At 44.3% G+C, this 54,973-nt stretch carries 48 protein-coding genes, 1 rRNA gene and 1 other RNA gene; 15 read left to right on the top strand and 35 right to left on the bottom strand.

Annotated features, from left to right (window positions below):
* Window positions 1-62: 62 nt before the first annotated feature.
* Window positions 63-3,266 (bottom strand): HsdR family type I site-specific deoxyribonuclease, encoded by a 3,204-nt coding sequence (locus tag B2089_RS01360; protein ID WP_296685517.1) that lies wholly within the window; start codon window positions 3,264-3,266, stop codon window positions 63-65.
* A 196-nt stretch (window positions 3,267-3,462) separates the two neighbouring features.
* Between B2089_RS01360 and B2089_RS01355 the strand changes: the two genes are divergently transcribed.
* Window positions 3,463-3,831 carry a helix-turn-helix transcriptional regulator gene (locus B2089_RS01355; RefSeq protein ID WP_296325631.1) on the top strand — a complete coding sequence of 123 codons (369 nt, stop codon included), beginning with the start codon at window positions 3,463-3,465 and terminating at the stop codon, window positions 3,829-3,831.
* Here the strand turns inward: B2089_RS01355 and arfB are convergent.
* Window positions 3,828-4,238, bottom strand: a complete 411-nt coding sequence (gene arfB / locus B2089_RS01350) for an alternative ribosome rescue aminoacyl-tRNA hydrolase ArfB (RefSeq protein WP_296325632.1) — start codon at window positions 4,236-4,238, stop codon at window positions 3,828-3,830. The genes B2089_RS01355 and arfB overlap by 4 nt on opposite strands.
* Before the next feature lie 95 nt (window positions 4,239-4,333).
* On the opposite strand from arfB, the gene B2089_RS01345 reads away from it, so the two are divergent.
* Both B2089_RS01345 and B2089_RS01340 read left to right on the top strand, forming a co-directional pair.
* A complete protein-coding gene (locus B2089_RS01345; RefSeq protein ID WP_296325634.1) occupies window positions 4,334-5,275 on the top strand; it encodes a fructosamine kinase family protein in 942 nt (313 codons plus the stop codon).
* Window positions 5,276-5,501: 226 nt separating this feature from the next.
* Window positions 5,502-6,074: a DNA-deoxyinosine glycosylase gene (locus B2089_RS01340; protein ID WP_296325635.1), complete on the top strand. Its 573-nt coding sequence runs from the start codon at window positions 5,502-5,504 to the stop codon at window positions 6,072-6,074.
* 7 nt (window positions 6,075-6,081) lie between these two features.
* Here the strand turns inward: B2089_RS01340 and B2089_RS01335 are convergent, their stop codons facing one another.
* The 4 genes from B2089_RS01335 to B2089_RS01320 all read right to left on the bottom strand — a co-directional run bounded on the left by B2089_RS01335 (window position 6,082) and on the right by B2089_RS01320 (window position 8,430).
* On the bottom strand, window positions 6,082-6,558 hold the full coding sequence (locus B2089_RS01335; protein ID WP_296325637.1) for a hypothetical protein: 477 nt from the start codon (window positions 6,556-6,558) through the stop codon (window positions 6,082-6,084).
* 19 nt (window positions 6,559-6,577) lie between these two features.
* On the bottom strand, window positions 6,578-6,937 hold the full coding sequence (locus B2089_RS01330; RefSeq protein WP_296325639.1) for an arsenate reductase family protein: 360 nt from the start codon (window positions 6,935-6,937) through the stop codon (window positions 6,578-6,580).
* A gap of 13 nt (window positions 6,938-6,950) precedes the next feature.
* Window positions 6,951-7,847, bottom strand: coding sequence for a DUF5655 domain-containing protein (locus tag B2089_RS01325; protein ID WP_296325642.1), 897 nt, complete (start codon window positions 7,845-7,847; stop codon window positions 6,951-6,953).
* A gap of 391 nt (window positions 7,848-8,238) precedes the next feature.
* Window positions 8,239-8,430, bottom strand: a complete 192-nt coding sequence (locus B2089_RS01320; RefSeq protein ID WP_296325720.1) for a hypothetical protein — start codon at window positions 8,428-8,430, stop codon at window positions 8,239-8,241.
* On the opposite strand from B2089_RS01320, the gene B2089_RS01315 reads away from it, so the two are divergent.
* The 4 genes from B2089_RS01315 (at window position 8,363) to B2089_RS01300 (ending at window position 12,442) form a co-directional block, all read left to right on the top strand.
* Window positions 8,363-8,692, top strand: a complete 330-nt coding sequence (locus B2089_RS01315) for a hypothetical protein (RefSeq protein ID WP_349675773.1) — start codon at window positions 8,363-8,365, stop codon at window positions 8,690-8,692. The two genes, B2089_RS01320 and B2089_RS01315, sit on opposite strands and share 68 nt — an antisense overlap.
* A 153-nt stretch (window positions 8,693-8,845) precedes the next feature.
* Window positions 8,846-9,232 carry a hypothetical protein gene (locus B2089_RS01310; protein WP_296325646.1) on the top strand — a complete coding sequence of 129 codons (387 nt, stop codon included), beginning with the start codon at window positions 8,846-8,848 and terminating at the stop codon, window positions 9,230-9,232.
* Between the two features lie 4 nt (window positions 9,233-9,236).
* Window positions 9,237-10,796: a hypothetical protein gene (locus B2089_RS01305; protein WP_296325648.1), complete on the top strand. Its 1,560-nt coding sequence runs from the start codon at window positions 9,237-9,239 to the stop codon at window positions 10,794-10,796.
* A gap of 956 nt (window positions 10,797-11,752) precedes the next feature.
* Window positions 11,753-12,442: an alpha/beta hydrolase gene (locus B2089_RS01300; protein WP_296685509.1), complete on the top strand. Its 690-nt coding sequence runs from the start codon at window positions 11,753-11,755 to the stop codon at window positions 12,440-12,442.
* On the opposite strand, the gene B2089_RS01295 is transcribed toward B2089_RS01300, so the two are convergent.
* From B2089_RS01295 to B2089_RS01270, 6 genes are all read right to left on the bottom strand, one after another.
* On the bottom strand, window positions 12,443-12,805 hold the full coding sequence (locus B2089_RS01295) for a CoA-binding protein (protein ID WP_296325657.1): 363 nt from the start codon (window positions 12,803-12,805) through the stop codon (window positions 12,443-12,445).
* 86 nt (window positions 12,806-12,891) lie between these two features.
* Window positions 12,892-13,269, bottom strand: a transfer-messenger RNA (tmRNA) gene (gene ssrA / locus B2089_RS01290).
* Between the two features lie 130 nt (window positions 13,270-13,399).
* The gene (gene ruvC / locus B2089_RS01285; RefSeq protein WP_296325659.1) at window positions 13,400-13,897 is read right to left on the bottom strand and encodes a crossover junction endodeoxyribonuclease RuvC; all 498 of its coding nucleotides are present in this window, start codon (window positions 13,895-13,897) and stop codon (window positions 13,400-13,402) included.
* 199 nt (window positions 13,898-14,096) lie between these two features.
* A complete protein-coding gene (locus B2089_RS01280) occupies window positions 14,097-14,840 on the bottom strand; it encodes a YebC/PmpR family DNA-binding transcriptional regulator (RefSeq protein WP_296325661.1) in 744 nt (247 codons plus the stop codon).
* A 206-nt stretch (window positions 14,841-15,046) separates the two neighbouring features.
* A complete protein-coding gene (locus B2089_RS01275; protein ID WP_296325663.1) occupies window positions 15,047-17,311 on the bottom strand; it encodes a TIGR03545 family protein in 2,265 nt (754 codons plus the stop codon).
* 1 nt (window position 17,312) lies between these two features.
* Window positions 17,313-17,825, bottom strand: coding sequence for a TIGR03546 family protein (locus B2089_RS01270; protein WP_296325664.1), 513 nt, complete (start codon window positions 17,823-17,825; stop codon window positions 17,313-17,315).
* 56 nt (window positions 17,826-17,881) lie between these two features.
* Between B2089_RS01270 and B2089_RS01265 the strand changes: the two genes are divergently transcribed.
* From B2089_RS01265 to B2089_RS01255, 3 genes are all read left to right on the top strand, one after another.
* Window positions 17,882-18,976 carry an N-acetylneuraminate synthase family protein gene (locus tag B2089_RS01265; protein ID WP_296325666.1) on the top strand — a complete coding sequence of 365 codons (1,095 nt, stop codon included), beginning with the start codon at window positions 17,882-17,884 and terminating at the stop codon, window positions 18,974-18,976.
* A gap of 68 nt (window positions 18,977-19,044) precedes the next feature.
* Entirely contained in the window at window positions 19,045-20,199 is a 1,155-nt protein-coding gene (locus tag B2089_RS01260) for a CapA family protein (protein ID WP_296325668.1), read from the top strand.
* 39 nt (window positions 20,200-20,238) lie between these two features.
* Complete coding sequence (locus tag B2089_RS01255; protein WP_296325670.1) at window positions 20,239-22,824, top strand: helicase-related protein; 2,586 nt, start codon at window positions 20,239-20,241, stop codon at window positions 22,822-22,824.
* Window positions 22,825-22,827: 3 nt separating this feature from the next.
* Here the strand turns inward: B2089_RS01255 and B2089_RS12060 are convergent, their stop codons facing one another.
* The 22 genes from B2089_RS12060 to deoC form a co-directional block, all read right to left on the bottom strand.
* On the bottom strand, window positions 22,828-23,442 hold the full coding sequence (locus B2089_RS12060) for a hypothetical protein (RefSeq protein ID WP_296685499.1): 615 nt from the start codon (window positions 23,440-23,442) through the stop codon (window positions 22,828-22,830).
* A 32-nt stretch (window positions 23,443-23,474) separates the two neighbouring features.
* Window positions 23,475-23,630, bottom strand: a complete 156-nt coding sequence (locus B2089_RS12055; RefSeq protein WP_296685497.1) for a hypothetical protein — start codon at window positions 23,628-23,630, stop codon at window positions 23,475-23,477.
* Window positions 23,623-24,480, bottom strand: a complete 858-nt coding sequence (locus tag B2089_RS01240) for an ATP-binding cassette domain-containing protein (RefSeq protein ID WP_296685494.1) — start codon at window positions 24,478-24,480, stop codon at window positions 23,623-23,625. The genes B2089_RS12055 and B2089_RS01240 overlap by 8 nt, the downstream gene beginning before the upstream one ends.
* Complete coding sequence (locus B2089_RS01235) at window positions 24,480-26,312, bottom strand: ABC transporter permease (RefSeq protein WP_296325673.1); 1,833 nt, start codon at window positions 26,310-26,312, stop codon at window positions 24,480-24,482. The genes B2089_RS01240 and B2089_RS01235 overlap by 1 nt, the downstream gene beginning before the upstream one ends.
* 125 nt (window positions 26,313-26,437) lie before the next feature.
* Window positions 26,438-27,760, bottom strand: a complete 1,323-nt coding sequence (locus tag B2089_RS01230) for a hypothetical protein (protein ID WP_296325675.1) — start codon at window positions 27,758-27,760, stop codon at window positions 26,438-26,440.
* Between the two features lie 160 nt (window positions 27,761-27,920).
* Complete coding sequence (locus tag B2089_RS01225) at window positions 27,921-29,537, bottom strand: HEAT repeat domain-containing protein (RefSeq protein WP_296325677.1); 1,617 nt, start codon at window positions 29,535-29,537, stop codon at window positions 27,921-27,923.
* Between the two features lie 17 nt (window positions 29,538-29,554).
* A complete protein-coding gene (tgt, locus tag B2089_RS01220; protein ID WP_296325679.1) occupies window positions 29,555-30,703 on the bottom strand; it encodes a tRNA guanosine(34) transglycosylase Tgt in 1,149 nt (382 codons plus the stop codon).
* Window positions 30,704-30,784: 81 nt separating this feature from the next.
* Window positions 30,785-31,855 (bottom strand): LptF/LptG family permease, encoded by a 1,071-nt coding sequence (locus tag B2089_RS01215; RefSeq protein WP_296325681.1) that lies wholly within the window; start codon window positions 31,853-31,855, stop codon window positions 30,785-30,787.
* On the bottom strand, window positions 31,852-32,934 hold the full coding sequence (locus tag B2089_RS01210; protein ID WP_414717852.1) for an LptF/LptG family permease: 1,083 nt from the start codon (window positions 32,932-32,934) through the stop codon (window positions 31,852-31,854). Before B2089_RS01210 ends, B2089_RS01215 begins: the two co-directional genes overlap by 4 nt.
* Before the next feature lie 348 nt (window positions 32,935-33,282).
* Window positions 33,283-33,735 carry a dUTP diphosphatase gene (gene dut, locus B2089_RS01205; RefSeq protein ID WP_296325685.1) on the bottom strand — a complete coding sequence of 151 codons (453 nt, stop codon included), beginning with the start codon at window positions 33,733-33,735 and terminating at the stop codon, window positions 33,283-33,285.
* Between the two features lie 79 nt (window positions 33,736-33,814).
* Window positions 33,815-35,920 (bottom strand): polyribonucleotide nucleotidyltransferase, encoded by a 2,106-nt coding sequence (gene pnp, locus B2089_RS01200; RefSeq protein WP_296325686.1) that lies wholly within the window; start codon window positions 35,918-35,920, stop codon window positions 33,815-33,817.
* Between the two features lie 16 nt (window positions 35,921-35,936).
* Complete coding sequence (rpsO, locus tag B2089_RS01195; RefSeq protein ID WP_296325688.1) at window positions 35,937-36,206, bottom strand: 30S ribosomal protein S15; 270 nt, start codon at window positions 36,204-36,206, stop codon at window positions 35,937-35,939.
* Window positions 36,207-36,239: 33 nt separating this feature from the next.
* The gene (truB, locus tag B2089_RS01190; RefSeq protein ID WP_296325690.1) at window positions 36,240-37,991 is read right to left on the bottom strand and encodes a tRNA pseudouridine(55) synthase TruB; all 1,752 of its coding nucleotides are present in this window, start codon (window positions 37,989-37,991) and stop codon (window positions 36,240-36,242) included.
* Window positions 37,972-38,355, bottom strand: coding sequence for a 30S ribosome-binding factor RbfA (gene rbfA, locus B2089_RS01185; protein ID WP_296325692.1), 384 nt, complete (start codon window positions 38,353-38,355; stop codon window positions 37,972-37,974). Before rbfA ends, truB begins: the two co-directional genes overlap by 20 nt.
* A 3-nt stretch (window positions 38,356-38,358) precedes the next feature.
* Window positions 38,359-41,025, bottom strand: coding sequence for a translation initiation factor IF-2 (gene infB / locus B2089_RS01180; protein ID WP_296325695.1), 2,667 nt, complete (start codon window positions 41,023-41,025; stop codon window positions 38,359-38,361).
* Between the two features lie 38 nt (window positions 41,026-41,063).
* A complete protein-coding gene (gene nusA, locus B2089_RS01175; protein WP_296325697.1) occupies window positions 41,064-42,524 on the bottom strand; it encodes a transcription termination factor NusA in 1,461 nt (486 codons plus the stop codon).
* A gap of 30 nt (window positions 42,525-42,554) precedes the next feature.
* On the bottom strand, window positions 42,555-43,028 hold the full coding sequence (locus tag B2089_RS01170) for a ribosome maturation factor (RefSeq protein ID WP_296325699.1): 474 nt from the start codon (window positions 43,026-43,028) through the stop codon (window positions 42,555-42,557).
* Between the two features lie 127 nt (window positions 43,029-43,155).
* On the bottom strand, window positions 43,156-44,106 hold the full coding sequence (locus tag B2089_RS01165) for an MBL fold metallo-hydrolase (RefSeq protein WP_296325701.1): 951 nt from the start codon (window positions 44,104-44,106) through the stop codon (window positions 43,156-43,158).
* Window positions 44,107-44,144: 38 nt separating this feature from the next.
* Entirely contained in the window at window positions 44,145-46,295 is a 2,151-nt protein-coding gene (gene recJ / locus B2089_RS01160; protein WP_296325702.1) for a single-stranded-DNA-specific exonuclease RecJ, read from the bottom strand.
* Window positions 46,296-46,443: 148 nt separating this feature from the next.
* A complete protein-coding gene (gene udp / locus B2089_RS01155) occupies window positions 46,444-47,232 on the bottom strand; it encodes a uridine phosphorylase (RefSeq protein ID WP_296325705.1) in 789 nt (262 codons plus the stop codon).
* 54 nt (window positions 47,233-47,286) lie between these two features.
* The gene (gene recO, locus B2089_RS01150; protein WP_296325707.1) at window positions 47,287-48,063 is read right to left on the bottom strand and encodes a DNA repair protein RecO; all 777 of its coding nucleotides are present in this window, start codon (window positions 48,061-48,063) and stop codon (window positions 47,287-47,289) included.
* Window positions 48,064-48,078: 15 nt separating this feature from the next.
* A complete protein-coding gene (gene deoC, locus B2089_RS01145; protein WP_296325709.1) occupies window positions 48,079-48,798 on the bottom strand; it encodes a deoxyribose-phosphate aldolase in 720 nt (239 codons plus the stop codon).
* Window positions 48,799-48,962: 164 nt separating this feature from the next.
* On the opposite strand from deoC, the gene B2089_RS01140 reads away from it, so the two are divergent.
* From B2089_RS01140 to B2089_RS01120, 5 genes are all read left to right on the top strand, one after another.
* Window positions 48,963-49,136 (top strand): 4Fe-4S binding protein, encoded by a 174-nt coding sequence (locus tag B2089_RS01140; RefSeq protein WP_294427781.1) that lies wholly within the window; start codon window positions 48,963-48,965, stop codon window positions 49,134-49,136.
* Between the two features lie 71 nt (window positions 49,137-49,207).
* Window positions 49,208-49,564: a hypothetical protein gene (locus B2089_RS01135; RefSeq protein ID WP_296325716.1), complete on the top strand. Its 357-nt coding sequence runs from the start codon at window positions 49,208-49,210 to the stop codon at window positions 49,562-49,564.
* Window positions 49,561-50,709, top strand: coding sequence for a M23 family metallopeptidase (locus tag B2089_RS01130; RefSeq protein WP_296325717.1), 1,149 nt, complete (start codon window positions 49,561-49,563; stop codon window positions 50,707-50,709). Before B2089_RS01135 ends, B2089_RS01130 begins: the two co-directional genes overlap by 4 nt.
* 106 nt (window positions 50,710-50,815) lie before the next feature.
* The gene (locus B2089_RS01125; RefSeq protein ID WP_296325718.1) at window positions 50,816-51,844 is read left to right on the top strand and encodes a hypothetical protein; all 1,029 of its coding nucleotides are present in this window, start codon (window positions 50,816-50,818) and stop codon (window positions 51,842-51,844) included.
* A gap of 214 nt (window positions 51,845-52,058) precedes the next feature.
* A complete protein-coding gene (locus tag B2089_RS01120) occupies window positions 52,059-54,614 on the top strand; it encodes a penicillin-binding protein 1A (protein ID WP_296325719.1) in 2,556 nt (851 codons plus the stop codon).
* A 167-nt stretch (window positions 54,615-54,781) separates the two neighbouring features.
* Here the strand turns inward: B2089_RS01120 and rrf are convergent.
* Window positions 54,782-54,891: ribosomal RNA gene (gene rrf / locus B2089_RS01115) — 5S ribosomal RNA — on the bottom strand.
* Window positions 54,892-54,973: the final 82 nt, after the last annotated feature.

Here is a 54,973-nt window from a genome sequence, read left to right as displayed (position 1 = left end):
CTCTGATGTTCATATTTCCCCTCGTATAGATTCCGAATCGAGTTCGGAATGATAATAGCTTTTTATGCTAAATAGTAATCATGGTATTGATTAAGATATTGTTTGCTTACTCTGGATTGAATAAAATCACAGTCTTCTACTTCTGATTTGATATTCAGTTTATAAAGACTGTCATCTATAAGTGACCAGACTGTTTCTGCAAAATAAGTGTCTTTCTTCAATATATCATTTCTGTCATAAACCTGCTGATCTATGATTTGTTTTACAGTCATCATTGCAGCCACAATATCATCTGTCATTGTTGAAATAATTGGCTGAGCATGTCGTTCTGTTCTTCTTGTGTTTTCTTCTACAATTCGTTTGTGAACACGTACAAACTTTTTGTCGCCATGATAGCGGGAAAGGAGCGCGTCATCTTTTCTTCGAAGCGTTCGAATCTTTTTGTAGATATCATCCATTGCTTTGTTTTCTTCGGTGTACTGTGCAAGGCTTTCCGGCTTGAACTTGTGTTCCTTGAATCTCTGCTTAAACGCTTCTGCTAAAGTAATAAACTGCGGGTCTTCCGGGTCGTAATAATCACGGATTTCATGCAGTGTTTTAGAAAGCTTTTCCTGTAATTCCGAACCGTTATCGACAAGCTTTAGTTCTTCTTTGTTTATCATAGAAAAGTTGAACTGAATGTTCATCATTGTTTCGTTGATAAGCATCTTAGTTTCATCACTTGTTTCAAATGCTTCAATTGTATTTATTTCATTGATTCGTGACTGAACAGCAGAGAGCATATCGGGAAGTTTTTCAATTACAAGTTTAGCAAAGGTCGCTTTTAAATCTTCATCACCAAAAGTGCGCACAAGATTGAACATATTCTTTGCATTAGTCAAAGCTGTTCGAAGTTCAAAGAGTTCTTTCTTGTCTTCAATTTCAGTTATTTCCTGGTCAAAGATTTCTGCATTACTTATATCATAGTTAGAAAGAGTCTGCCGAGCTTCCTTCATCTGCTTAATGATATTTTCTTTTTGTTCCAGTACTTGAGTAAACATATCTGGAAGATTCTCAAGTCCGGTTTCATCTTCGCTACTAAACTTCTGGAATTCTTTTATGTACTTGTTGTTTATCTCTTCAAAATTCGCCTTGATGTCCGCAAAGTCGATTACGGTTCCGTAACGCTGCTCACCGTATTCAGAATTATACGGACGGTTCACACGGGTTATTGCCTGAAGCAGACCATGGTCGCGGAGCTTTCTTCCAAAATAAAGCCGCTTAAGGCGAGGCGCGTCAAAACCTGTAAGCAGCATGTTGTAGACAATCAGAATGTCTATCGTAAAATTCTTCTTGAAGTCTTTTACTATCTGCTTTCTGGTTTCTTTATCATCACTATCATAAAGAATGAGTCCCGGCTTCAAAGTAGAAGTCATATTTTCAGTTTCATGCAGTTCATTCTGAATCTCATCAAAATACTGATAGAGCTTTCGAGCCTGTTCACTTGTTTCGCAGATAATCATTCCGCCAAGTGTCGGGTCACCCTGTAACAGTCTGAATGTAACAAGGTCTTTTATAATGTAGCGGAGCAATTCTTTAACATAAGAATCATGGCTGATAATATCTTCTTTTTTTAGTTCGCCCTTAGTAACAAGTTTTTCAAGTTTCTGGTAAGCTTCTGTAAGTCGCTTGCGGTAAGAGGTTTCAATTTCTTCTCGTAGGATTTTTAATGTATATCCATCTGAAATTGATTTATCATAATAGTATGCATGGAAATAATCACCGAAAACTGAGCAGCTAGATTTTTCTTCTTTAAGAATTGGAGTTCCAGTAAGAGCAATTTTAATTGAATCAGGATCTGCATTAAAAAGATTTGCAAGGAAACATCCGTCAGGTTTATAACCTCGGTGTGCTTCATCAATTATAAATATACGTTGAAGATTGGTTGCGTAGTCTTTTACCTGAACTTTGTTCTGGTCCTCTTCAACTTTCTGAATGTTTACAACTGTAATTTCAGCTTTACCGGTAACTCCCTGCTGGCTCTGATTTGTACGGAACTGTTCCATAAGTTCTGTTTTACTGTTAGCAGTATTTATAGAAAGTCCGCGAGCTTCAAACTCCTGCTTTGCCTGTTCCAATAAATCCAAGCGGTCAACAATAAAATAAAACTTGGTAACTTTATTATGCTTTGCAAAATAATCTGTAAGTATTCGGGTAAGATAATATGAAAGAGCGGTTTTTCCAGAGCCTTGTGTATGCCAAACAATTCCAGATTTCTTTCCATTTTCAAGCGCGTCACGAATAGCAAGAGCCGCAAACATCTGCTGATAGCGCATAATGTGCTTCTGGTCAGTTACTTCAATTTTGCCATCTATTTCGCGTTCAGATTTTACATAAGCAATTCCATATTTCAGAATAAAGAGCAATCGTTCAGGGCTGCACATAGAAGTAAGAATACGGTTTGTCGGTGTATAAATATCAAGGTTCGTCTGAAACTCTGGAGACTGCTTGATTACCTGACAGTTAAAATCTGTAAGAATCTCTTTTTCAATTTCCTGGTCTATCGGCTTATAATGATAATTTGCATTAAAAGTTGGTATAGGCTGGGCAGTAAAATTATCTTCTCTAAAGCAGTTAAAGAAAGCTTTTTTTCGCGCGCCAGTACAATAAAAAGCCCCTTCAATTGGAACAATACCGCCAAGTGCAGAATATTCCATATTATTAGAAAAAATCATCAGCTGAGTGATGTTTATAAAACGACGGAATTTTTTATTAGGTAAGCGGTCATTATTCATGCGGTTAGCTTCCGCAATCATGCCTCCAACGTTGTTAGTTTTCTTTACTTCAATAAAAACAAGCGGAAGTCCGTTTATAAAAAGAGTAATATCTGGGCGGAATTCATCTTCGCCATTACGACAGGTAAACTCTGCAGTGCAGTAGTAATCATTGTTATTAGGATTATCAAAATCAATTAGTTTATAAGGAGAAACAGAAATTAGGCGTTCATAAAACTGCTTTCCTAAATCATCATCGTTCAGCTCTTTTTTGATGTCACTAAAAACAGCAAGCCAGTCGTCTTTCTTTGAAGGGTTTAAGCGGGCAAAAGCCTTTTGAAATTCATAGAGCAAAATGTTTGTGTCTGCATCAAAACTTGTGCCTGCTGTTTTCTGAGACTGACCTTCTGTACCAAGATGATACAGTTTACCGATATAAGTGTAGCCAAGCCTTGTAAGGTGAATAAGGGCTGGCATTTGAACACGAGTTTTTTCGTTATATATTTTGCTCAATTTTTGACCCCATCGTCATAGAATACCATAAACTGACCTAATTTTCCACAATATTATACAAAACGGTCTGTCGCAGCGGACAAGGCTTATTTTATGGGCCAGGTTATGCTGGCGGAGGGGGAACTTTTGACGCTTTCGACGATTCTACCCCTGCTGGACCAGTACAAGAACACGCCGCTGGAAGGGGCTTTACGCCATGCCAAGAATCCGAAAATGCGAAATCACTGAAAAATCTTTTTCGGTTCCAAGAGACTTTAAGATTGAAAATCACCTTGACCCAGAGATGGGAGTCTGGAACAACAGCGGAGACTCTTTTACCGTGGAAATTGAATTTGAAAGCAGCCTCAAGACTTTCGTGACCGAGCGAATCTGGCACAAAAATCAGGTTTTGCTGGAAAATGCCGACGGCAGCGTCTACCTTTCATTTAAGACGAATCAGATTGACCAGACCGTGGCATGGGTTTTGAGTTTTGCAGGCAGGGCAAAGGTTTTAAATCCGCCGGAACTTAAGGAAGAAGTCGCAAAAGCCGCCCAAAAGATTCTAGGCAAGGCGGCTGAAAGTTAAAAAATCTTTGCCCTGCTCTTTTTAATCTCACTCCGAATCTTCTTTAATTTAAGTTTTCGCTCCTTGCTGGCCTTGGTCGGCTTTGTCTTTTTCCGCTTTTTGGGAACATAAAGAGCATTCACAATCCGACTTTCAAGCCTGTCAAAGGCAATCTTCCGGTTTATTTCCTGAAAGCGCTCATCGTCCACCGAAAGAAAAATGCAGTCCTCTCCGTTGATAATCGCACTCAGTTTGAGCCGTAGCCGCTCCCGCTCCTCATCAGTCAGTCCGCCCACAAAACTGATCGGCAGGGAAAGATGCACCTTGGTGTTCACCTTGTTCACATTCTGCCCTCCCTTTCCCCCGCTCCGGGAAAAAGTCACCTGAGTATTATTGACGATTGATTCATGCAGTTCGCGTGCGTTCATTTTCTTTCCTTGCCTGAGTATTGTGACGCAGAGAGAGGAAAAGCGCAAGGGAGAAAGCCCCTGACAAATCCCGTAAAAAACGCTAGCATACAGATATGAATCTCGCATCAATTCCCCACTACACTTCACTGGCAAATGCCCTTGTCTCGCTTTTTGGCACTTCAGTAAAAATAACCCGCACTGACCGCCTTTCTGGCGGCGACATCAACAAGGCCTATGCCCTCACGCTGACCACAGGCGACCGCATTTTTATGAAGGCAAACGCAAAGGAAAACGCCGCCTTTTTTACCGCCGAGGCCGCCTGTCTTTCCGCAATCGCAGAGACTGGAGCAATCGGCACGCCGCACCTTCTCTGCACGGGAACGGACGACGGTGAGGAAGTTGGCTACAGTTTCCTTCTTATGAACTTTATCGAAAGCGGCAAAAAAAGAGCCGACTACTTTGAGACCTTTGCCCGTGAACTTGCCACCATGCACAAGGCTGACACAAAATCATTTCTCCCCCTAGAATCCGCTGAAAATGCCGGCACAAAGCAATTCGGCTTCTTCCAGAATAATTTTATCGGAGCGAGGCCTCAAGACAACACGCCCACCGCAGACTGGATTTCCTTTTTCCGCGACAGGCGGCTACTTCCTCAGTTCAAGGCCGCCGACCGCTATTTTTCTGACAGCGACCGCAGACAGAACACAAAGCTGCTCGACCACTTGGACAACTTCCTAACCGAGCCGGAAAAGCCCAGCCTTCTCCACGGTGACTTGTGGGACGGCAATGTTCTTGCCAACAATGAGGGCAAAGCGATTTTGATTGACAGCGCCGCCTATGTAGGGCACGCCGAGGCAGATCTTGCCATGACGGAACTTTTCGGCGGTTTTCCCCCTTCATTCTACGCTGCCTACAAGGAAGCGCACAAAATGCAGGCTGGCTATGAAGACCGCCGTGACCTCTACAATCTCTACCACCTCTTGAACCACCTGAACATGTTTGGCGCGAGTTACCTGACTCCCGTGCAGAGCATAGTGGCGGAGTATGTGGGGTAAGTTCAACTTGCTGACAAGGAAAACAAAAATTCCCTCACACAAAGGGAATCATATAAACCGGCAGACAGAAAATGACGCCATCTTTTCGGAATTCTTTCGTATAAGCCAGGAATCGCTCGCCAATCTGCTTGGAAAATCGCTGGGTGAACAAATCACCACAAAACCCACAAAATCCCCATACAAAGCATCGTTTTCTTTTCGCTGATTTTTCTGCTATACTTTTCCCATGAGCACATCCTCTCTTGCCGAAAAAATCACACACCCCATTCCGCCAGTGTGGAACAGTGAAAGCAGGATTCTTTTGCTTGGAACCATGCCCTCCCCCGCCAGCCGGAATGCGGGATTTTTCTACATGCACGCCCAGAACAGATTTTGGCGGGTGCTACCCGCAGTCTTTGGCGAGAAAATGACATACACGAACAAGGGATTTTCCACAGCAAAAGCGGCCATGCAGGAAAGAGCCGACCTAGCCGCAGCGATTAAAGAAAGGCGGGATTTTCTAATTCGCCATCATATCGCCCTCTGGGATGTGCTTGCCTCCTGCGAGATTGAGGGGGCAGCGGACGCAAGTATTAGAAGCGCAACGCCCAATGACTTTACGAAGATTTTTGAGCAGAGCAAAATCCGCCGCGTTTTCTGCACGGGAAAGACCGCCTTTGCCCTCTGGCAGAAGCACTGTGCCGACACTTACGAAGAACGCTTCAATCTAACAAGCCAATGCCTTCCCAGCACCAGCCCCGCAAATGCCGCATGGTCACTGGAAAAGCTGATTGAAGCATATTCGGTTTATATTCTATAAGATAGTTTTAACGATTACTCTGAATGTTTACAGGCAGAGCCCATTGGACTTGGGAATTTGCAAATTTGATTTTTGAAAACAAATCCTGCAAGTGAACGTTTTCTATAAACTGAGGAAAGGGAACTATTACTTTTTTAATTTCGTCATCTGCTTTAATGTAAACATAATAACGCCAATGCCCGCCAGCCCTTGCCGTAAGCCGGATATACACGCGGGAAATTTTTACGATATCCCCGTAGTCGATTTTTTCTTTTCCAGCAAAACTTCTTACTTCAAAATGAGACTCGTCATAAAGAATGGATTCCCGGCTTTCAACTATGATACCGAATAAGAACAACAGGATAAAAAAAACAGAAATTATAATGGGAATTATTCCGGCCTGCAAAAGACACATCGCAATCAAAGCGCAAACGCAACCTCCTAAAAGCAAACTGTTTGCAACTATGCCGACAATGTTTTCTTTTTCCATTCCAATTTTTTGCATCTATGATTCTTCCTGCCCTTTACTTCCAGCCTTCCCAGACTTTCTGCGCCATGCCAACAGTGGCTTCGGTTTTTCCGTTTCGGCAGACGGGCTGTTTTAAGAGTTTAGCCTGGTTTTCAAAAAGTTTTTCTTCTTTTTCGCTGTCGTCAAGATAGGCGATGCTTGAGTAATCCTTTGATTTTGTGTCGGTCAAAGCCTCTATTGCCGCCGCCCGGCTTCCCTCTGATTTTGCAAGGGCAGAAAGAACGGAATCGAACTCGCCAGAGGACATCTCTTTTTCTTTAAGGTCGATGAACTGAAATGGAACGCGCCGCTCCTTAAAAAAACGCTGGGCCGCCTTGCAGTCGAAATTTTTGTTTGTGCCGAAGATTTGGATCATTGGGAATTGCCTCTTAGTTTTCAGAATATGCCCGCTCAATAAGGGACTTTGCTTTTTGAAAATCAGCGCTCTCTTTTATCGTCAGTTCAACATCGCCAGTTCCCCAATGGCCGACATTGGAAGCGTCACGGGAAAAACCTGTCTCATAAGAAATAGAATCAACTGGAAGTTTTAAATACAGAGTGATTTTCGAGGGAGAAAGTTCAGCGCAAATGATATTCTTCATTTTCTTAAAAGCCGTGTATAACTTTAACTTTGTTTCGGTAATATCATCGCCAAGCGCAAGAATATAGTTCCGAACATCATCATATAAGTTCTTGATTTTATCAGGCACACTTTCATACTGTTGTTCAAAAGTCTTGTCATTCGATTTTCTTTTTTTGTTTGCATCTGCATTCTCAGAAGAGATGCGTATGACATTTTCATTCACCTGCTCAAACATCAACAAATCGCCTTCAAACTTTCTGTAGCGAATCAAAGTGATATTTCGGTTCATCTGCTTTATGGCTGACTCATCGTATTTTGTAAAATCATTAGCTATGCAGATAACGCGGGGCATTGACCAGTCAATTTGTTCAGCAACTTTTGAGCCGACTTTTTCAAGAACAAGCAATTTAAAACTGTCCTTGTGGTCAAGAAGCCAATCCAAGTAAAAGAGACCTTGATTTATGACATTTTCTTTTACATCTCGTTTGTATTCAAAAATGACCGGACAGAAATTTTCATCAATTCCGAGGCTGTCCATCCTTCCGCCGTTTGTCGTGGAATATTCACTTGCCAAAAAAGTTATTTCAAAAAAGGTTTTCATATTGCGTTCGATGACAGTCTGAAGTTCTTTTTCCAAATTGACTGTCCCGCTCTGCAATTCCTGAACAGAACCTTTTATGTTGAACAATTTGATGTCAGCCATAGCAACCTCTGAATTAAATTATACGCTAAGTATAGCGCATTTTGGGAAAAACTTATATAGATAAGGTGACATAGCACCCCACCCCTACACTTTCAGCGCCGCCCTCCATTCCCCTTCTTTGAATCCAGTGCAAACCGCATCATCGGTCACCAGAAGGGGGCGTAACAGTAGACTTTAGTCATGTGAGGGCTCCTTGTATTGGGGGATGGGGATAGTGTAGCATGAAATGGATGAAGTTTGCATGGGTTATAGAGCGGATTTCATGAATCTCTGAAAATAGGTGGGCAAAAAACGCTTCGTCAAAAATCAGACCGTTTTCAAGCAGCGGCTTATCCAACACACGGGTCGCCCACTGCCAGAACTCAACAGCCGCCTGAGAGTTGACTTTACATCAAACCGCAATGACGGCTTTTAGGCCGTAGAATTTGTATTGATATGTTTTCCCGTTATCGGCAACTTGTGCAAAATTTGCACAAGCTAAATTTTCCCAGACTCCGCCGGATTGCCGAGTTAATGTGAGGAAATCTATTGTGTTGTTGCGGATTTGCAGGGGTTTGGGTTTAGTCATAGCTTTTTTCTCCATACCTACAATAATAGAACATTATACCACAACCCCACTCTTTTGTGGGGAAAACCTCAGTCCGCTCGCAAAAAACACGGCGAGAATTCCCCAAACCATCGGACGTTTTTGGAACTTTGGCCGGGTAAAGCTTTCGTTCTCGTCAAAGGGCTTTGAAAAGCCGGAAGATGTGGATGCCTCAAGCATAACTGCCAAGCGCATTCTGTTCACGCCCAGCAGCGAGCTAAAGAGCGAAATCGAAAAGGCTTCCTTTTCGCGGGTGTAGATTGAATTGATGTAAAAATGTTATCCCCACCTGAGGAGGAATCTTCGGGCGGGGATATTTATGTATAAACAGAAAATTGTCCCCAAAAAGTCATATGCCGCTCAGAAAAATCTCCTTATAATTCACCTAAAACTTATTCTAAGGAGCTGTCTTATGAAAATGAACATTTCAAACATCTACATCGCCCACAAAAGCGAAACTTGCTTTTCAAAATCGGGCAATCCACTTTCTGTTTATAGGAATCTTTCAGAAGCTCAAGAAAGCGCAGATTATCAGTATACGCAAAGTGGAATCGCGCTGACAGCATATCAGTGTAAAACTTGTGGAAAGTATCATTTAAAACCGACAGAGTTTTACTGTGAAAAACTTTCCTCAACCTGTTCTTGCACCGACCACAACGGTAAAAAGAAAGATGCCTACCCGACTGCACAAGATGCCGAAAAAATGGTAAATATAAGAAAACGCGCAGGCATTGCGCTTTTTGTGTACAAGTGTCCGCAGGGAAACGGCTATCATCTTACGAGTAGCAAGGGGTATTAAGATTATGGAAACACAGTATGGAACAATCAGAATCGGTCAGATAGTGAAACTCTTTGCTGATGGAATAGGACATGATGCTTTGCTTGAATCAGTTCCAGAAAAAGAAAAGGCAAGCACAAAGAAAATAATTCAGCGTCTTGAAAAAGAGGATGGAATCAGAATAGACACCCTCAGACAATTTGAAATGCTTTTAGTAAATTTCTGCAAATGGGCAATGGAGCATAATTTTATGAATAAGGCTCATAACTACATTATTCCTACGCTTTACTATGATTTGCTCGCCTTAATAACAAACACAAATCCTTATAATAATCCAACTCAAAATGAAGTTGAATTACAGGTTATGTATTGCATCGCACTTATATATAGAGAAATATACGACTATCTTGAAAAGAAAGAAGGAAAGGATTGGGGATATACTCTTCAACTGACACTTGGAATGTTTGATTTTTGGAAACCTACGAATTACAGCCAAAACATTAAACTCATTCCTGATTGCTTTGCCTTTATATTTGATGAAATTAAAAATCCTAAATCAGATTTATTTAACTACTGGAATTCATTGAAAGATGAAAATGACAATACTGAAAAAACAACAAGAACAAATTATGCTAAATCTATAAACGACTGGATTGAAAAAGGTGCAACACCGTCATGGAAAATCATAAAGACGATTTTCGCATCCCCCTGTCCAGAAAACATTGAATTCAAAGAATCTAAAAGCAACTACTATCTTTTTAAGACAAATTTATTCTTAGGATTTTTCTTTTCAAATTTCTTCCGAAGTCTCGAAGAACAAAACTTGGTTTCATTAAAATTCAAAGATATTGTTCAAGACGGACTTCGTTGTTTTTATCGGTATGTATTTGTTGTAAAAGATTTTCGAAAATATCACGACTGCGAATTTCAGAATCCTATGTTTTCGCTTATGCGTTTCCTTGTCTTGCCGACAAACAAAAGCAAGAATCTGATAAGTGAATATATTTATGATGCGTTTGATAAGGAAATTGGTCTTACACCAGCTGAAATGTATGAGTGCCATTCATTGTATTATATTCCGCTAAAAACAATACATTTTCCAGTAATAGAAGAAAAAGAGCTGCAAAAAGAACTAAAAGCATATCAGATAATTTACGAAACTTTTATGGAACTTTCGACATGGAAAGGGTACGGAATGTATGAGAATAAAATCATAACTGAAAAAGAAATGGATTTCATATTTTCCCAATTTGATTCGGTTTTAGACAAATGCAGGAATTTCTTCTATAATTGGTTCAAAGGAAAATATCATGTTCTTTGTCATGAGTTTGAGACAGGTCTTGATTTTTACCGAAAAGCATTTGAGCACAGATATTTCGGCGGAAAATATCTCAGTCAATATCTTTCAGAATTTGTTGCTTTGATGCAGAAAATCAATGTGAAAAAGACGGAATTCAATCATATTCACGAGTGGGCCAACGCAATTCGTTTATATATCGATAAAATCGATAATGTCGAAGAAGATAAAATCGCAATTCAAAATTCTTTTGATGAAGTTTTTCCAGAAGAAGCATTTATAAAGTAAATGCCCCATCATTCCGCTAACCCACATCCTATTATTCCGCTAATTGTGGATTGTTCCGATACATGCGATAAAAACCTTACAGAAAAAGGGGAGAAGGAATTTAAACTCAAACTTACAAAAAGGATATCAAAAGTGCTCGCTGTCTCATTGAGTCAGTCGACCACAAATGTGGGCACAGGCTGTTGGACAAGTTGTCAAAGCGTGCCAGTAAAACTCTACAAGGCTATCAGCAGAACATTGACTGCCTATTGCAAGAATGCTGATAGTAGGCAATTTTCTAGGCACATTTCCCGAATCTGTCGTCTAAACAGCATTACATTTCTCATTGCTCATAGAAAAATAGACACTTGTCGCTTATAATGTAGTTTACAAATTTCTCTTCACAACCTTTCAATAGCATCTTCAGCAACATTATCATCTTTGAATGGTCAGAAACAAAATATGATAATTTATAATTGACTTACAAAAAAATCTGTATTATATTTCAATTAGTGGTGAGTCCTACCCTAAGTGGAATCTTTAAAAGCAGTGTACCCTACTGTGAGTGGGAACTTTAAAAGCGGAGAGTCCTGCCGTCAAGTGGAATCGATAAAGCCGTTCAGTTCGCTGAGACGGCTTTTTTTGTGGGTAAAGATGGAACAGGAAAGATTAAAAGCCAAATTGCAGCAGTATGCTGAAAAAGCGGTGCAATGATTTTAAGAAGCTCGAAAGAGTTTTGGAAAAACTGTTGCAAAAGAAATAGAATCACATAATACGAAGTTCGTAACCGACGCCCTCAAGGAAGCCAAAGCCGCCGGAGTAAAAAACATCGCCGTGGAATGTGAAGTTACGCCAGACACCCTTTTGGCTAAAGACGAAATCGAAGTCAAGGTGTAAAATAGGAACTTCAAAAAACTGAAGTTTTTCGAGCTTCTATATAATAAATCTTAGGCAAGCGAGCTTGCATTGGAGAAAAAATGGCAGAATCTTTTAAAACAGAAATTTTTGAACTTGACGGAAAAAACATCAGCATCACGACTTCCGCCACAGAAAGCCTTCCCATCGTCCTCGTGAACACATTCGCAGGCGAAGCCGATTCCCTTTGGAAAGAATGCGCCGCCCTGGACTGCCCGCCATTCACCCTCGCCTGCATTTCCGGCATGGACTGGAACGACGACCTTTCTCCCTGGGAGATTCCGCCCCTCCGCAAAAACGAACCGCCATTTTCCGGCAAAGCAGATTCCTACCTTGCCTTCATTGTCAGCCAAGCGCTTCCTGAGATTTTACAAAAACTTTCTCCGCCGCCATACATCGCCCTCGCAGGATATTCCCTTGCAGGCCTCTTTGCCCTCTATGCCGCCCACAAAACAAAAGCCTTTTCCCGATTTATAGCCGCCTCTCCCTCCGCATGGTTTCCCCGCTTTGTTGATTTTGCCAAGACCACGCCCTTTGCCACAAAGCCCGACAGCATCTATCTTTCCCTTGGCGACAAAGAATCAAAAACCAAAAATCCCCTGCTGGCCACCGTCCAGAACAATGCGGAAATCCTCGCCGACTTTTACAAAACTCAGGGAATCAAGACAATTTTTGAGTTGAACAAAGGGAACCACTTTGCAGACAACCAAGCGCGACTGGCAAAGGGAATTAAGTGGATTTTGGGGGACTGACTACTTCCCCCGTCCATACACGCTCAGTCCCACAAGCAAACATCCCTGAATATAAGGAAGCCCCCGCTCGTTCAGATATGCCAGCAATTCCTCGCTTTCTGCGCCGGGCTGAATTACGATGCATTTAAAATCTTTTTTGCATTCCTTTATGAGCGCAAGCCCCTTGGCCGGATTGACGCACAAGTCGATGATGTCAATTTCGCCGGGGATGTCGTTAAAACTAGCCAGTTCCTTGCCCACGGCATGTACCGTGTAGCCCTGAGCCAAAAGACCATGCTTGATTTTGTGGGCATATTTTTCTTCGTTCAGCGTGTCGCCCGCAACCGCAAAGACTCGCTGCTCCATGATTTCTTTTAAGTCCAAGCCTACTTTACCTCTACGACACGAATGTCTTCGCTCAAATCCTGAGCAAGACCAACTCTTTTTCAAGGGGAAAAATTCTACGGGATTTTTGGAGATGGGGGGAATTGAACCCCCGTCCGAAAGTGGAAGCCAAATACATCTACATGTTTAGTTATGCGAGGTAGTTGTCGGGAGCAGGTAGCAGCATAACAAGCGTCTCCTCCGTATTCTGAGTAAAAGTCCCGCGCGCACCCCAAAAATTACGCGCAGCAAGTCCCTGTTTGTGACGGAAGTCGTAAAGTTAGGAACAGCACCCTACGAGTTCCGGCTCAAGCTATGCAGCGAGAGCTTCTGCGAAAGAAGCCTCTTCGACTTCTTCTTCTTTTCTTTCGAAAATTGCAGTTATTGTTTTCTCAGTTTTGGGAACCTTGACTCCCACATGCCGTAAGTGCCTTGATCACAATCGTCGAAACCGGTGCACCCCCGTCTGTATTTCTTCATAAATATACTGATGAAAGAGCTCAAAGTCAAGATTCTTCTGGCGCAATTTATTTTCTACGGGCTTTTCGCCCTTCGCTCACGCTCATTGCTACACTGCGTTTCGCAACTACGGGGCTACAATCCCGGCGCGGCATTCACACTAGAAAAAACATGGGTAATGGCGGCTGCAAGGGCATCTGCGGCGTGGTCAGGTTTCGGCTCAACCTCAAGATTCAGGAGGATTTTCACATACTGCTCCACGGTCTTTTTGTCGGCGGTCTTAGTTCCCGTGACGGCGTATTTTATCTGATTGGGGCGGTACATGCTCAAAGGAAGGGCTTGCTGGCTAAGGCACATGGTCACCACCCCCTTAGCCTCGGCGACAGAAAGGGCGCTAGAGACATTGCGGGCAAAATAAAGCTCTTCCATGGCGGACTCTTCCGGCTTAAATTCAAGCAAAACAGACAGCAAGCGGTTATAAATCGCCAGCAAGCGAGTTCCATGCTCTTCGGTGGAAGGAGTTTCAATCACGCCATAGCTTACGAGACGAATATTATTTCCTATTGCATCGATTATGCCAAAGCCTGTATGGGCAAGGCCAGGGTCAATGCCAATTACACGCCGTTTTTGCATCTTTTTAGATCAACTTGCGGTTACAAGAAACAGTCTCCCAGCGGGAACACGCCATAAAACTCGCGGTGAGCAAAGCTCAAGCGAGTTTTTGCCGCAACCCCGCTTCCGCCTGTTTCTTGCTTTCACTATTTAATAAAAAAAAAGCTACAAGAAAACTCTCGTAGCTTTTAACTTCAACTCTTAAATAGAATCAGTTGGCTTAGGCCTCTGGGTCGAAGTCGTCTGGGTATTCTACTGTGGTCCAAACATTCTGAACATCGTCGTCTTCTTCAAGGCGGTCGATGAGCTTCTGGACTTTTGCAGCTGTGTCTTTATCGACTGCTGTGTAAGCCTGTGGAACCATTGAAACCTCGGCAGAGAGTGTTTCCCAGCCTTTTGGCTCAAGAGCCTCAACGACAGTCGTGAAGTCGTTTGGAGCTGTCGTAACGGTGATGATTCCGTCTTCGCTTACGATGTCTTCAGCACCAGCTTCGAGAGCGGCTTCCATAACTTCGTCTTCTGAAACTTTTTCTGCGTCGTATTCGATAACGCCTTTGCGGTCGAACATGCGGCTTACAGAACCAGTTGTTCCCAAGTTTCCGCCTGTTTTTGTGAAGATATTGCGGACATTTGCAGCAGCGCGGTTGTGGTTGTCTGTGAGAACCTCAACGAGAACTGCAACGCCACCGGCAGCGTATCCTTCGTAAACCAATTCTTCGAATGTGCCGCCACCAAGCTCACCAGTACCCTTTTTGATTGCTCGCTCGATGTTGTCTTTCGGCATTGAGGCAGCGCGTGCCTTAACGATAGCTGCACGAAGGCGTGGATTAGCGTTTGGATCTCCGCCGCCCATGCTTGCTGCGATAGAAATTTCTTTAATCAATTTTGTGAACAATGCGCCGCGTTTTGCGTCTGCTGCGCCCTTAGCATGTTTAATGGTCGACCATTTATTATGTCCAGACATGGAACACTCCTATAGAAACACCGCGTTAGCGGCGTCGCATGGAGGCGACGGATTTGCAAGATTTTACCGACGGTAAAATCTTGGCCGTTTTGTGACTTACAAGGATGTAAGGCACAAAATGCCTCCTACAAAATAAAATTACAAAATGAATAATAAAGGATATCACAAATAGAAAATCGTGTAAATATCTTCTATTTGCCTATCTTTTATCTGCCGAAGCCTTTAAGCAAGCTTCCGGCCACATTTGAAGCCGCCTTTCCTGCCTCAGAATTACCAAGAGCCTTTGAAGCCGCGTCTTTGGCCGCATTCGTTGCAGCCCCTGTCAGCTGCTTCTGCAATTCAGCCTTTTTAGCCTCAAGCTGTTTATTTAGTTCATCTGTAAGACTTTGAGAATCCTTAAGTTTTGACGCTATATCATTAAAATCACCAAATTTGCCAGTTAATCCCGCCGTGTATGAATTTAATTCCTCTGTGACTTTTGCGATAGCTTCCTGCTTGACAGAATCTAGTTCTTGGGCAGCAAGTTTTTTGAGCGCCTCCATAATCACCTTATCCGCATCAGTTGATATATCCAAATCAAGACCTTTCTGCTCGCTAAAGCCTGCATTTGCGCTCACATTCATCGCTTTTACGGCAGAAAGTGCACCCGAATAAATTCTATTCGCAAATTCAGGAGTAATCGGATTATTTGAAATAGTCACAGGACTCATGGAAAGAGCCGCTCCCACCGTAAAGCTGTAATCTGCATCTGCCGTTAATTTCGCAGTCAAAGAAGTCGTTCCAGCAAATGACGGGACTCCCGGTTTTTCAACCGGCTCTCCGAAAGACATGTTGACCGGGAATTTATCTGCCGAGTAGTTTCCGGCTATAAGCGGCTCCTTACTTGCAGAGCGGGCATCAATCGTAAGGCCTGCATTGTGAGTCCTGCTAGAAGCCGTATACACGCCCTTTGCAATGAGCGGTTTTCCAACCTTATCCATATCGCTTGAAATATTCGTGACAAGCAAGTCAATTCCAGTTCCGCTTCCATGAAGATTTTCAATAAGAAGTTTTGGTACTCGATCCGCACGCCAATATACATTTCGGCCAGCATATCGTTTTGACTCCTTCCGAGCCTTTTTCTTTTCTTTTTTAACAGATTCTTTTGCCTGATCCGAATCAGAACCGTTGCTCTTCATTGACGAAGCATAAGAGATTGCCTGTTTCAGATAGGGATAATACTTTCCCAACATTGAATATGCAAAATCATCAAAAATTCCAGAAAGCACATTTTTAGCATTTGAGACTGACAAATCTGGAATTTGAGACTGAATAAGCGCTTTGTCACTTGCAACAGCCTCCTCAACCTTTGCCTTCAATTCACTGACTTTGTTTTTATCTGAATCAAAAGATTTTATGGTCGAATCAACAGAGTCCCTTACTTTTTTGCCACTGTCAAGCGCGGACTGAATACTGGTAATCGCATCTTTTATTTCTTCAGGAGTCTTCAGACTTTTTGCATCAAGTTTCGCGAGTTTTTCAGAATTAGCCTTAAAAGTTTCGACATCCCCTTGGAGCTCAGCAGGTTTTGATTGCCAGACTTCCAGCATTTTTTTGAGTTCAACCTCAACTTCTTCAGCAACAGCCTTTGTTTTTATGTTTTCTTTTACATTCGCAATAAGAGCCTGCGGGTCATATTTTGCAAGCAGTTCCGTGATGCTTTCTTTTGCTCCATCAAGAGAATTAGCCGAACGGGCCTTGAGAGCATCATAAAATCCAGTCGAATCGTTTTTTTCTTCTTTTTCTTTTGCTGACTTTGGTTTGACCGGAAGCGCACCGCTTGTCTTTCGGTCAGTATTGAGGGCAATTCCTGTTATTTCGATATTTTGTACATGGAAGCGTGCCCGTAAAAGCTGAGTAAGATTGAAATCCAGGTCGAGTTTGTCAAACTGGAAGATATTTTTCATTGGTGAATCGGCATTTGCTTGGGCAAGATTTCGGACAGTAAGGCGAGCGCCAAAGATTTCGACATTCACGCTTTCAATATCGCATTTTGCTCCGAAAATCCCCTGCATGGTAGAACGAATTGCCATTTTTGCTACTGGATTCTTAAAAATCGTGACGGTGATTCCGATAACGGCGATAAATACGACCACCGCTATAAAAGGGAGCAGCTTAATTCTGCCTTTATTCTTTTTGATATTCTTTGCAAGGAGCTTGAGAGATTTACGCTGCTTTTTCGGAAACTGATAGTCACGGGGAACCCGAAGTTTTTCAGTTTTTCCCTTCGTGATTTTTTCTGAGAACATAGACTGAATAAGAGCCTTATCCTCAGGAACATATACTTTTGAAAGAAGTTTATCGAATTTTTTTTGTGTATATGATTTTTTAAAAAGCCCTGGAAGTTTTTTTATGCCGAGCATTTTCTCAGGTTTCTTTGCTTTTTTTTCTTTTTTTGTTTCTGTTTTTAATTTTTCATTTTCAGTTTTCATCTTACTCGCCTCCTACCATACCTGCGATTTTACTGAGCACAGGAAGATTTGAAATAAGTTTCGCCAGTTTTGAATGACGAATTGCCGCTGCAATATGTTTGCGCCAAAGAGAGACAAAAAGCCGACCAAGGAAATAAAGGGGAACATATAATACAATGCCGCATAAAAAAGAGCCTGCCACAACAGAATTATTGAATTTTGTAAATCCTACAAAGGGGATTTCAAGAAGAGTGCCAAAAAGTCCCGAAAATGCAGGAATCGTTAGGAAGGAATATCCGACAGTATCAAATAAAGCGTCCATCACCGGCGAGAAAGTTGCCCCGATTAAAATCATGATAACATACATTGGTTTGTTAATTCGGATAAAAAGGATGAAAACAAAAAGCAGCCACCAAAGGAGATTGTCTTTAGGCATGAGTCCAAGAAGAATTCCACAGGAGAAAGCATGGGCAATTTCTCCGGGGTTTACATTCGCATTCAATGCTTTGAATAAATTTACGATTGATTTTATCATGACGACATTGTATCACACAAAATCTTTGTGATACAATAAAAAAAGGCGAGGAAATCATGAAAATTATCGCAGAAATCGGAACATCCCACGGCGGAAATTTGGAAAAAGCCAAGCGTCTCATTGACTGCGCCGTAGAAAGCGGAGCGGATTATGTTAAATTCCAGTGGGTTTATGCTGACGAGATTTTGCATCCCGACACAGGATTCGTGAAGTTGCCCACCGGAAAGATTCCTCTGTACCAGCGTTTCAAGGAACTGGAAGTGAAGCCTTCTTTTTTTGAAGAATGTTTGAAATATACCCACGAAAAGGGCGCGCTCTTCATGTGCTCTCCCTTTGGCATCCGTTCCCTTGAAGAATTGCTTTCCATTAAGCCGGACGCGGTAAAAATCGCCTCTCCAGAGCTGAATCACATTCCACTGCTAAAAAAACTTGCCGAATTACGGAAGAATCAAGATATTCCCCTGGTCATTTCCTCTGGTGTCTCCCATCTTTCTGACATTGAAGAAGCCCTGTCAATTTTAGGCCGGGAGAATGTCACTCTCCTGCACTGCATCACAAGCTACCCTGCCCCGGAAGAAGAATATAACCTAAAGCTGATTCCAAATCTTTCACGGGTTTTCGGCATTCCCTGCGGAGTAAGCGACCATTCCCTTGACCCGGTTTTAGTTCCCTCGATAGCGGCGGCTCTTGGCGGCACAATGATAGAAAAGCACATCACCCTTTCAAAGGAAACAGACGGCTTGGACGACCCGGTGGCCTTAACCGGCGAGCAATTCTCTCTCATGAGCCACTGTGTACGGCAATGCGAGGCGGCTTTCCGTCAGTACGGCAATGCAAGAGATTACATTTTAAATCAGCTGAAGTCTGAGTACGGAGAGCGGGTGGAAAAAATCATGGGCGACGGCGTTAAAAAGCTTGCCCCTGCCGAAGAAGCCAATTACGGCCGAACGAACCGAAGCCTTCACCTCATGCGCTCAATGAAAGCCGGAGAAGTCATTAATATAGAAGATATCGGTGTCTTGAGAACCGAAAAAGTCCTTTCCGTAGGCCTGCATCCCAGATTTTTAGACAAAGTGATCGGGGCAAAACTCACACGCGATGTAGAGAATGGAGCGGGCCTGCAATGGGAAGATTTTACAATTCATAATTGATAATTGCGAACTGCTAATTGCTATTTTTCTCGATGGTGATTTTTTGATTTTTCCTTTATAATTAAAGAATGATTTGCAAGAGACGATTTTTTCAGATTTTTGCCATAATTTCTCTCGCTTTACTTTCTTCTTGCGGAACGACAAACTATCTTTCCAAAAATGAAAACTCTGAAAACACGCTCTCACTCATTTTTGCCGGTGATATCATGGCACACACTCCAAATTATAAAAACACAGATTATGCCCGAATTTGGCGCGATGTTGCGCCCCTTGTCTCCTCCGGGGATTTATCTTTTGCCAATGTGGAAGCTCCCGTAGCAAATTCACTTCCATGGAGCACCTACCCCCAGTTCAACATGCACTCTGAATATGTGGAAGCGGCCATCGCTGCCGGATTCAATGTTTTCTCACTGGCAAACAATCACACCAACGACCAGTACCTTGAAGGAATCAAAGAGACGAAAAAATATTTCGACAGTCACAAAGGGATTTGGACATGCGGTCTCAAAGAAAAATCAGGAGATGCACTCACTTATAAAATCATCGAAAAGAAAGGATGGAAAGTGCTTTTTGTAGCGATTACAGAAATTCTAAATCAGAATGACTATTCCTCTTACATCGATTACTACCCTTCCACCGAAAAAAAACGGGCTCAGCTTATGGAAGAACTCAAAGATTTGCAGGAAAAGTCAAAATGTGACCTTTTTGTCCTGTCGATTCACACTGACGAGCCTGAATATGTGCTTAAAATCACCGAAAATCATCGCAATTTCTATAAAAAGCTCATCGAAGAATGTAAGGCAGACATCATCTGGGCAAATCACCCCCATATCGTAAAACCTTTTGAAGAGACGGCGGCTTCAAGCTATTACACAAAAAACCTCGGTCAAAAAGAGCGAAAGGCTTTCATCATGTACTCAAACGGAAACACAATCTCGGCCCAGCGCACGAATCCCCAATTCACTGCCCCGGAAACAGCCCGCGACAACACCGGCGACGGCCTGATTCTAAAAATGAAGGCAGAAAAAAAATCAGACGGAAGCGTCATTTTCTCAGGATACGAGCCACATTTGATTACGACTTACATCACCCCATCATGGCAATTTGTCATCAAAAAACTGGACGATGATTTCATTAAGACCCTTGACCGGGCAGAAATCGTAAACTGGGCTAAATATCTGACAGAGCGGAAGAAACTGATGGAGAAAGTGCTGAACCCATAATTTATTGTAAACTTCACTGTTTTCTTCTATAATTCTCCTATGTCTATCGATTACAAAAAACTTCCCGTTTATGAACAAAAAGAAAAGATTTTAGAGTGCTTACGAACCAATCAGGTGATTGTCGTTCAGTCACCCACGGGAAGCGGAAAAACTACCCAGATTCCGGTGATTCTGCATGAGGCCGGCTATTCAGAAAACGGCGTTATTGCCGTCACCCAGCCCCGCAGAATCGCTGCCCTTTCTGTCTCGGAATTCATCGCAAAACAGCTTAAAACTTCTTACCCCGGTCTTGTCGGCTACAAAATGCGCTTTGAGGATAAAACCGACACAACGACAAAAATCAAAATCATGACCGACGGTATTTTGCTTCAGGAAATGAAGCTGGATCCATGGATGACAAAATATTCGGTCATCATGGTGGACGAGGCCCACGAGCGAAGCCTTAACATCGACTTTGTTCTGGGATTGCTCAAGCGAGTCCTTGCCGCCCGCCCGGATTTTAAGGTGATTGTCTCCAGCGCGACCATGAACGCTGAAGCCTTTTCCGCCTATTTCGGGAACTGCCCCATCGTCACCATTGACACCCAGACTTTCCCTGTCACCATGGTCTATGACCCGCCGCTTAAAGGCCAGCCCACCACCACGGCAACGGCCACTGGCTGCGAGTATCTTCTTTCAAAAATCGAAAAGACCATTGACCGCGTTTTGGACAACCACGAGGACGGCGACATCTTAGTCTTCCTGCCCGGCGAAAAAATCATAAAAGACTGCATGAAGCGTCTTCAATACTCAGATTTTCATTCTAAGATTCACATTATCCCTCTCTACGGACGCTTACCAAAAGAAGAGCAGGAGCGGGTTTTTGACAGCGCTCCTTTTGGCAAAAAAAAGGTCGTGCTTTCCACAAACATCGCCGAAACTTCTGTCACGATTAACGGAATCACAACGGTCATTGACTCAGGACTGGCAAAACTCAATTTCTACAGCCCCAAGACTTTCACTTCAAGCCTGAACGAAACGCCGGTCTCAAAGGCAAGCTCTAACCAAAGGCGGGGCCGGGCCGGACGCACTCAGGCTGGAACCTGCTACCGGCTCTACAGCCGCAAAGATTTTGACAGCCGCCCGGAATACACCACCGAAGAAATTTACCGCACTGATTTGAGCGAGGTCGTTCTCCGTATGAGCGAGCTTGGCATCACTGATTTTGACAACTTTGACTTTATCTCACCGCCTCAAAAAGAAGACATTCGGGGCGCGGTTGAAACATTGAATCAGATGGGTGCCCTTAACGAAGACCACACACTTTCTTCTATCGGTAAGCTCATGGTTGAATTCCCACTGGAGCCTCGCGTAAGCCGCATTTTGGTCGAAAGTATCATGCGCTACCCGGAAGTTCTTGAAGAGACCGTGATTGCCGCCGCCTTTATGAGCACTCACTCGCCTTTCATTCTGCCGCCTGGAGAAGAAAGCGACGCCAGAAAAGCCCATCACGCATTCCGTGACATTCAGGGAGATTTTGTCTCTTATGTAAAACTCTTCCGCACCTACCAGTCAATGAAAAATCCCCTGCGCTTCTGCCAGAATAATTATCTTGACGAGCGGGTTATGGCAGAGATTGCAAACATTACGGCGCAGCTTGAAGAAGAAATCGGAGACTTAGGGATTCCAATCGGAAGCGGCGGCAGCATGGACGACTATCTTTGCTGTATCGCAAGCGGCATGATTCAGTTCGTATGCGTTCGTGAAGGCCGGGAAAATTACCGTTCCCTCACGGCCGAGCACATTTCCATTCACCCAGGCTCTTCAATGTTCCGGACGGATCCCCTCTTTATCGTAGCCGGGGAAATCGTTCGCACAAGCCGGACTTTCGCCATGTCGGTCTCACCGCTGACAAAAGCACTGCTGGCAAAAATCTCCCCGGACTTGGAAGCAAAACTCAACGCCATGCGGGGAAAGCGAAGCCGAAGCCTCACAGGAAATCTTGAATACAAGGGCTCAACTTTCAGCGCAATCAAAGGAAAACTTTTGGGCCGGGATGACGGTCACTTTGGCGGCAGAAAAGCAAAAGAAAAGAACGAAAACGAAATCATCATCGGCGGAGAAATCTTTGAATTTGAAAAGCAAAAAGGAAAGAAAATGCTTATCCTTCCCTACAACAAATTCAAGGCAGCCCTCCAAGCCGAAAAAGACACAAATAAGATGGCGGCCTTTGCTCCCATACGCTCAAAAGTCCTGCTTCACGGAGCGGGATTACTGGCAGGTGAAAAACTGGAGCTGGTCTCTAAGGTCGTAAAGAATTTAAATCTCAACCCAATCGATGAAAAATCGCTGATTAAAAGGAATTTTGACATTCACGAGGAAGGCTCGGCAGACAGACTGGTGGGAGAACTCCAAAAAGTCCTTAGAATCACCATGTCAAAAAAGACAAAAGAATATGCCTTCATCGCCCTCTTTACCGACGGACGGGGAACTTACTGGTTCAAGATGAGCCGGGGATTTGCCACCGCCCTCAACGAAAGCCTTTCTAGTCTGGAAAGCCTCGTGGACGAGCAAGTGGACTTCTCCGTAGACGGCAAAGAGAGAATCAACGCCGTCTACAGAATGTTGAGCGGATTGTACGAGTAAATCCTACTTCGACAAACTTCCGCTGGTGATGCACTTTCCGCTCTTTCTGTCAAAAAGCAGAATGTTGCTGCCAGTGAAGTTTATCGCGTGCTTTGAGCCAATCTCAAAGGTTACGCCGCCAAAGACGACGCTGGTAAGAAGATAATCTTTTATCTTCAATTTAATTGTTGACTCAAGGCCGGTCGGCATGGCACCGCAAATTTCCGCGCTGAACATGCCCTTTTCGCCAATCTGAATGAATTCAGGGCGAACGCCGAGAACGAAGTCCCCGTTTGAAAGGGCAGCCTCTTCTTTTTCGGCAAAGCCCTGCTCGTCATTTACGCGGGCAACCGGGTATTTAAAGACTTCATCTTTGTTGGCCTTTTCCACATAGCCTTTTTCCTGGGAGAGAAGCCTCTCTTTTTCCTTTTCCTGCTCAATTCCCTCATCACGGCTCTTGTACCAGTCTGCCAGGCTGAAATTTCCGCTTGGCGTGAAGGTGATTTCCTCGCCGTCGAAGACTTTCAGTTTGAGAGCGCCGGAGGAATCCTGCTCGCCCTTAGCATTGATGAAGTTAATAGAAGGATTTCCAACGAAGTCCGCGACAAAAAGATTGTTCGGATGATTATAGACCTGCAAGCGGTGGCTCGTACTGCTGCAAAACGCCGTTGTTAATCAGAGCAGATTTTTGTAGCAAGTGTCATAGCTTCCATCTGGTCGTGAGTTACATAGACAAAAGTACTTCCAGTCTCAATGTGAAGTCGCTGCAATTCATAACGCATTTCAAGACGAAGTTTTGCATCAAGGTTTGAAAGAGGCTCATCCATGAAAGAGAACGCTAGGCTCCGGGGCAAGAGTTCGTGCGATTGCAACACGCTGCTGCTGACCGCCCGAAAGCTCAGCCGGATATCTGTCCATGAACATTCCGATTTTTACGACACGAGAAACTTTTCGTACGGCAAGGTCAATTTCCTCTTCAGTGAGTTTTCTTTCCTTGACCAAAGGCTTTCCGTCCTGAACAATCTGCCATTCATCAGTGAAAGAAAAGCCCTTTGCCTTTTCGGCAGTCACAATCGAATCAACCTTAGATTTGAGCCTTGCAGCCTGATCTTTTGCAACTCCGATTGAGTCCGCGCTTTTGTGCAGCCCCATAGCAAAAATCTTTTTGGCACTGAACATTGAAATCTCGAATGTATCAATGAGCTTCATCAGAGCCTTTTCCTCGTCAATCTTGCCGTTCTTGTCCTTTGACTCATCAATCACAGCGACAATTTTTGAAGGATTTTCCAAGATTTGAGCGATTCTTGCAGAAGTTTTTGCCTCCCAGTTGTAAACAGGAAGTTCCTCACAGATATTGCTAAGACCGAAAGAAATATTTTTATAAACAGTCATGTTCGGCCAGAGCGCATAGTTCTGGAACAAGAATCCGACCTTTCGCTTGTTTGCCGGAATGTTGATTCCCTGCTCGCTGTCGTAAACAACCATATCACCGATTTCGATTCGGCCGCTGGTTGGAGTCTCAAGGCCCGCAATCATGCGGAGTGTGGTCGTCTTACCGCAGCCGGAAGGACCAAGCAGGGTGACGAAAGCATTATCGTCAATGAGAAGATTCAATCTATCTACGCCGTAGAATTTTCCCCAGCGTTTCGTAACATTAGTAAGTTTTATCTGTGGCATTATTTTCCTCCTACACCTTTATCAATGCTGGCACCAGTGAGTTTGTTGATGAGCGCATTGAAAATAAGGATTGTGACAATCAAAATCAAGTTCATTCCGCTAGAGAAAGCATACAAGCCCATCTCGTCGAAATAGTCCATTGCCGTAGTCATAATCTTGAACTGGTCGCAGAGCAGCATGAAGAGCGTGAGCTCGCGCAGACAAGTCATGAACGGAAGAAGGAAGCTTGAAATAATCGTGCTTTTCTGAATTGGTATGATGATTCCGAACATTCGCTTTACCCAGGGAATATCCTGAATGATGGCGGCTTCCTCGATTTCACCTGAAATTTGCAGCATGGAATTTAGGGAAGCGCGGCTGGCAAAAGGAATGTATTTGACCGTACCAGTGAGCATTAGGATAAGGAAAGTTCCGCCGATGGAAAGAGCTTTTCCGAAAATGAGGAAGGCAACGCCCACCGAGAGAGACGGCATAAGATAAGGAAGGAAGGCCACGGAATTTACATAGGCAGCGGCCTTGCTCCGGCGATGCTTACTGACCGCATATCCCACCAGAGTTCCGATAGTGCCGGCGCAGAGAGCGCAAACCACGGCCACATAAAGCTGACCTGCAAAGGCTTTCCAAATCTGCACATTGTGAAGCATACCCAGCTGACCGAAAAGACCGTATTCGCCCTGAGTGTCCGAAGTCGTCCACCATTTTGTGGTTAGATGAGAAAAATCCCCGGTCTTCAAGAAGCTGTAATCCCCAGGATTCGGAAGGAAAGTCTCAACGCCGAAAGAGAGAATGGGGTAAATGCTGGTAAGGAGAGTGAGCACGATAAAAATACAGGCAACTGCATACTTTCCGACCTTTCCAAGATTAGCCTTTGAAATCTGACCTGACTTTCCGGTAACCGTGGTGTAATTCTTACGGCTGGAAGTGCTGGACTGATTGAGCATGAGAATGGCCACGCCGAAAATCATCATGATGACGGCGATAATGCTGGCCTCTCCCGCCCTTGCGCTGGACAAAGCCACATATTTCGTTGAAAGAGTGGTGAGTCCCAAATAATGAGGAACCGGGTAACTTCCCATGGCGCTTCCGAAAACAAGAAGAATCGTAGAGAGAATCGCAGGCTTTACCAGCGGAAGGGTAACGCAAAGGAAACTCTTCCATTTTGGCGTGTCGAGAATCGTTGCCGCTTCCTCAAGGTTTGCGTCCATATTGCGGAAGATACCGCCAATCAGAATGTAAGCGAAAGGCGCATAGTGAAGACCAAGGACCACCGCACTGGGGAAAAGTCCCTGACACCACCAAAGAGGCATGTGAATGTTAAAAAGCGAGGCTAAAAGTCCGTCTGCACCGTGAGTGACAGCATTCGAGTTGAAAGCATTTCGCCAAACCATTGCCAGAGTCCACTGAGGCATGATATAAGGGAAAATAAAAATCGAGCTCAAATACTGCTTGAATTTGAGATTCGTGCGCGTTACGAGGTAAGCGAAAACACCGCCGTATACAATAGAAATAAAACAAGTCAAAACCGCGAGGATAACCGTGTTCAGCAAGGGAAGCCAAAGGTTAATCCGGGCAAGTTTTCCCGTAAACAAATCAATCCAGTTGTAGAGCGTGTACTGGCCTTCCTTTAAGCCCGTTCGCACCGAGTCAATTGTTCCTGCATGAACTGCAACAGTGTCCTTTGCAAGATAGACAATCGGCGCAATAGTGGTAATGGAAAGCACAATACCGAAGAGAAGCAAAATCACATTCTGAGGCTTGGAGAAAAAAGTCTTAACTTGATTCATTCTCTGCTGCGACAGATAGGGTCTTGCCATAGTTATCGTCTGAGCCATGTATCGTCCTTTTGTTGAAAGAAATGCCGCGATAAAGCCGGCATTATAAAAAGATTCCCCGAACTAGTCGGGGAATACTGACGAAAGCCCCGCCTAAAAAGACGGCAGGGTTGATTTATAAGAGATTAGCGTCCGCCGCGAAGTGAATCAATCCAGTCACCAAGCTCGATTGAGACTTCCGCGCAATATTTCGGGTCTTCGATTACAAGAGCTCCGCCCTTCTCGCTTGACCACCATTCAAAACCACGGTCGTTCTTAACAGGGAAGTCACTTCCACCGGCTGTGCTGTGGTGATATTTTGCCTCGTTCTCAGCGGCAAGGATCGGGTTAGCAGAGTAACCGCCCATATCTTTACCCCATGCAGCAAATCCGTCAAGTTTTGTTACCATGAATGAGATGAAAGCACATGCTGTCCACGGATATGGAGAAGAATCCATGACTTCAAGGTAGTGGCAATATCCGTAACCGCCGATACCTTTGTAGCCGTCGTTGTAAGCGGCAACAGCAACATTGTTTACAGAAGATTCGTTTGTCTCGGCGACAGAGCGGAGTTTTGAGTAAACAATGAGGGCAAATTCGCCGGCAGCAGATTTTGAGACAAGCTCGTTACAGATTGGGCCGTCATCAGTCATAGCGTTGTAGTTCTGAACCCAGAGTTTTGTCCAGGCAAGACCATATTTTGCGTTTGCGCCAGTGATGCCGTAATTCTTTGCGACAGTAGCACATTCGTCGATTGTTGGCTGGAAGAAGGCTTTTTTGTCTGCATCCAAGGCATCGAAAGCGTTTTTGAGCCAGGTTGAGTATTTGTCAGAAGAAAGCATGTAGAGGAAGTTCTTTCCTACAAGCTCTGAGTTGACATCCATGTACATACCTTTTGCGCCATTGTAGACGAAATCCCAGCAGTTCTTGAAATCAGCGCCGCCCACAGTGTTGAACATAAAGACCTTGTTCAGAGTCTGCAGTGACAGGAGTTCAGGATAATTCTCTTTTGAAAGTTTGTTTGCCTCTGCCCACTCTTTCGGGATGAATGTGCGGAGAATTCCCGTATCCATCATCTTTGACTGAATCTGATTTCCGTCCTGAATCAAAGTCATGAAATATTCAGGATTGGTAGACTTGTAATCAACAGAAAGTGTGGTGAAGATTGAGTTGTTCTTTGGCTGAGACCACTCAATTGTGCCTTCATAGGAAGCGTCAAGGGATTTAAGGTAATTGATGAAAGCAGCACCAGCCGTTTTACCACGGCTTGAGTTACCAATTCCCTTGATTTTTGCAGATTTTGACTCTTCGATAGCCTTTTTACAAAGCTCATCAAAAGACATTGTCTCTGCCTGCTCGATGATTTTCTGAACCTCAGATTTTTCTGCAACGGCAGCTTTTTTTTCGTTGCATGACATGCCCAGCATAGCCAAAGCGCCCAAAGTTAAACAAATAAGTGATTTTTTCAAAATAATACCTCCTTTATTTTGTCCGATTAGCAGCAATTTAACCGGAGATTATTTATTCGTTCAATTTCTATTCTAAAACGAAAATTCAAATTGTCAAATAAAAAATCACTCAAAAAAAAAGGAATTGTTAAAAAACAGTTTGGAATAGTGAAAAAAAAACTTACTTTGCGTCACCGATTCCCGCACCAGGGTCACTTACTTCTGGCTTCGGCGTTTTTTTCGTATCTTTTTTTGCTTTTTTGGCGGCATCAGCTTCTTCCCGCTCCTTGTCTTTGGCTTCTGTCTGTTTGTCCAAATCCCGTCCAAGCAGGCGGGCAGCCTTGATTGCCAGCTGGTTTTTATTTTTTGCGTTAAGGTCTGCTTTGTCTGCCAGGGCATTCACTTCATCATTACAGTTTGAATAACGCCCTCTCGCCCACATATCAAGGCCTGTTCCTGTGGTAGAATTATCCTTGCTTTTAAGATATTCCAGGGTAACATCGGCGAAGGCAGAATTTTCGTATTTTGCCATTTCTTTTCCCAAGGCGTAACGGAGCTGCTTTCGTTTGTCGTCTTTGACAGTTTCTTGGGCAAGAGCAACGATTTCACTTACGCCCCGCCCCTCTTCAAGGAGAACTTTCGCCACGCGGGACTTCTGTGCGTCAGGAACTTTCTTTTCGGTAATCTGAGAAAGAAGATATTCATTTCCCTTTGAAGTGTTGAGCTTTGCAAGAGCGGTGATAGAGTCGTTTTTGACGACCTGCACCGGGTCATTTTTAGCGCGATAGATTAAATACTCATCGGCAGTTTTGACATCGTTTTCTTTAATTGCAGTGATTGCTTCCTGCCGGACTTTGTAGTGAGAATCTTTCAAGCCCTGAATCAAAATATCATCAGCTTCTTTATTCTTAAAATGCTTGATTCCCTTAATCACATACTGTCTTAGATTCGGATTCTCGTCCTCAAACAAATCAACAAGGACTTCCTCGGCCTCAGGCTTTTCCATTACACCGATTGCTTCGGCACTGTACATGCGGACAAAGGCATTTTCATCCTTATCTTCGGCATATTCCACCAGTTTGTCATAGGTCTCCAGGGCATGGAGCTGCCCCAAAACGCGGACAAGACTCTGCCGCTGGGCAACGGTCAAATCATCCCGCTCCAGATATTCGGTTATGTAAAGGGCTTCATTCGCCCCGCCGATTTTTCCAAGAGTCTCAAGAGCTCCGGTAAAATATTCCTCATTGTCGCTTTCAAGCAAAGTGATAACCGCAGGAGAAGCCTCTTTTGTTTTTGCCATCTGAATGTAAGAGAAACAGGCATTTACTGTAGAAGATTTTTCGTCATAAGGGTCGTTCAAAACCATGACGGCGTAATCTTCAAGGCAGGGGTCTTCGATAGTTTTAAAATAATTGAGGATTTTTTCCCGTAAGGCAAGGGATTTTGTCTCCTGAAACAAATCGTAGACTTCATTGACAAAGCGGACATCTTTGTTTTTGGTCATGGTATCCAAAAGCTCAGAAATATCCTCTTCAAGACCGAATTTTAGGATGTCGCCGTTTTTTTCATTGGCTTCGGGGTCTGTATTATTGAGTTCAGCGACTTTATCAGAGTCAGGAGATTTTGGTCTTTTTGCAGAAGGCACATCGCTCACCCCCGCAAGTTTCTCGCCCAGAGATTTTTTTGCGCTCTCTTCCGCTGGTGCATCCGCCCCGGAAACAGCGTCAAAATCAGCCTCCTGTGCAAAAGCACTTCCAATGAGAAAAAATCCTGTCAAAAATAAAACCGCTCTTTTCATTTAATCATTTCCCGTTTTCAGTTTGCTAGTTTCCATTTATTGGAATGGTATCGCTTCAAGAAATTCGTTCTATATTCTTCAAACCTGTTTTCTTGGATAGCGTTACGGATTTCAGCCATCATATTGTGAAGGAAATAAAGGTTGTGATAGCTTGCAAGCATGCTTCCCAAAATTTCCTGTGACTTAAAAAGATGGCGGAGATAGGCTCTCGTGTAGTTTTTGCAGACCTTACAATTACATTCAGGGTCAACTGGTGAAAAATCACGGGCGAACCTCTCTTGTTTTATCGGCAGATTTCCGTCCCTAGTGAAATAACTTCCGTTCCGGGCGTTGCGGGTGGGAAGAACGCAGTCAAACATGTCGATTCCAGAATGAACGGCGTCAAGGATATAGTCCGGGGTACCGATTCCCATTACATATTTTGCCTTTTCTTTGGGAAGGTAGTTCACGGTGAAGTCAAGCATTGAGGCGAAAAGCTCTGGCGGCTCGCCGACGGAAAGCCCTCCGATGGCTATTGCAGGAAGATTCATCTCGCTCACGAACTGGGCTGACTGAATGCGCAGGTCCTCGAAAAAGTTTCCCTGCACGATGGGAAGCAAAATGCCCTTGTAGCCCATGTCACACTTACGAATCCATTCCTCTTTTGCCCGTCGAAGCCAGTTTTTGGTGATTTCAAGGGCGTGAACGGCTTCTTTTTTGTCAACGCCGAAGCCAGTGCAAACATCAAGCTGCATCTGAATGTCGGAATTGAACTGGGCCTGAATGTCAACGACCCGCTCCGGTGTGAACATGTGGCGGCTTCCGTCAATGTTTGAAGAGAAAAGAGCCCCCTCTTCGGTGATTTTCCGCAATTTTGAGAGAGACCAGACCTGAAAGCCGCCGGAGTCCGTGAGGAAATTCCTTTTCCAGCCAGAAAAACCGTGCAAGCCCCCCGCCTCTTCGATGATGTCCGGCCCCGGACGCAAATAAAGATGATATGTATTGGCCAGGATAATCTCAAAACCGATTTCTTCAAGGTCGTCTTTTGTAAGAGCCTTTACAGTAGCGTTAGTTCCCACCGGCATAAAAACCGGCGTCTGCACGTCTCCGTGAGGAAGATGCAAAACTCCAGTGCGTGCTTTTCCGTCAGTAGACTCGTGCCTAATTTCAAAAATATTCTCAATCATTTGAAGAATTGTATCATAAATGACCGCGACTGTCATTGAGCGGACGAAGACTAGTCGTCAAGTGCCAGAAATGATGTTTAATTAAGTTCTAGCATATCGTAAAAATACCGCCGCTATTATGATGAACATGAAGACAGGGAACCAGGCACCAGAAAAAGGAGATATATATTCAAACTTTGCAAGCAGCATCGTTATCATTTGCGTGATATAAAACAAAACAGCCGCGCTTATACAAAAAGCCAGACTTGTGAGCATAACATTTTTCCGAGTCTTACCGCTCAACCCAACCGATAAAAAAACGACTATGAACAGGATAAAAGGAAATGAAAATTTCTTGTAGTAAAGGCTTAGTGGCTCTGCGAATGGCAAACCTGATTTTTGCAAATGCTCGATATAGACTTTCGCAGTGGCAGAATCAACCGTCTCAACACTGATTACATTATTTTGAAAAGTTTCAGGAACCTCCGTAAGTCGCTCAAGATTTTCAACTGATACAGGTTCTGCCCTTATGCCATCATCACTTTTTTTGTATTGCACAGCCCCAGATAAAATCCATTTTCCATCACGCCAAGAGGCAGAATCCGCATGAATGACAGCATTCAGAGTCTTATCAGTATTCCTTAAAACAACAAAAAGAGATATAAGTTTTTTCGCATCGTCATCGTAATATTCAGCCTTGTATGCAACATTTCCATTCTCGCTAAGAATGACGATTTTATCATTGTTTAAATCCTTGTCTCCTTTCAAAACCATTTCCTGCTCAGCTGTTTTTTTGGCATAAGTAGGAACGACAACTTTATCATCAAAGAAAAAAAGGGCAAAACTCATTAAAAAAGCAAAGATAAGCAAGGGAGCTGTGAAGCGTAATAAAGAAATTCCCGATGCAAAAATAGCAATCAACTCATTGTTCGCATACAAATCACTTAAAGTGTAGGATACGGCAAAAAGGACGGCAATAGGAGTCGCATACCACAGGCACTTAGGAATATACAAAGCCATAATCCGAAAAACAGTCTTTCCGGGTACAGCATTTGATATAAAACTCCATAGATTCATCATTAAATCAACCAGAACAAGGACAAGGGCAAAAAAAACAAGGGCGCCTATAAACAGAGGAATCACTTTTCGAAAGAGATATTCAACAATTTTCATTTACGAAGCAGCCTCATATAAAAGATGATTCCGGTAAAAAATATTATCAGATTCGGAAGCCACATTACAGACACTCCGTACATACCAGTTCTAGAACTGAAAATTTGACCTACGATACTAACAGCCCAATACAAAACAGAAATAAAAAGACCGATTATAAGCCCAATTGTCTGCCCATTATGTTTTCCAAAAATCAAGGCCAAAGGCATAGCCAAAAGGGCAAAGAAAACCGAGCCAAATGGAACGGAGAATTTTTTTGCCATTTCAAGATTATAACGATTTTTCTTTTTTTCGCTGGCTTCAGAATCCTGACGCAAAATTTTTATCTCCTTGTATAAATCGTAAGAGGTCATCTCACCAGGAATGATAATATGATCGTTTTCCATAAGGGAAGACTCAAAAATATTCAGTTCGACAGACTGCGAAGTAAGAACTTCATAATTGTTTTTTTTGTTTTTTTCAAACATAAGGACACTCGCATCATTCATCAGCAATCTCATGAGAACGCCAGGAATCGTTGACTTTTTGACAAGGGAATCATCCGCAACAATTATCCGCTGACCACCCTCTTCATCTGTATCAAAAAAAATAAGGTCGCTGACATTCTCACCAGAAACATCTCCGATAACCAAGGTCTTGTCATTCGTCCTTTTGATTGAATGGGGCTCAAGTTCAACCGCAGGATTTGATGTGATAATCGAACGATACAATTTATTGTAATTTATTTTTCCAAGCGGAAGAAGATAGTCATTTACAAAAAAAGAAGCAATAGAAATCAAAAAACCAAGAATAAGAACAGGTCGGAAAATAATACGATAACTCAGTCCGCTCGCCCTAAAAATAAGGATTTCATTTTCAGAAGCCAATCGACCTAGACACATAAGGAATCCAACAAGAGTGGCAAAAGGCGCCGACTGCGCAATAACCATAGGAAGAGAATAAGCGATGAGGCGCAATACATACACGACATGTACATGTTTTCCAAGAATATCCTTTGCGGCAAGAAGGATTTGATTAACAAAAAAAACCATAAAAAAGAACAAAAAGGCAATAAAAAAATATAAAAAAAGTTCTTTCATTATATATCTGAAAAAAACATGCCTGTTTATTCCAGTATCTTCCTGCATCGAGTCGCCGATATAGAGCGATGCCTTTTCAAGGTGACATTTTTTGGCAAATAAAGACAGGTAATGGGCTGCAGTATTTAAAAAATTAAATTCACTGTATTTAAAAGCAATAAGGCGACAGTATTCCTCAAGTTGTTTTTTTGCATTACTGCGAAGCCATGTTCTTCGGTAATAAATAATAGAGACAAAAATTCTTTTTACGGGATATAAAGCTCGTAATCGCCTTACTTTTTTGAGATAGTCTGCTTTTTTTTCTGAAAGAAAGCCTAGCAGCTTCCAGATAATCCCCAGCATCTTGTTTTAGTTTTTACCAGTAGAGCCAAATCCGCCACTTCCTCGTTCAGTCTCATCAAGTTCAGAGACAAGCTGGAATAAGCCGATGGTCACTGGAGCAACTACAATTTGCGCAATTCGGTCACCATTTTTAACGACAAAGTCTTCATCTCCGAGATTGATAAGTATGACTTTTACTTCGCCCCTGTAATCTGAATCAATTGTTCCGGGAGTGTTAAGAACAGTTACGCCATTTTTCGCGGCCAAGCCTGAACGAGGACGAACTTGAATTTCAAAACCTTGAGGAATTGAAAAACAAAGCCCAGTGGGAATCATTGCGCGACAGCCTTTTTTTATCACGACATCTTCAGAAAGATAGGCACATACATCGGCTCCTGCAGCCCCGCTTGTCTTATACTCAGGAACAATTGCACCCTGAGAAGCAAGACACTTAATCTCAACTTTATTAGTTATACTCATATTTCTAAATTATAGCTTAGAATTGGAAAATAAAAAACCCCACATTTCTGTGGGGTGCACTTCAGGTGCAAATCAGCTTTTATTTCTGAGCTTCGATTGCGTCGATGTAAGAAAGATTAAGGCGACCCTGCTTGTCGACTTCAAGGAGCTTAACAGGAATCTGCTGGCCTTCTTTGAGCACATCAGTTACCTTTTCTACGCGACCGCGAGAAAGTTTTGAGATGTGACAGAGGCCTTCTTTTCCCGGCAAGATTTCAACGAATGCGCCGAATTCCATGATTCTTTTGACAGTTCCGTTGTAAATTACGCCGACCTCAGGATCCTCACAGATGCCTTTGACAGCAATTTTTGCTTCTTCCGCAGATTTTCCGGTTTTGCCGTAAATCTGAACAGTTCCGTCGTCCTCAGTGTTGATTGTAACGCCGTACTGAGCGCAGAGAGCCTTAATGTTCTTTCCGCCAGGACCAATGAGAGCACCGATCTTATCGGGAGCAATCTTCATGGTGAGGATTTTCGGTGCAAAGGGGCTGATTGGCTGAGGCTTATCGATGCACTTCTCCATGATTGACAGGATGTGCAAGCGGCCTTCTTTTGCCTGAGCAAGAGCCTTTTTCATGATTTCAGTGGTAACGCCGGCAATCTTGATGTCCATCTGGAAACCAGTGATACCGTCTTTTGTACCGGCAACCTTGAAGTCCATGTCGCCCAAGTGATCTTCCTCACCCAAAATGTCAGAAAGAATCTCGTAGCGGCCGTAAGGATTGTCGCCCTCTGGCTCTGTAATCAAGCCCATTGCGATACCAGCGACCATCTTTTTCATTGGAACGCCAGCTGCCAAGAGTGAAAGACAGCCGCCACAGGTTGAAGCCTGGCTAGATGAGCCGTTTGACTCCAAGATTTCAGAAACCACACGGATTGTGTAGGGGAATTCTGACATTGGAGGAATCATCGGAGCGAGCGAGCGGCGAGCCAAGTTTCCGTGACCGATTTCGCGGCGGCCTGTGGTAAGGCGGCCAGTCTCGCCAACAGAATATGGCGGGAAGTTGTAGTGGAGGATGAAGTTTTCGCTTCGCTCTCCGTCGATGTCGTCAAGAACCTGTGCGTCAAGGGCAGTTCCCAAAGTGGTGACAGCCAGAGACTGAGTTTCGCCACGAGTGAAGAGAGCCGAGCCATGTGGCCGCGGCAGGACATTGACCTCACAAGTAATTGGGCGGATTTCGTTGCATTTGCGTCCGTCAATTCGCAAACCTTTGTCAAGGATTGACTTACGGAGCAAATTGTACTGAATGTCATCGAAGCAAGCATCGAAGAGCTTTTTCTGGATTTCGTCAGAAAGCTGCTCTGCGTGATTTGCAACGACCTGTTTTTTAACCTCAGAAATTGCCTTTCCTCGGTTCATTTTGCCGTCCTGAAAACAAGCCTTTTCGAGAAGAGGAGTTGCCTCAGCAATAATTGCTTCTTTATTCTCAAGCTCAACATTAAGAGGAGCGAGAGGAAGCTTTTCCTTGCCGCATTTAGCAACAAGCTGCTCCTGGAGTTCACACATTGCCGTGATGAAGCCCTGAGCCTTTTCGAGAGCGCCAAGCATGATGTCTTCTGAGACTTCATTTGCGCCACCCTCAACCATAGTAAAGCCGTCTTTTGTACCGGCAACTACGATTTCAAGCTGAGCCTTTTCCTGCTGCTGGAATGTCGGATTGATGACATACTCGCCGTCAATGTAAGCGACGCGGGCAGCGGCAACCGGGCCATGGAAAGGAATGTCAGAAATTGAGACTGCCGCACTTGAAGCGATTACAGCCAGAATATCCGGCGGATTGATTCCGTCTGATGAAACACAAGTCGGAACAATCTGGATTTCACGGCCAAAGCTTACTTCAAAGAGAGGGCGCATAGGTCGGTCAATGAGGCGGGAAACCAAGATTTCCTTGTCCTTTGGTCGTCCTTCGCGTTTGATGAAACCGCCAGGGATTTTGCCGGCGGCATAGTATTTTTCGTTGTATTCAACTGTTACCGGAACGAAGTCCAAGCCTTCTTTTACTTCAGAAGAACAACAAACTGTAGCAACGATTGCGGCTCCAGCATACTGAGCGTAGACACAACCGTTAGCCTGTTTGCCGAGTTTTCCTGTTTCGAGAATAAGTTCTTCGTTACCGATTTTGTAAGTTACTCGATTAATAGCCATTTCTCACCTCCGAGACTTATTTGCGGAGGCCGAGTTCTTTGATAAGTGCACGGTAGCCTTCGAGGTCTTTTCTCTGGAGATATTTGAGAAGAGAGCGGCGAGCACCGATGACTTTGAGCAAAGCGCGTTTGCAGTTTGTGTCTTTCGGGAAGTTCTGAGTGTGTGTTGTGAGCTGTTTGATTCGCTCAGTGAGAAGAGCAATCTGAACTCGTGTGTTACCTGTGTCGGCCTCGTTTGCGCCGAATTTGCTGACTACAGCAGCTGTTGTTTCTTTTGTAAGTGCCATTACTTACTCCTTAAAAAATAAAATTTTCCTGGCTTATAAGAACTGAACTGACCGAACAAAGCCACTGATTAAATTATCAGAGAATGCGAGGCGAAGATTCCCATTCTCTAATGTACAATCAGATATGGCAGCACGGTCGTTTTGTGCTTCACCAGTTTTTTGACAAAAATCAGCGAAAATCACCCGGACTGAGTAATTTCCATTGGGCGGCAAGAGCTGCGCGCCTTTTTTTACAGAAGAAATGAGCCTTTCTCCCTCACGCTTCCATGCCCAGCCAGTGCAATCAAGCTCAAAGGGCTTTAAGAGCATGGTTTTGACCTGAGCGAATTCTTTTGCAAGAATGCATTTTCGGATTCGGGAAGAAGAAACCCTCTCACCATCAAGGATTACCGATTGAACAGTATCGACCGAAAAAGCAAGCTCTTCTGCATATTTTTTGATATCTTCCATACCGGTAGAGCCTTTGTAGCCGCAGTGGAAATCAGTGCCTTCAGCAAGATACTTGAGGCCGCAATTCCTTACCAGCAAAGAAAGAAAATCATGTCCTTCAATTTTAGCGAAATCCGAAGAAAAGTCAACGATAACGGCAAATTCAAAGCCCGCTTCTTTCAGATTTTCAATTTTTTGCGAAAGGGAAACCACATCCCCCTCATACTCTTTAGGATTTTTATATCCTCTGAGAGATTTCGTGAATGTGAGCACGCCGGGAACAAGCCCCTTCTCTTTTTGGGAAAGAACCGCTTCAAAAAGCGCGCGATGGCCTAAATGGGATCCGTCAAAACTTCCGATGGTAAGGGAAACGCCTTTATCTCGAAATTCAGGATTGAATTTTCCCTGAGCGATTTGTTCCCATGAATAGATTTTCATTTTCGGCTCGGAATGAATCACAAATCCGTAAGAAAATTTTTCGCGATTATTGAGGAAAGAACGGGTAATAACCCCTGCAAATTTGTAATCAGGATAAAAAACAGCGATTTCCTTTTTTGAAGAATCAGAATTAAAATCGCGGACAAAGGCCGACGAACGCAAAGGTCGGCCATTATTAAAATCAGGTACGGCCTTGCTTGAAAGAAGGAAATTGTCCATGCCGCAGCGAGATGCCAAATCCGCCGTCATGGGAATAAGGGATTCAGAAGAAATATGATCCTCGTCAAGGGCAACTTCAAGACTGAAGGGCCCAACCCTAGTGCGCCGCAACTCTTTTAAATGAGCCACAGTACCGCATTTTTCGGCAATATCCCGCGCAAGGGAGCGGATGTAAGTTCCTTTTGAGCAGGAAACTTCGATAAGGGCAAAATTCTCATAAAAATCAAGCAATTCTATAGAAGAAATCGTGATTTTACGGGCTTTAAGCTCAACGCTTTTTCCTTCCCGGACTAAATCACTAGCCCTCTTTCCGTCAACATGAAGGGCGCTGTAAGCCGGGGGAATCTGTTCAATTTCACCCAAAAAACTTGGCAAAACGGCAAGAACTTCTTCTTTTGTGGGGATTTTTCCGTTTTTTATAATTTGACCAGTGGGATCTAAGGTATCTGTCTCTGAGCCAAATTCGATTAAGGCCCGGTAAGATTTGTCAAAATTTGTGATATGGGGAACTAAATGGGTAAGATGGCCGACAAGGACAACTAAAAGTCCGTCGGCAAAGGAATCAAGCGTGCCCGTGTGACCGACTTTCGTGGTTCCAAGAGCGCGCTTAACTGAAGAAAGAGAAGAGAAACTTGTTTTTCCGGCTTGTTTTTTTAGCAGAAGCAGGCCGGAAATCTCGTTATTCGCTTTCTTTTTCATTCTGAGCAGCTTTTTCCTCTTCTTCCAGGCGATTAAGTTTGTTCACCATGTCAAAGCCTTCTTTTATGCTGGTATCGACCACAAAAGTAAGCTTAGGGAATTTATAAATCGAAAGTTTTTTTGCGATTGAAGACTGAATAAAGCCTGCGGCAGAATTAAGTCCCTCAACACCTTTTTTTACCTGCGACTCGTTCAAAAATGAAGAGACATAGACTGTGGCATAGGCCAAATCCCGCGCAACCTCAACACGATTAATCGTAAGGAATGTTGAGACACGAGGATCTTTTACCTTTTGCAGCATAATCAACTTGGAGATTTCCTCGCGGATTTGCTCTCCAAGCTTGAGCATACGGAATTCGCCCATAGACTACTCCTCAGAAGAAGTTTCTGTGCCTTCGCTGGCAGCCTTAGCGGCAGCTTCCTTTTCTTTAGCGATTGAGTCACCCAGTTTTCGGGCAATCTCAACATACTCGAAGACTTCGAAAATATCGCCTTCCTGAATATCCTGCCAGTTTTCAAGACCGATACCGCACTCAAATCCGTAAGTGACTTCTTTTGCATCGTCCTTAAAGCGTTTGAGAGAAGTGATTTTGCCAGTGTATTTGACGATTCCGTCGCGGATAAGGTTGACGGAACTTGTTCGTTTGACAACGCCTTCCGTGACATAACAACCAGCGATAACGCCGACTTTGGGGACACGGAAGGTATTTCGGACTTCCACCTGACCGGTGACTTCTTCTTTTGTATCAGGCTTGAGCATTCCTTCCATTGCAAGGGTGATTTCTTCGACACACTTGTAAATGATGTTGTATTTTCGGATATCGACCTTTTCCTGCTCGGCAAGAAGTTTTGCCTTTGGAGTCGGGCGGACATTGAATCCGATAAGGATTGCGTTTCCGTCGGCGGCGGCCAAAGTAACATCCGATTCGTTGATTGCACCTGCAGAAGAATGAATTACATTCAAGCGGATTTCCGGAGTAGAAAGTTTTTCGAGACTGGTTTTGAGGGCCTCAGCAGAACCCTGCAAGTCAGCTTTAATGATGACTTTAAGTTCTTTAATTTCGCTTGCCTGAATCGTTGAGACAAGGTTTTCAAGATTGACCTTTTTGACAGCCTTGGCAGCCTCAAAGCGCTTGAGTTCCTGTCGTTTGGCAGAAATGGCACGGGCATCCTTTTCGCTTTCTGTGACCTGGAAGGGGTCGCCAGCATTAGGCATATCGTCAAGACCGAGAACCTCAACAGGCATACTCGGAAGGGCTTCGTTGACCTTTTCGCCACGGTCATTGAACATAGCACGGACACGGCCTGAGTAAATGCCAGCGACAAATGGGTCGCCGACCTTAAGTGTACCGCTCTGAACAACTACAGAAGCCACAACACCTCGTCCCTGATCTACGCGAGACTCAATGACTTTTCCTTCTGCGCGGGTATCATACTGGGCTTTAAGCTCAAGGACTTCCGCCTGCAAGAGGATTGCGTCAAGAAGGTCGTCGATTCCCTGACCTTTGAGGGCAGAAATCTTAACATACTGAGTGTCACCGCCCCACTCTTCAGGAGTAAGCCCCTGATTTGAGAGCTGAGTCATGACATTCTCAGGATTTGCGTCTGGTTTATCAATTTTGTTGACTGCAACGATAATCGGAACCTTTGCATCCTTTGCGTGGCTCAAAGCTTCGAGAGTCTGAGGCATAACGCCGTCATCAGCCGCGACAACAAGGACTACGATATCCGTAATCTGAGCACCGCGGGCACGCATCATAGTAAACGCTTCGTGACCAGGAGTGTCAAGGAAGGTAATCGTTCCCTTTTCTGTATGAACCTGATAAGCACCGATTTTCTGAGTGATACCACCGGCCTCGCCAGCGGCAACATTGGTTTTTCGGATTGCATCCAAAGTCTTAGTTTTACCGTGGTCGACATGGCCCATAACGGTAACGATTGGCGGTCGGAATTTAAGATTCTCTTCCTGTCCCACATCATGTTCAATGACAGTCTCGTCGTAAAGCGAAACGAGATGGACTTCACAATCGTATTCAGCGGCAAGAAGAGTTGCCGTATCACTGTCGATTGACTGGTTGATTGTGACCATCATACCCATTCCCATGAGTTTTGCGATGATATCACCAGCCTTAAGATTCATTTTGCGAGCCAAGTCAGATACAGAGATTGACTCCATGATATCGATTTGTTTTGGAACTACTGATGCAGGAGTCACCTGCTTCTTCTTGTAAAGCTCCTCTTCATCGAAGAGTTCCTCTTTATCCTTGCGATTATAAACTTGTTTTTTGCCTTTAAATTGCTTTTTACCAGCCTGAGGCACGGGCATTGGAGCCGGGGCAAATCCTCCACGGGGAGCAAATCCACCGCCAGATGGACGAGAGCCTCCAAAGCCCGGACGATTCCCTCCCTGACCGCCAAAACCAGGCCGTCCGCCATTGTTATTGAACCCAGGCCGTCCCTGACCGTTGTTGAATCCGCCACGGTTAAAGCCACCCTGAGGACGATTCCCGTTCTGACTGCCGAAGCCACCACGGTTAAAGCCCCCCTGACGGTTATTATCGCGCTCACGATTCTGGTAGCCTTCGCGAGCCTGAGCCCCCGTAAAACCACCGCTTCGCTGCCCATTCTGGCTATAGCCAGTGCGATTATTATTGTAGCCACCACGATTATAACCGTTCTGTCGTCCGCCAGAAAGATTTCCGGCTTTTACATTCGGACGGGCAGTATTAAGTTCAAATGATTTTGAGTTGCGAGACGCATCTGAACGAGGCTTTTCCGTCTGTTCTGAAGATTTTGAAGCGGCAGAAGAAGCAGGAGCAGACTTTTTAACAACGACATGAACGCCGTTTTTTGACCGCTCTTCTGAACTTAAGTCAGCTTTGCCTTCACCGCCCGCAGGATTCTTCTTTTTAATGACAATTTTCTTTTTTGCCGGTGCAGAAGATTCTGCTTTAGCACTCTCTGCAGCAGTCTCAGGCTTTTTTTCTTTTTTTCGTAAAACAAATTCTGGTTTTTTTTCTGCTTCTTCCGCCATATTCCTCTATTATCCTCTTAAAATCCTAAGGAATTCTCTTATTCCTCGTCCTCTTCAAATTCGAATTCTATACCGCATTTCGGGCAATGCGTCATATCAAGCGTGATTTTTGCACCACACTCAGGGCAGAAATACTCTTCCTCAGACTCTGCTTCTGTTTCTTTTTCTGACTCAGCAGCTTCCTCAGATTCTTCTTCCTCTACAAATTCGACATTACTATGAACAATCTTTGAGACTTCTTCAAGTTCTTCTGAAGTAAGGCCCTCAAGATTAGCCAACTCTCCGTTTTCGTAGGCTTCGATGAATTTTTCGATATCTTCGTAGCCAGCCTCCGCCAGTTTTGCTGCAACTTCCTGATTAACACCTGGAAGGTCAGCTACGACAGAAATCTCATCAGGCTCAACCGTAGCATTATTACTGAACAATTCTGCGGCCCGTCGAGAAGTGATTTCAGTTAAATCAAGTTCTGCAGCCTGTTCTTCCGTCTTAACATCGATACTCCAGTCGCACAAGCGGTTTGCCAAGCGGACATTCTGACCGTTTTTGCCGATTGCCACAGAAAACTGCTCGTCATCAACGATAGCAAGTGCTGTTTTTTTCTCATCATCAAGAATAACGACGCGGTTAACTTCTGCTGGAGAAAGGGCATTCTTAATGAAAACGACAGGATCGTCAGAATAACGGAGAACATCGATTTTTTCACCTTCAAGTTCACGGATAACATTCTGAATACGCATACCTTTTGGACCAACACATGAGCCAACAGGATCAACATCTTCTTTAGTGGTAGCGACAGCGATTTTCGTACGGTATCCGGCATCACGCACAATTCTCTTAATTTCAACGGTTTTATCCTGAATTTCCGGAACCTCAAGTTCAAGGATAGACTGAACGAATTTCGGGTCACTTCGGCTCAAAACAAGCTGCAATCCAGAAGAAATTCGTTTGAGATCAACAATAAAAGCCTTAATTCGGTCATTTTTCTGGTAAACCTCACGAGGTGACTGGTATTTTTTGGGAAGGACACCTTCGACCTTTCCCAAATCAACATAAATGTTGCCATTGTATTCACGCTGGAAATAACCGATAATAATCTCGCCAACCTTGTCCTTATACTCGTTATAGAGTTTATCTTTAAATGATTCATTCAAGCCTTTGTGAGTTTCCTGTTTTCCAACAGAGACAGCAGAACGATCAAATGTTTTTGGATCAACGATGATATCGATTTCATCACCCAACTCACACTCTTCAGAAAGCTGTTTCGCTTCTTCAAGTTCAATCTCTGTGACCGGGTCATAAACGCCGTCAACGATTGTCTTTCGTGACGCAACCGTAACATCTGACATATCGTCAGCGAAAGTAACAATGCAGTTGTCCGCAGTACCAAAAGTACGCTTGTAAGCTGCCCGCAAAGTGTTTTCAATAGTCTGTTTGACCGAATCCAATGAAAAGCCTTTATCCTGAGTCAATTCACGGATTGCCTCTGCCATTTCTGACATACTGCCATCTCCTCTTCTGTAAAACGATGTTTACAGATGAATAAATTTTGCTTTAGCTATATCGTCAAAAGAAATCTTTTTTTGCTCAGCCGAGCCGTCTTCTTTTGCTTCTTCCAACATGAGTGATTTATCGTCAGCAGATTTTAATACTCCGCCAACCCAATCTGTGACTCTTTTGTCATAAACGCGAATTTCACGTCCCAAGAACAGCTGAAATTCCGCCGCATTCTTTATATTACGCTCCATTCCCGGCGAAGTAAGCTCCATGTATGTATTGTCTGTGCCAAGAATTTCTTCAAGAGCCGGAAGCAGAACTTTATGCACACGGGAACAATCGTTTACACCGATATTCACACCTGCATCTTTTCCTGTAATCGTAGCGAGAATCTGCGTAACCCCATTCTGAGGAGAGATTTTAAGCTCCACAAGATGGAAGCCAAGCTGGCTCACGATTTTTTCACATTCTGTATAATGCGGATAAGAATCCAAAGGAATATAATCCATACGCTCCCAATGCACCCCTCAACAAAGAGGAAATCTTCCTAAAATAAAAATGGACTCGTTTCTGCGAGCCCATTTAAATATTTCTATTAAAATGTTGAGATTAGGATAGCGTTTTTCAAAATTTATGTCAAGATTTACGCTTCCAAACCATACGATTTTCTTCGATTACATAATCAATCCGGCCGTTTTCGTACAAACCTGAGAGATATGAACGGAGAGTGCTTCCAATCAGGCAGAACTGGCTGGTTTTCAGGACGATTCCGCTTCTGTCTGCCACGGATTTTAAAAGCTCTTCGGTCGTTTTAGGGCTTTTAAGCTCGTCCACAATCATGTCTTCGGTCTCAAGGATTGCAAGTAAATTAAGCTCGGCAATTCCCTCAATATTATCCACGATGTCACCGTGCCCCGGAATGAAAAAATCCGCCTCAACAGTCTGGATTTTAAACAAGGATTCTTTTGTTTTCGTCTCGTCCAGAAGATACTGAATCCAGTGCTTTCGTATTGAATTGCGGCCAGAAAGCACATCGCCTGCAAACATGACCTTTTTTCCGTCAGTGTCAGTGAGCAAAAATCCCACCTGATCCACATAATGCCCCGGAAGGGAAATCACTTTAAGGGAAATCTCCCCTTCCATGCAGTGAAAGAAAAACTCTTCCTCGCCGTCAAAAACTTTCTGCACTCGGCAGGGATTTGCCAGAAGATATTTTGAGCGCAAGTCATGAATGGGAGTTCCGCCCCAAATAAGCTGAGTTTCAATCGTAGGATATTCCATAAGATAGGCCTCGCCCCTTGAAGCCCAGACTTCGCAGCCTGTCTCCCGCACGAGGTAGGAATTTCCCCCGCAATGGTCGGCATGGGAGTGGGTGTTGATAATCGCCTTAAGGGTCGCATCAGGAAAATTCGCCTTGATAAAATCAAGGATTCTGGCTCCTGTAGTCTCGTCGTTTCCTGAATCAATGAGGTAGACGCAGTCTTTCCCCGCCCCGTCAAAAAATCTGATAAAACCGATGTTCGTCGGCATGGAAAGATAAGAAATATGCTCGCTCAAAGTCACCAGTTGCTCAGTAGTAACAGACAAATTTTAACTCCTAATCGATAATTGCTCATTGCTAATTATCAAAAACTCTTCCGAATGTCCGTGATAATCAGCTGAGGAGTCTCAACGCCGTTGAAAGTGTTTCGGCTCACCTGATAAAGCAGGTCCACCGTGTCACCCTTGTCAAAATCCCGGCCAAGACTTTCAGCTCCGCCCCAGAACATGGCAGGCCACTTAGTCCGCCCCAAATCAAAGGTAAGTTTCAAGTGCTGACGCTCGGTCTTTCCGATAATCATGGCATCTGAAATGCGGAGATTTTTGCTCATGAAGGTAAGCTCACGGTTTTCCTCACCATAAGGCTCAAAATCATCCACAATGGCAAGCAAATCCGGCTTCAAATAATCCGGGGGAATTTCCGCATCCACATTAATCTGCTCTGACTCCGAAGAAGAAAGCTGAATTTCAGGGGCGAATTTGTCCAAAGCGGCAAGAAATTCATGGAGGCGCTCTTTTTTGAAGGTAAAGCCCGCCGCATAAGCGTGACCGCCGTAACTCACGAACAAGTCCGCCATCTTATCCAGCAGGGAAAGAACCTCAAATCCCCGGCAGCTCCGCATGGAGCCTATGGCATTTTCGTCAACAAAGGTAATTGCCATGGCAGGTATATCGTAAATATTCACGAGTTTTCCCGCAATCGTTCCTGAGACCCCCCGGTTAATCCTCTGCTCGCCTGAATCATCGATTATCACGCAGAGTTTTCCCCCGTATTTTTCGATGCTTTGCCTGGCTTGCATGGCGGCAAAATTCCAGCCCTCGTTGCCAAGTTCCTTGCGCTGGTTATTCATCTCGATGATTTTCTGGGCGATTTCAGTCCTCTTTGAAGGATCCTTTTCAAGGAAAAGCTCAAGGCCTATTTCTGGCTGACCAAGCCGGCCTGTCGCGTTCAAAGCGGGATTTATGTTCCATGACAAATCGGTCGCCGTAATCCTCTTTCCCAGCAAATTCTGCATCGAAAGAAGTTCCTTTAAGCCATCCCTTGCCCTACCCTTGTTCATTGACTCGACGCCGTGACGGATAAAGATTCGGTTCTCGTTTTTAAGCGGCATGATGTCGGCAAGAGCCGCAAGAGCCACCAGCTGCAAATCCCGTTCGTTGGCTTTTTCGTTCTGGGGAAACTGCCTTGCAAGCTGGGCATTCATAAAGGTGACGAAAATATTGTAAAAAGCGTTGATTTCTGAATTCTGAGAAGGATTGTAGCGGGCAAGTTTTGACTTTGATTTTAAGAGTGAAAGGCTGGCATTTGCCATAGAGGGAATGAGTTTTGCCACTTCAGGGCGGATATCGAGGAAGTTGAATTCCGCGCCATTTCCGAAAACCTGCGCCAAAAGAGAAGCCGTAGATTTTTCATCCCAGACAAAAATCTGCTGACCGCGCAAAAAATCAATCAGTTTTGTAGAAGAAAGGGAAGTTCCCGCCCTGACAGTCTCAGTAAGAGAGCCTTTTTCGACCAAATTCTGCAATTTAAGGACTTCAATCTTACATTCCCCGCTGTTTTCAGACAAAGAAGCCGTAAGAAGGGCGATTTCATTCTTGTAAAGTTCGCTTGCCGCAAAGCGGAGGGCTGTCACCACCTTGTAAACCACGGCACAGCCAGAAATATCTTTGAAAGGATATCCGCTGTCCTCGCATTTGGGATTTACGATAATGGCAGGGCTGGGAAGAACTTCCGGCGGCGTGTGATGGTCAAGCACGATTACATCCATGCCCTTTGAGGCAGCATAAGCGATTTCTTCCACATTGGAGATTCCGCAGTCCACCGTAATGACCAGGGAGCCGTAGTTTTTCTCAAAATCATCCACGGCATTTTTATTGAGACCGTAGGGGTCGGTTCCGCCGGGAAGGCGCCATGAGACATCAATTCCGATAGAAGTAAGATAGTCATAAAGAACAGTGGTAGCCGTAATTCCGTCAACATCCCGGTCACCAAAAATCAGGACTTTTTCGCCCTCGTCTTTGGCCTGCAATATTCGGTCAACGGCATCTTCCATATTATTGAAAAGAAAGGGATTGTGGAGGAAACGCAAATCGTCCTCAAGAAAGAACTGCACATCCTTCCCTTCAGTGATGCCCCGCCGTGCGAGGATTGAAGCCGTAAGGGCATTCACCCCAAAACGGTCATACAAATCCCCCACATCAGCGCGGCTTATATGTTTTTTAATCCAATTTTTCATTATTTATCCACAGATTAACACAGATTTTCACAGATAGGATAACACAAAACGAAAAAAGGATAAACATATATTTTAGAGTAGAAGACTCCAGAAGAGCTGTGCGCGCATGGCCGCATGATTTTATCCGCGTCCATCTGTCCAGCCGCGCTTAAATCTTTCCGTCAGCCTTGTCTTTTAAAATCAAGCTGCGAAGGGCCTCTACCGCGACAGTTATCGCAACCTCGGTGTCGTGAGCCTGCTTGTTGGGAAGACCTTTTTTTGCCCGCTCCTGATTTGCCACCACGAGGAAGCATGAGCCGACCCGCACTCTGAGGAAAAGACCGGCAATAAAGAGAGCCGCGCTTTCCATTTCGCTTGCAAGACAGCCCATGCGGAGCCATGCCTGCCATTTATTCTCAAGCTCGTAGCTCACCGGCATAATCTCAGGCTCGTGCTGACCGAAAAACGAATCCTTGCACTGAACCACGCCTACATGATTTGACACATTAAGTTTTTTTGCTGCTGCGGCAAGAGCGTTCACGCAATCTATGTTGGCTACTGCCGGATACTCAATTGGAGCAAATTCCCGGCTGGTGCCTTCCATACGAACGGCGCCCGTCGCAATAACGATATCGCCGCCCATTACATCTTCCTGCATACCGCCGCAAGTTCCAACTCGAAGGAAAGTGTGGGCGCCGCATTTGGCAAGCTCATCAATGGCGATGGAAGCCGAAGGGCCGCCGATTCCCGTTGAAGTGACAGAAACAGGCACTCCCTCAAGAGTTCCGGTATAAGTGACATATTCCCGGACATCAGCCACAAGTTTTGCGTTGTCAAAGTGTTCTGCAATCTTTGCGCATCGTTTAGGATCTCCCGGCATAATGACATATTTTCCGATGTCAGCTGGCCCCACTCCCGTGTGATACTGTTTTCCTGAACCTTCTGTGTAATCAACCATAATTTCCTCCTATTTTTCGTTTTCTCGCAGAGCAAGCAGACTTCCGCAAGAAATCTATAAAATCCCTACGCCGCTTTCAAGAGACTTGAGCTTAGTTCCGCAAGCCTGCTCGATAAGGGAGTATGAAAGAGCCTTCATCTCAAGGAATGCAGACTGAGAGATGACGATTTCCCTTACCGCCTTGGGACTAAGGCTCGTCACCGCCTCAAGGTAAGTCAAGGCCGCCTTTGAGAGCGTGAAATCCGCCTTTCTATCTCCCGAAGCGCAATCCGGGCAGACAAAGCCGTTCTCCAATCTGGAAAAGCTGTATCTCCATGATAAGGCATCATCCGTGAATTTTCCAGCATGAAGTGAAGAGCCGCAGGAAAGACAATTCGCCGTGTCTGGTTTAACGCCCAAAAGAGAAAGATAACGCCACAAAAAGCGCACCAGCCCCAGCCTTGACTCCTCTTCCCCGGAAAGCTCGATTCCGTCCAAAAATCCATTTAGGATTTTCCAGCTTTCGGCGGGAGAGCCGGCGCATTTGGTCTTAATCAGAATTTCCGTGGCAAAGGAAGCGGCATAAGTCTTAAAAAGATTTTCCCTGAATGAAAGATGATAATTCTTAACATCAAAGTCAGTGATTTTCGTCTGATTTTTCACTTCGTCCCGGTAGAGATACAGAATCCCCGAATTCATCGGAGAAACAAGGGAACGGAGCTTGGATTTAGGCCCGCCGTAAAGCGTCGCGAAGAAAATCCCCTCCTCCGGCGAAAAAATCGTAACCCGCCGGTTATTTTCGCCACTCATGGCCACCGAGAGAATCAAAGCTGAAGTAGAAAAATTTCTCATAAACCGAAACCACAGCTAATTGCTAATTATCTGAACTCCCGCGCTGGCTCCGATTCGGCTGGCACCAGAGTCTACCATGGCCACGGCCTCTTCCCAGTTATGGATTCCGCCGCTTGCCTTTACGCCCAGACGCCCGCCCACAGTCTTTCGCATGAGGGAAACAGCGTGAGTCGTCGCTCCGTTGGGCAGAAGTTTTCCGTCAGGGCCTTTTAGAATCGCAAAGCCCGTTGAAGTCTTGACGAAATCAGCCCCTGCTTTTTCGGCACACTCGCAGCATTTAATTATTTCTTCATCAGAAAGATAGCAGGTTTCAAGAATCACTTTGAGGATGATTTTCGGGTCTCCGGGAATCATCACATCGTTTACCGCACAGCGCACGGCATAAATCTCTTCAAAAACATCGTCCCATTGTCCGTCCTTGACAAGTCCCAGGTTGACGACCATATCAACTTCCCGCGCTCCGTCATAGACTGTCACTCCGGCCTGAGCCGCCTTATCATCAATGGTATTTGCCCCCAAAGGAAAGCCCACAACCGTGCAGACTTTAACATCGCTTCCGGCCAAAAGTTCCGAAGCCAGAGGCACATAAGAAGGATTCACGCAGACAGAGGCAAAGCCGTATTCCTTAGCCTCAGCGCAAAGTTTTTCAATATCGGCCTTTCTCGCACAGGGATTCAAATTCGTGTGGTCAATCATAGCCGCAATTTTCGCAATATTCTCAGAGTTCTTTTCCATAAGAAAGATTTTAGCACGGGTGGATTTTTTTTTAAACCTCGGATCATCTGTTAGCCTACTCTAATTCGTTCGTTAGCCTTGTCTAATTCGTTCTTCAAACCCTTGTTTTTCACATTTTCCGATATTACAATGACATCATAAACCATTTTTAAGAGGTACAAATTATGGCAATGAAAATCGATCCAAGCGTTTGCGTAAACTGTGGAACTTGTGAGCCGGACTGCCCGGTTGGAGCAATTTCAGAGAACGACGGACACCGCGAAATCGACGCTGGAAAATGCGTAAGCTGCGGAACATGCGCTTCTGAATGCCCAGCTTCAGCAATTTCTGAGGCATAAGTTCATTCTTTATAGCAAGGCTGCCACAAGGCAGTCTTTTTTTTTTCATTTTTTTGTTTTACAATAAGAGCATGTTTATTTTGCTGCTTGTCATCTGCGCGCTTGTATGCTCGCTGTCTGCCTACCCACTCTGCTTTTTCGCAAGGAACTTCCAAGCCGCCTACACTTTTACCGTAAGCGCCCTGATTCTCGCACTTTTAGCTTTTCTTGTCTTCAGGCAAATCAAAAAGCAGGGTGCAAAATCAGCCGTCTTTTTTTCGGTCAAATTTTTAATCATCTCCGCAGGAATCGCCGCTTTTTTCACCTCGATTTTCTCAGGAAGGCGCGTTCTTGCCCTCATTTTTCTTGCCTCAACGGTGGCAGCCTTCGTTTTAAGCTCACATTTTCTCAAATCCAACAGGCAGGAACTCGCCTCAGAATCAGCATGAAGTTTTTTTTCCATTTCTGGCGCAAAATTTTTCTCTCTGCCGCCCTTCCGCCCTTCGCTCACGCTCACTGCCTGCAGCAGCTTCGGGGCTACACGGCGGGGCGGTATTTTCTCTTTCCCCTCATTTTTCTCACAGTTTTTCCGCTTTTTTCCCAAGATTCATCAGAGCTTCCCTTCACCGGGGAAGAGCCCCCTTCAGCGGAAGCTCTTTTTATCACCAGGGAATCCCTTCCCCGTATCGGAAACCCAAAATTCGTCTCTCCCCGCACAGCCAAAAGCGATGAGGAGAGGGAAATAATCTCCCGCGAAAACGGAATCTGGCAGCAATACCAGAAAGACATGGAAAGCTACCGAAAAATCAAAAATCTGCCCTCAAATTTTCCGCCCGAAAAAATCCGCGACAAGCCGGCTTCACTTTTTTACACTTACAAAGTCGTAAGCGACAAGGAAAAATATCTGGACACTTTCCACGGACTCTACGCCCGCTTCCAGACAGGTCAGGGCAGCCTCGCCACAATAAACCGCATTTCATCGCCGGAAGACCTTCACGCAGGCATGGAACTGATTCTCCCGGTCCCGCAAGGGCTTTTCATCCCCAAAAAAGCCGAGTCCGCCCTTGAAATCCTACTCCAGAAAGAATACGCCCCCTTCATCACAGAGAAAACCACAGTCTATGACATCGACGGTCAGGAATTTTACTTTCTCCCGGACCGCACATTCTCCCCCACGCAAATCGCCTTCTTCCACGACAAGGGAATGCAGCTTCCCTTGAGCAAAAAAATCATCACATCTGAATTCGGCTACCGAACCAGTCCTGTTTCAGGCACATGGAAATTCCACGCCGGAATCGACCTTGCGGCCCCCATCGGAAGTGAAGTCTACGCCTGTAAAAGCGGAATCGTCATCACCGCTGAGCAAAATCACCCTCTCTACGGAAAATACATCGACATAAAGCACAATGGAAACACCGTAAGCCGCTACGCCCATCTCTCAAAAATACTCGTCAGTCCAGGTCAGACCGTCACAAGCGGCGAGGTAATCGGCTTAGTGGGAACCACAGGAGCCTCCACCGGCCCCCACCTGCATTTTGAAGTCAGGGAAAACGGAACTCCCACCGACCCGGCAAAACAAATTCGGAAATTTTAGGTTTTTTCTGTTTTTCAAAGGCTTTTTTCATTTTATTTTCAGCAATTAGGGGCTTTATCCATAGAAAAAAAACAAAGCCTGTACTATACTAAGAGACAGACGGTATATGCAGAGATTTTTAAATTCGCCGCTAAAGAATTGCAAATTTTTTCTCTCTTTGGGCGCCATTCTTTTGGGAGCCACGCTTTCTCTATCCGCAGAAAATTTCCGTATCAGAAAACTAGTTCCAATCACTTTCACAAACATTGACGAAAAAATTACGGTTTCATCAGGCATAAACGATGCCCTGTGGATTACGCTTCCCTCAGACTTAACCTATGTCAGCGGAATTGAGCTCACCCTAAAAGTTCCTGAAGATATCGTTACATGGCGTGATTCAGTCGCATACATGCTCTACGAAAAACTCGACCCAATTCCCAGCGAGAAAAAGAAAAATTATCATGGGGAAAGAGTTTACCTCAATACAATTCCGGGCAATTTTACCCTAACCATTTATGTCCCGATTTCCTCTGACTTTTCAATCAAAGACAATCCTTATTCAGTAAAGCTCCCCTTGTCAGACAATTTCAAAACAAGTCTGGCTCAAAATTCAAAGCAGACAGGCATATTTCTTCGTTTCATGATGGTCATGAAGGGTGTTCCAGAATCTCTTGAAAATTCTATTCTAGAAATAACAGCAAAACCCGTTCTAAAAAACAAAGGTTCTCTCACTCTTTCAATAACTCCCCCATCAAACGAAGAAAAAAAATATTCTGTTTTCATTGATGATGTGCCTGCAAACGATTACTCTCAAAAAATCCTCACGACCGGGGAGCATCATCTTTCAATTGTCAGCGATTCATATCGAAATGAGTTGCGTACTTTCCGCATTGAACAAGCTAAAAATACGGGCGTTTCCGTCAAACTAAGGGGAATTGAACCACTTATAAAACTTCTCTGCCCACGAAATACACAAGTCTATCTTGACGGAGAACTTGTCAAAGTTACAAACGAAGCAATTGTCGTCACACAGGGAGAACATACAGTAAATTTCATTCTTGGCGACTACGAAATAATAAAAACCGTCTCAGCAATGAACGGACGAACCTATTCTGTAAACCTAAATATTGACGCAACCATCACAGAAGAAAATTAGGGCATCATTTTCAATAAAATTAATTCAAATCTCTAAAGATTTCTGCCTTTTATAGCGATAATATAAAAGTCGGGCGCGCAATTATCCCCTCCCACCCATTGGCGCCCGACTTGCCTGATGGGCAACTGGGCTGTCGCAAGACAGCCCTTTTCTTTTAAAAACCCATTAACACAGTGCCTTTACAGAAGTTTTGAGAAATTGTATTCTATAATAAATGAAAAAAACGAGCAAATTTACAATTCTTATGATTTCAGGGCTTTTTTTCTTTGCGGCCGTTTTTGGCGCATCTCTTGGATTGGCCCTCTCAAATACAAAATTCATAATAGACAACGAAAACTTCACAGAGTTTGACACGGCACTCCCAACACGAATCCTCGACATAAACGGTGAGCTTATCACTGAATTTGCCAGCGAAGAAAAACGAGAAATTATCAGCATCAACCATCTTCCCCAGCACATGATTGATGCCCTCGTTTCTCGCGAAGACCGAATTTTCTACACTCACCACGGCTTCTCAATAAAAGCACTTTTCCGTGCCGTTGTAGGTCAGGCCCTACATCTTTCTTTAGGAGGTGGCTCAACTCTGACCCAACAGATTGCGGGTACTCTTTACTGTGACCGAACAGACAAATCATACAAACGAAAGCTCAAGGAATTGTGGTGGGCAATTCAGATGGAGAGACGATTTTCAAAAAATGAAATTCTTGAGCTTTATCTAAACAAAATTTACTTTGGAATGGGAACATACGGTGTCAATGCGGCAAGCAAACTCTATTTCGGGCATGATGCCAGTGAAATAACGCCAGCAGAAGCCGCTCTCCTTGTCGTTCAGCTCTCAAATCCAGCCCACTACAACCCATTCGAGCATCCTGATCGAGCAATGGACAGACAACAGTATGTTCTTGCCACTATGGTCGAGTCAGGCTTAATCACAGAAGAACAAGCAAATACATCTTTTGACAATTATTGGGCTAATTTTGACTATACCCGCACTGGAAACACGGCAATCGTCACACGAGACGACAATGCTCCCTGGTTCTCAGAATATGTCCGTCGAGAACTCGCAGGTATGGTATACGGAACAGATGATATTTATTCATCAGGCTTTACCGTCAACACTACGCTCAATCTTAAAAATCAGATTGCGGCACAGAATACGATGGAGCATTACATTGCCTATGCAAACCGCACTTATCAGCGAGGAAACAGCGAACGAGAAAACGAAGCGCTCAAAATATACACACCGCTTACAGAGCTTCTGACACTAACTTTCAATCTTGGAGAGTTAAAATTCTCTCAGCAGAGAAACGAGGTCATAGCGCTTTCAACTTATACAAAGACAATCAACCCTATCGTTGATGTCATGTCTCTTGTGTGCGGAATTGATTCCCTAAAAATAAGCGTTGCAAATAGGGCGAATGCTGTGGCTAAATCAAATGTAGGAAAGAATGTCATTGAAGGAACAATGATTGCCCTTGAGAACTCCACAGGTTACATAACCTCTCTTGTCGGAGGAAGCAAATTTGACGGCGAAAATCAGTTCATACGAGCAGTTCAGGCAAAACTCCAGCCCGGCTCCTCTTTTAAGCCACTTTACTACAGCGCTGCCATAGACTCTAGGCAATACACTCCAAGCACAATTATTTCTGACACTCCAATCGTATTCCACACTGCAGACGGAAAGCCTTACATTCCACAGAATTTCCGTGGTGAATGGAAAGGTGATGTAGAACTTTGGTACGCACTGGCTCACTCAATGAATGTTCCATCACTAAAGATTCTTGATGGAATAGGATTTGATACAGCTATCAACAGGGCAATTGAATTACTCGGAATTCCAGAAGAAGAAGTCCCGAACAGAGGTTTTGTACCAGGCTACCCAATAGGACTCGGCGTATGTTCTGTCCGTCCAATTGAAGTAGCCCATGCCTATGCAATTTTTGCAAATGGAGGAAAAGAAGTTATTCCTATAGCTATTCGCAGTGTCGAAGACAAAAATGGAAATGTTTTCTTAAATCCGGAAAAAGATGTCCGCCAAAAGCAAATTGCAAAAGGCGCGGCGACACAAGTTATCACACCTCAAACAGCCTATGTAATGACAAAGATTCTTGAAAACACAGTAAAGTCTGGTACGCTTGCAGGTCCTACAGGAAACGGCTCGAAATTTACATACAGAAACGAAAATGGCAGAAAATATACAATTCCTGCAGCAGGAAAAACCGGAACAACACAAAACTGGGCAGATGCATGGGCCGCATGCTTTACACCTTATTACACATCTGTTTTCTGGTTCGGATTCGATAAACCAGGTCAATCACTTGGCTTAAAACTGACAGGTTCAACTCTTGCAGGCTATGCAATGGCAAGTTTTATGCAAAAAGCCCACGACGGACTGCCTTATAAGAATTTTACAGCACCAGCAAGCGGGACTGTTGATGTCACAGTTTGTTCTGCAAGCGGCAATCTTCCAACAGATGACTGCAATGAAGGAAAAATCACGCTTACATTCCTTGAAGGCACACAGCCCACAGAATTATGTACGGTACACTCAGGAAACTCAACAGGACGACTTTTAGGACTATATCGACTTGAGCAAGATTTGTATCGTGCAGGATTTGCCAGTGACCTTATCATAAGAGATTCTACACCACTTTCGTTTGACTTAGAAGGAAACAATATTTTCACAAATAATACAGGCTCATCAATTTATGACTTCCTGAAAGAAGACGAATTCGGAAACGCTCCTGATTACAATTACTTGTTAGACTAGGAAAATTAAAAAGATTCTTCTCTATCCCTATAAGTCATTTTTATCTCAGCGAACACGAGCCCCCTGCCGGCCTACGGCTTACTGACGCGCGGCCGTCTGCCACAGCCGCCGCTCTGACCTGCCGCCCCCCGGCCTCTCCCCGCAGGGGGCCATTTAAAACAAAAAAAAGCCGGCGGCTGCCTACTTTCCCCCGGTCTGGAGTATCATCGGCGTAGGGGCGCTTGACTTCCGTGTTCGGAACGGGAACGGGTATATCCACCCCACCATGGCCACCGGCATATAAAATACCGGAAAAAAAGGAAAGGGGGGAAGGAAGCATGTGAGGCTCCGCCGCCACGGCGGGAACGAGGATATGGCCA

Origin of the sequence: Treponema sp. UBA3813, assembly GCA_002368605.1 — a bacterium.
GTDB lineage: Bacteria > Spirochaetota > Spirochaetia > Treponematales > Treponemataceae > Treponema_D.
This window is presented reverse-complemented; position numbering and strand designations above follow the sequence as displayed.

Bases quoted from the DNA above. Each gene is read 5' to 3' on its own strand.
- B2089_RS01255 (WP_296325670.1), top strand. From the start codon at position 20,239: ATGTCTATCGATTACAAAAAACTTCCCGTTTATGAACAAAAAGAAAAG.
- B2089_RS01305 (WP_296325648.1), top strand. From the start codon at position 9,237: ATGGAAACACAGTATGGAACAATCAGAATCGGTCAGATAGTGAAACTC.
- dut (WP_296325685.1), bottom strand. From the start codon at position 33,735: ATGAGTATAACTAATAAAGTTGAGATTAAGTGTCTTGCTTCTCAGGGT.
- B2089_RS01320 (WP_296325720.1), bottom strand. From the start codon at position 8,430: ATGGAGAAAAAAGCTATGACTAAACCCAAACCCCTGCAAATCCGCAAC.
- nusA (WP_296325697.1), bottom strand. From the start codon at position 42,524: ATGTCAGAAATGGCAGAGGCAATCCGTGAATTGACTCAGGATAAAGGC.
- rpsO (WP_296325688.1), bottom strand. From the start codon at position 36,206: ATGGCACTTACAAAAGAAACAACAGCTGCTGTAGTCAGCAAATTCGGC.
- B2089_RS01240 (WP_296685494.1), bottom strand. From the start codon at position 24,480: ATGCCACAGATAAAACTTACTAATGTTACGAAACGCTGGGGAAAATTC.
- B2089_RS01335 (WP_296325637.1), bottom strand. From the start codon at position 6,558: ATGCAAAAAATTGGAATGGAAAAAGAAAACATTGTCGGCATAGTTGCA.
- recJ (WP_296325702.1), bottom strand. From the start codon at position 46,295: ATGAAAAATTGGATTAAAAAACATATAAGCCGCGCTGATGTGGGGGAT.
- infB (WP_296325695.1), bottom strand. From the start codon at position 41,025: ATGGCGGAAGAAGCAGAAAAAAAACCAGAATTTGTTTTACGAAAAAAA.
- B2089_RS01340 (WP_296325635.1), top strand. From the start codon at position 5,502: ATGAGCACATCCTCTCTTGCCGAAAAAATCACACACCCCATTCCGCCA.
- B2089_RS01125 (WP_296325718.1), top strand. From the start codon at position 50,816: ATGCAGAGATTTTTAAATTCGCCGCTAAAGAATTGCAAATTTTTTCTC.
- B2089_RS01130 (WP_296325717.1), top strand. From the start codon at position 49,561: ATGAAGTTTTTTTTCCATTTCTGGCGCAAAATTTTTCTCTCTGCCGCC.
- ruvC (WP_296325659.1), bottom strand. From the start codon at position 13,897: ATGCAAAAACGGCGTGTAATTGGCATTGACCCTGGCCTTGCCCATACA.
- B2089_RS01215 (WP_296325681.1), bottom strand. From the start codon at position 31,855: ATGAAAATTGTTGAATATCTCTTTCGAAAAGTGATTCCTCTGTTTATA.
- B2089_RS01300 (WP_296685509.1), top strand. From the start codon at position 11,753: ATGGCAGAATCTTTTAAAACAGAAATTTTTGAACTTGACGGAAAAAAC.
- B2089_RS01235 (WP_296325673.1), bottom strand. From the start codon at position 26,312: ATGGCTCAGACGATAACTATGGCAAGACCCTATCTGTCGCAGCAGAGA.
- B2089_RS01120 (WP_296325719.1), top strand. From the start codon at position 52,059: ATGAAAAAAACGAGCAAATTTACAATTCTTATGATTTCAGGGCTTTTT.
- B2089_RS01310 (WP_296325646.1), top strand. From the start codon at position 8,846: ATGAAAATGAACATTTCAAACATCTACATCGCCCACAAAAGCGAAACT.
- pnp (WP_296325686.1), bottom strand. From the start codon at position 35,920: ATGGCTATTAATCGAGTAACTTACAAAATCGGTAACGAAGAACTTATT.
- B2089_RS01135 (WP_296325716.1), top strand. From the start codon at position 49,208: ATGTTTATTTTGCTGCTTGTCATCTGCGCGCTTGTATGCTCGCTGTCT.
- recO (WP_296325707.1), bottom strand. From the start codon at position 48,063: ATGAGAAATTTTTCTACTTCAGCTTTGATTCTCTCGGTGGCCATGAGT.
- B2089_RS01275 (WP_296325663.1), bottom strand. From the start codon at position 17,311: ATGAAAACTGAAAATGAAAAATTAAAAACAGAAACAAAAAAAGAAAAA.
- deoC (WP_296325709.1), bottom strand. From the start codon at position 48,798: ATGGAAAAGAACTCTGAGAATATTGCGAAAATTGCGGCTATGATTGAC.
- rbfA (WP_296325692.1), bottom strand. From the start codon at position 38,355: ATGGGCGAATTCCGTATGCTCAAGCTTGGAGAGCAAATCCGCGAGGAA.
- B2089_RS01330 (WP_296325639.1), bottom strand. From the start codon at position 6,937: ATGATCCAAATCTTCGGCACAAACAAAAATTTCGACTGCAAGGCGGCC.
- B2089_RS12055 (WP_296685497.1), bottom strand. From the start codon at position 23,630: ATGGATGAGCCTCTTTCAAACCTTGATGCAAAACTTCGTCTTGAAATG.
- B2089_RS01280 (WP_296325661.1), bottom strand. From the start codon at position 14,840: ATGTCTGGACATAATAAATGGTCGACCATTAAACATGCTAAGGGCGCA.
- B2089_RS01140 (WP_294427781.1), top strand. From the start codon at position 48,963: ATGGCAATGAAAATCGATCCAAGCGTTTGCGTAAACTGTGGAACTTGT.
- B2089_RS01225 (WP_296325677.1), bottom strand. From the start codon at position 29,537: ATGAAAAGAGCGGTTTTATTTTTGACAGGATTTTTTCTCATTGGAAGT.
- B2089_RS01325 (WP_296325642.1), bottom strand. From the start codon at position 7,847: ATGGCTGACATCAAATTGTTCAACATAAAAGGTTCTGTTCAGGAATTG.
- B2089_RS01210 (WP_414717852.1), bottom strand. From the start codon at position 32,934: ATGAAAGAACTTTTTTTATATTTTTTTATTGCCTTTTTGTTCTTTTTT.
- B2089_RS01170 (WP_296325699.1), bottom strand. From the start codon at position 43,028: ATGGATTATATTCCTTTGGATTCTTATCCGCATTATACAGAATGTGAA.
- B2089_RS01345 (WP_296325634.1), top strand. From the start codon at position 4,334: ATGAATCTCGCATCAATTCCCCACTACACTTCACTGGCAAATGCCCTT.
- B2089_RS01270 (WP_296325664.1), bottom strand. From the start codon at position 17,825: ATGATAAAATCAATCGTAAATTTATTCAAAGCATTGAATGCGAATGTA.
- B2089_RS01265 (WP_296325666.1), top strand. From the start codon at position 17,882: ATGAAAATTATCGCAGAAATCGGAACATCCCACGGCGGAAATTTGGAA.
- arfB (WP_296325632.1), bottom strand. From the start codon at position 4,238: ATGAACGCACGCGAACTGCATGAATCAATCGTCAATAATACTCAGGTG.
- B2089_RS01355 (WP_296325631.1), top strand. From the start codon at position 3,463: ATGCCAAGAATCCGAAAATGCGAAATCACTGAAAAATCTTTTTCGGTT.
- truB (WP_296325690.1), bottom strand. From the start codon at position 37,991: ATGAAAAAGAAAGCGAATAACGAGATTTCCGGCCTGCTTCTGCTAAAA.
- tgt (WP_296325679.1), bottom strand. From the start codon at position 30,703: ATGATTGAGAATATTTTTGAAATTAGGCACGAGTCTACTGACGGAAAA.
- B2089_RS01260 (WP_296325668.1), top strand. From the start codon at position 19,045: ATGATTTGCAAGAGACGATTTTTTCAGATTTTTGCCATAATTTCTCTC.
- udp (WP_296325705.1), bottom strand. From the start codon at position 47,232: ATGGTTGATTACACAGAAGGTTCAGGAAAACAGTATCACACGGGAGTG.